44 protein-coding genes, 2 tRNA genes and 1 pseudogene are annotated in these 50,490 nt (G+C 40.7%); 14 read left to right on the forward strand and 33 right to left on the reverse strand.

What is annotated here, in order from left to right:
- Positions 1-705: 705 nt before the first annotated feature.
- The 12 genes from MWU84_RS19635 to MWU84_RS19690 form a co-directional block, all read right to left on the reverse strand.
- A complete protein-coding gene (locus MWU84_RS19635) occupies positions 706-1,170 on the reverse strand; it encodes a DUF6730 family protein (protein ID WP_246904859.1) in 465 nt (154 codons plus the stop codon).
- Between the two features lie 17 nt (positions 1,171-1,187).
- Entirely contained in the window at positions 1,188-2,057 is an 870-nt protein-coding gene (locus MWU84_RS19640) for a relaxase/mobilization nuclease domain-containing protein (protein WP_246904862.1), read from the reverse strand.
- Entirely contained in the window at positions 2,054-2,350 is a 297-nt protein-coding gene (mbpA, locus tag MWU84_RS19645; protein ID WP_246904865.1) for a mobilization protein MbpA, read from the reverse strand. The genes MWU84_RS19640 and mbpA overlap by 4 nt, the downstream gene beginning before the upstream one ends.
- An 85-nt stretch (positions 2,351-2,435) precedes the next feature.
- A complete protein-coding gene (locus MWU84_RS19650) occupies positions 2,436-3,302 on the reverse strand; it encodes a toprim domain-containing protein (protein ID WP_246904866.1) in 867 nt (288 codons plus the stop codon).
- Between the two features lie 208 nt (positions 3,303-3,510).
- Positions 3,511-4,716: a primase-helicase family protein gene (locus MWU84_RS19655; protein ID WP_246904870.1), complete on the reverse strand. Its 1,206-nt coding sequence runs from the start codon at positions 4,714-4,716 to the stop codon at positions 3,511-3,513.
- 29 nt (positions 4,717-4,745) lie between these two features.
- Entirely contained in the window at positions 4,746-5,069 is a 324-nt protein-coding gene (locus MWU84_RS19660; protein ID WP_093978170.1) for an AlpA family phage regulatory protein, read from the reverse strand.
- 137 nt (positions 5,070-5,206) lie between these two features.
- Positions 5,207-5,848, reverse strand: coding sequence for a hypothetical protein (locus MWU84_RS19665; protein WP_246904873.1), 642 nt, complete (start codon positions 5,846-5,848; stop codon positions 5,207-5,209).
- Between the two features lie 117 nt (positions 5,849-5,965).
- Positions 5,966-6,042: transfer RNA gene (locus tag MWU84_RS19670), tRNA-Asp, on the reverse strand.
- Positions 6,043-6,116: 74 nt separating this feature from the next.
- A complete protein-coding gene (locus MWU84_RS19675) occupies positions 6,117-7,046 on the reverse strand; it encodes a DUF58 domain-containing protein (RefSeq protein ID WP_246904875.1) in 930 nt (309 codons plus the stop codon).
- A gap of 214 nt (positions 7,047-7,260) precedes the next feature.
- Positions 7,261-7,578, reverse strand: a complete 318-nt coding sequence (gene trxA / locus MWU84_RS19680) for a thioredoxin (protein WP_246904877.1) — start codon at positions 7,576-7,578, stop codon at positions 7,261-7,263.
- Positions 7,579-7,741: 163 nt separating this feature from the next.
- Positions 7,742-12,178 (reverse strand): DNA polymerase III subunit alpha, encoded by a 4,437-nt coding sequence (gene dnaE / locus MWU84_RS19685; RefSeq protein WP_246904881.1) that lies wholly within the window; start codon positions 12,176-12,178, stop codon positions 7,742-7,744.
- Between the two features lie 154 nt (positions 12,179-12,332).
- Complete coding sequence (locus MWU84_RS19690) at positions 12,333-12,800, reverse strand: PA2169 family four-helix-bundle protein (RefSeq protein ID WP_246904883.1); 468 nt, start codon at positions 12,798-12,800, stop codon at positions 12,333-12,335.
- 271 nt (positions 12,801-13,071) lie between these two features.
- Between MWU84_RS19690 and MWU84_RS19695 the strand changes: the two genes are divergently transcribed.
- The 6 genes from MWU84_RS19695 to MWU84_RS19720 all read left to right on the forward strand — a co-directional run bounded on the left by MWU84_RS19695 (position 13,072) and on the right by MWU84_RS19720 (position 18,531).
- Positions 13,072-13,638 carry a 30S ribosomal protein S16 gene (locus MWU84_RS19695; RefSeq protein ID WP_246904886.1) on the forward strand — a complete coding sequence of 189 codons (567 nt, stop codon included), beginning with the start codon at positions 13,072-13,074 and terminating at the stop codon, positions 13,636-13,638.
- Between the two features lie 13 nt (positions 13,639-13,651).
- Complete coding sequence (rimM, locus tag MWU84_RS19700; protein WP_246904888.1) at positions 13,652-14,179, forward strand: ribosome maturation factor RimM; 528 nt, start codon at positions 13,652-13,654, stop codon at positions 14,177-14,179.
- Between the two features lie 216 nt (positions 14,180-14,395).
- Positions 14,396-14,983 carry an SET domain-containing protein gene (locus MWU84_RS19705; RefSeq protein ID WP_246904889.1) on the forward strand — a complete coding sequence of 196 codons (588 nt, stop codon included), beginning with the start codon at positions 14,396-14,398 and terminating at the stop codon, positions 14,981-14,983.
- A gap of 137 nt (positions 14,984-15,120) precedes the next feature.
- Positions 15,121-16,548: a sulfatase gene (locus MWU84_RS19710; protein ID WP_246904890.1), complete on the forward strand. Its 1,428-nt coding sequence runs from the start codon at positions 15,121-15,123 to the stop codon at positions 16,546-16,548.
- Between the two features lie 17 nt (positions 16,549-16,565).
- A complete protein-coding gene (locus MWU84_RS19715) occupies positions 16,566-17,279 on the forward strand; it encodes a methyltransferase (protein WP_246904891.1) in 714 nt (237 codons plus the stop codon).
- 73 nt (positions 17,280-17,352) lie between these two features.
- On the forward strand, positions 17,353-18,531 hold the full coding sequence (locus MWU84_RS19720; protein ID WP_246904892.1) for an acyl-CoA dehydrogenase family protein: 1,179 nt from the start codon (positions 17,353-17,355) through the stop codon (positions 18,529-18,531).
- Between the two features lie 87 nt (positions 18,532-18,618).
- Here the strand turns inward: MWU84_RS19720 and MWU84_RS19725 are convergent, their stop codons facing one another.
- The 5 genes from MWU84_RS19725 to MWU84_RS19745 form a co-directional block, all read right to left on the reverse strand.
- Positions 18,619-19,119, reverse strand: a complete 501-nt coding sequence (locus tag MWU84_RS19725) for a heme-binding domain-containing protein (RefSeq protein WP_246904893.1) — start codon at positions 19,117-19,119, stop codon at positions 18,619-18,621.
- Positions 19,120-19,473: 354 nt separating this feature from the next.
- Positions 19,474-20,847, reverse strand: coding sequence for a GH1 family beta-glucosidase (locus MWU84_RS19730; protein WP_246904894.1), 1,374 nt, complete (start codon positions 20,845-20,847; stop codon positions 19,474-19,476).
- Positions 20,848-20,862: 15 nt separating this feature from the next.
- A complete protein-coding gene (locus MWU84_RS19735) occupies positions 20,863-21,858 on the reverse strand; it encodes a glycosyltransferase family protein (RefSeq protein ID WP_246904897.1) in 996 nt (331 codons plus the stop codon).
- Positions 21,859-21,897: 39 nt separating this feature from the next.
- Positions 21,898-22,758 carry a UDP-2,3-diacylglucosamine diphosphatase gene (locus MWU84_RS19740; RefSeq protein WP_246904900.1) on the reverse strand — a complete coding sequence of 287 codons (861 nt, stop codon included), beginning with the start codon at positions 22,756-22,758 and terminating at the stop codon, positions 21,898-21,900.
- A gap of 348 nt (positions 22,759-23,106) precedes the next feature.
- Entirely contained in the window at positions 23,107-25,149 is a 2,043-nt protein-coding gene (locus MWU84_RS19745; RefSeq protein ID WP_246904901.1) for a response regulator, read from the reverse strand.
- Between the two features lie 483 nt (positions 25,150-25,632).
- Here MWU84_RS19745 and MWU84_RS19750 point away from each other — a divergent pair, with 483 nt between their 5' ends.
- Positions 25,633-26,055 carry a TerB family tellurite resistance protein gene (locus MWU84_RS19750; RefSeq protein ID WP_246904902.1) on the forward strand — a complete coding sequence of 141 codons (423 nt, stop codon included), beginning with the start codon at positions 25,633-25,635 and terminating at the stop codon, positions 26,053-26,055.
- Between the two features lie 47 nt (positions 26,056-26,102).
- Here the strand turns inward: MWU84_RS19750 and fbp are convergent, their stop codons facing one another.
- Positions 26,103-27,110, reverse strand: coding sequence for a class 1 fructose-bisphosphatase (gene fbp / locus MWU84_RS19755; protein WP_246904903.1), 1,008 nt, complete (start codon positions 27,108-27,110; stop codon positions 26,103-26,105).
- A gap of 113 nt (positions 27,111-27,223) precedes the next feature.
- Between fbp and MWU84_RS19760 the strand changes: the two genes are divergently transcribed.
- From MWU84_RS19760 to MWU84_RS19770, 3 genes are all read left to right on the forward strand, one after another.
- A complete protein-coding gene (locus MWU84_RS19760; RefSeq protein WP_246904904.1) occupies positions 27,224-27,703 on the forward strand; it encodes a GNAT family N-acetyltransferase in 480 nt (159 codons plus the stop codon).
- Entirely contained in the window at positions 27,700-28,950 is a 1,251-nt protein-coding gene (locus MWU84_RS19765; RefSeq protein WP_246904906.1) for an aspartate kinase, read from the forward strand. The genes MWU84_RS19760 and MWU84_RS19765 overlap by 4 nt, the downstream gene beginning before the upstream one ends.
- A gap of 86 nt (positions 28,951-29,036) precedes the next feature.
- The gene (locus MWU84_RS19770; RefSeq protein WP_246904910.1) at positions 29,037-30,860 is read left to right on the forward strand and encodes a lysophospholipid acyltransferase family protein; all 1,824 of its coding nucleotides are present in this window, start codon (positions 29,037-29,039) and stop codon (positions 30,858-30,860) included.
- Between the two features lie 41 nt (positions 30,861-30,901).
- On the opposite strand, the gene MWU84_RS19775 is transcribed toward MWU84_RS19770, so the two are convergent.
- The 9 genes and pseudogenes from MWU84_RS19775 to serS form a co-directional block, all read right to left on the reverse strand.
- The gene (locus tag MWU84_RS19775) at positions 30,902-31,393 is read right to left on the reverse strand and encodes a GNAT family N-acetyltransferase (protein WP_246904911.1); all 492 of its coding nucleotides are present in this window, start codon (positions 31,391-31,393) and stop codon (positions 30,902-30,904) included.
- Positions 31,394-31,519: 126 nt separating this feature from the next.
- Positions 31,520-31,972, reverse strand: a complete 453-nt coding sequence (locus MWU84_RS19780) for a TM2 domain-containing protein (RefSeq protein WP_246904913.1) — start codon at positions 31,970-31,972, stop codon at positions 31,520-31,522.
- Positions 31,973-32,025: 53 nt separating this feature from the next.
- A pseudogene (locus MWU84_RS19785) lies at positions 32,026-32,412 on the reverse strand (VOC family protein).
- Positions 32,413-32,510: 98 nt separating this feature from the next.
- Positions 32,511-33,449, reverse strand: coding sequence for a 2-hydroxyacid dehydrogenase (locus tag MWU84_RS19790; protein WP_246904914.1), 939 nt, complete (start codon positions 33,447-33,449; stop codon positions 32,511-32,513).
- Positions 33,450-33,618: 169 nt separating this feature from the next.
- Entirely contained in the window at positions 33,619-34,971 is a 1,353-nt protein-coding gene (gene mgtE, locus MWU84_RS19795; protein ID WP_246904915.1) for a magnesium transporter, read from the reverse strand.
- Positions 34,958-35,830 (reverse strand): 16S rRNA (adenine(1518)-N(6)/adenine(1519)-N(6))-dimethyltransferase RsmA, encoded by an 873-nt coding sequence (gene rsmA, locus MWU84_RS19800; protein WP_246904916.1) that lies wholly within the window; start codon positions 35,828-35,830, stop codon positions 34,958-34,960. The genes mgtE and rsmA overlap by 14 nt, the downstream gene beginning before the upstream one ends.
- A gap of 16 nt (positions 35,831-35,846) precedes the next feature.
- Positions 35,847-36,158 carry a DUF4286 family protein gene (locus MWU84_RS19805; protein ID WP_031442096.1) on the reverse strand — a complete coding sequence of 104 codons (312 nt, stop codon included), beginning with the start codon at positions 36,156-36,158 and terminating at the stop codon, positions 35,847-35,849.
- Positions 36,159-36,225: 67 nt separating this feature from the next.
- Entirely contained in the window at positions 36,226-38,010 is a 1,785-nt protein-coding gene (locus MWU84_RS19810) for a tetratricopeptide repeat protein (protein WP_246904917.1), read from the reverse strand.
- 216 nt (positions 38,011-38,226) lie between these two features.
- Positions 38,227-39,498: a serine--tRNA ligase gene (gene serS / locus MWU84_RS19815; RefSeq protein WP_246904919.1), complete on the reverse strand. Its 1,272-nt coding sequence runs from the start codon at positions 39,496-39,498 to the stop codon at positions 38,227-38,229.
- 88 nt (positions 39,499-39,586) lie between these two features.
- Here serS and MWU84_RS19820 point away from each other — a divergent pair, with 88 nt between their 5' ends.
- Positions 39,587-39,967 carry a VOC family protein gene (locus MWU84_RS19820; RefSeq protein ID WP_246904920.1) on the forward strand — a complete coding sequence of 127 codons (381 nt, stop codon included), beginning with the start codon at positions 39,587-39,589 and terminating at the stop codon, positions 39,965-39,967.
- Between the two features lie 26 nt (positions 39,968-39,993).
- On the opposite strand, the gene MWU84_RS19825 is transcribed toward MWU84_RS19820, so the two are convergent.
- Both MWU84_RS19825 and MWU84_RS19830 read right to left on the reverse strand, forming a co-directional pair.
- Positions 39,994-41,313, reverse strand: a complete 1,320-nt coding sequence (locus MWU84_RS19825) for an HTTM domain-containing protein (RefSeq protein WP_246904921.1) — start codon at positions 41,311-41,313, stop codon at positions 39,994-39,996.
- Complete coding sequence (locus tag MWU84_RS19830; protein WP_246904923.1) at positions 41,314-42,240, reverse strand: bifunctional riboflavin kinase/FAD synthetase; 927 nt, start codon at positions 42,238-42,240, stop codon at positions 41,314-41,316.
- Positions 42,241-42,293: 53 nt separating this feature from the next.
- Here MWU84_RS19830 and MWU84_RS19835 point away from each other — a divergent pair, with 53 nt between their 5' ends.
- Together MWU84_RS19835 and MWU84_RS19840 are read left to right on the forward strand one after the other, a co-directional pair.
- A complete protein-coding gene (locus MWU84_RS19835) occupies positions 42,294-46,070 on the forward strand; it encodes a reprolysin-like metallopeptidase (protein ID WP_246904926.1) in 3,777 nt (1,258 codons plus the stop codon).
- A 4-nt stretch (positions 46,071-46,074) separates the two neighbouring features.
- The gene (locus MWU84_RS19840) at positions 46,075-46,758 is read left to right on the forward strand and encodes a hypothetical protein (protein ID WP_246904929.1); all 684 of its coding nucleotides are present in this window, start codon (positions 46,075-46,077) and stop codon (positions 46,756-46,758) included.
- Positions 46,759-46,766: 8 nt separating this feature from the next.
- Here the strand turns inward: MWU84_RS19840 and pth are convergent, their stop codons facing one another.
- The 3 genes from pth to MWU84_RS19855 all read right to left on the reverse strand — a co-directional run bounded on the left by pth (position 46,767) and on the right by MWU84_RS19855 (position 49,095).
- Positions 46,767-47,396, reverse strand: a complete 630-nt coding sequence (pth, locus tag MWU84_RS19845; RefSeq protein ID WP_246904932.1) for an aminoacyl-tRNA hydrolase — start codon at positions 47,394-47,396, stop codon at positions 46,767-46,769.
- Between the two features lie 79 nt (positions 47,397-47,475).
- Positions 47,476-48,108: a 50S ribosomal protein L25/general stress protein Ctc gene (locus MWU84_RS19850; RefSeq protein ID WP_246904936.1), complete on the reverse strand. Its 633-nt coding sequence runs from the start codon at positions 48,106-48,108 to the stop codon at positions 47,476-47,478.
- A gap of 45 nt (positions 48,109-48,153) precedes the next feature.
- Complete coding sequence (locus tag MWU84_RS19855) at positions 48,154-49,095, reverse strand: ribose-phosphate pyrophosphokinase (protein WP_246904939.1); 942 nt, start codon at positions 49,093-49,095, stop codon at positions 48,154-48,156.
- Between the two features lie 201 nt (positions 49,096-49,296).
- On the opposite strand from MWU84_RS19855, the gene MWU84_RS19860 reads away from it, so the two are divergent.
- Positions 49,297-49,376: transfer RNA gene (locus MWU84_RS19860), tRNA-Leu, on the forward strand.
- Between the two features lie 334 nt (positions 49,377-49,710).
- On the opposite strand, the gene MWU84_RS19865 is transcribed toward MWU84_RS19860, so the two are convergent.
- Entirely contained in the window at positions 49,711-50,280 is a 570-nt protein-coding gene (locus MWU84_RS19865; RefSeq protein ID WP_246904942.1) for a recombinase family protein, read from the reverse strand.
- Between the last annotated feature and the right edge of the window lie 210 nt (positions 50,281-50,490).

The following is a 50,490-nucleotide window of genomic DNA, read 5'->3' on the forward strand; positions in this document are numbered from 1 at the left end:
TTTTCCTTGCATACATTAAGTTACGAAATCGACCTCTTTTTAATATTAAGCCAATATTAATTTTTCATAACTTGTGCAACAGGCACAATACCTATAGCAAATAGGGCAAAAAGTGCTAAATTTAATGGTTTGGGCTTACTTATTAAGTCCGCCAAATCTTTTGGATTTGGCTTTTAAAATGAAAAAGATAAAAACAAAACAAAAAGCTTTGGCTACCAGCGCAGACGGAAACAAATAGTTTCCTTGCCTGCCCTACTTGCCATAGCCGGAACGTTGGCAAACATTATAAAAAATAGTTAATGTTAAAATATTTGAGAAGCAGAAAAAATATTCCGTATATCATAATGTTAATGATTGGAATCGGAATTGCGACGTACAAATATGATTTTATTTCAGCCATTATTGGTTTTGGAGTTGTTATAATTTTCAGCTTAATTATGGGCTACTTAATAAACAAACTCATTAAATAATAATTATAAATAGAATTTACAATTCAGTGTAATTGTGTAATAAAGCAAAAACTCAATCTTGGACTGCTCATATATCACTGTAGCCTTCCCTAAAAATAGGACAGTATAAAATTCAAATTTATTAATTCCAATTTTTTCAATCCCAAATCTTACAAAAACTTTGCGCTTGGATCCTGTGCTGTTTTTGTAGTGTTCAGGCAGATAAGCGTAAAGCAAAAACAGCATAGGGCGCAACCTACTGTGGGTTTGGGTTTCCCTCTTTTTCGGACCTCTTCAAGAACGTCCTATAAGCCTCCGGATATTCTCCAAAGTAATTCTTCAATTCGGTTGAAATTGCGGTCCTGCCCTCTTCGAAAGCCTTCTCCTTTTCTTCTTCGAACTGTACCACCTGGTAGCCCAAATAGCCCGAAATGGATAAAGAAGTAATTAATATCAAACTGACCATGAACAATAGCCATTCAGGGATAATCTGCGACTTCTTCAACTGCTCCCCTATTTGGATGGTTCTTGTATCCTGCCCTTGGAAATGATCCCCCTGTATTCTGTTGAGATCCTTCAGTTCTTTTCTGATCGCCGAAATATCCTGTACCGTTTCCGAACCCGTGAGTTCCTTGCTTAGCAGTTCCAGTTTCACCAACATCTGTTTCAATCCTTCCAGTTCGTCGGTCAATAATTCCGTAATCTCGTCCAACTTTGCCATAACTTTTTCTTTTATTATTAATATCCTATCTCAAATCCCGCACTTTTTTGGATCGCCTGTTTGATGGCCTGTTTTGCCAACTTTAGAGCGATATTGCCACTGAGCTGTACGGCCCTTCCCATGAGGCTGACGGTATTGTCCATGTTTTTGACGAAGCCCTTACCTGCGTTTTCCCCTATCCCCATCACCAATCTACTGCCCGACATGGAACGGTGCACCTCGCTCCCCTTTAGGCTGTGTCCCTTAAATTCAAACCTAAATCCCTGTAATCGGTTCGACTTGTTGATACTGGGAACTACCTTTATGTCCTTTTCTCCCATAAGTTTAATGTACCGGTCCAGGTCCTTGGGGCGGTGTTCGGCCATGACCTTTTCATGTATCATCTTGATCTCATAGCGTATGAGTTTGATCCGGTCCAATTTTTCCTGTTGCACCTCCCTTGCCGTGGTAAGCCCCATTTCCTTTGCAACATTTTCCGCGGCCTGCTGGCTCCTCTTTCCGATAAAACTGTCGTTATAGGCCCTACCGTTAAAATCGATGCGGTTCACGTACAAATGGACATGGGTATGTTGTTGGTCTCTATGTACAAAGCCTATGGCCTGGTGCTCCTGTAGTTTCATTTCCTTGAGGAATTTTTCCGTGATCTCGCCAAGCGACTTGGCGCTCAGCTCCTTTCCCTCCTGAATGGTAGGACTGAGGACAAAGCTCAGGGTATTGTTGGTGCACCTGGTATTCTGTTCTTGGATGATCTTGAATTCCTCCGTAATCTCCTTTGGAGTTTCCCCAGCCAGATGTTTGGAATATACTACCTCCGCATCCTTTTCCTGGTTCCAGCCATAGGACATGGAGGCCCTGGTGTGCGATATCGATTTTCCCTTACCTATCATTTTTTAAAATTCTTAAGGTGGTCCCGTATTTCCTCGGCAAGCTTTGTGACCTCTTCGGCCAGTCTGGGATTCCGTTTTCTGAACATGTTCCCGATCAGCTTAAAGTTTGTTGCATACTGGATCAGCATCTTATAGATGTCTATCTGTTCCTCCGTCAAGCGCTCGATGATCTTGTCACCCAAGGCGGCACGACGGCAATATTCGCTTACGCTCAGACCGCTCTTTTTGGCCTTGATCCTGAGCAGTTTCTTCTCGAAGAGGGAACATCGGAATTTGATGTAGGTCCTTTTCATTTTTTGTTTCTTTGCGACCTCCGGGAGCAAAGCAAGATCGTCTTTGTGGCAACAAAGACACATCTTGAATTCCTTCCCCGACGGGTCATAGTTTTTTCGACATCCACCATGCGTTCACATCCTTAAAATCCTTGTACAAGTTTGACATGTCCCTGCATTTTGGGCTCTGTTCCAGCAATATTTCCACTGCTCTTTTACCGGCTTTGTCATTGTCCAGGTAGAGCTGTACGGATTCATAGCTTTCAAATAGTCCGGGTATTTTTTCCACAAAGGCAAGGGAATTCAATATCAATAGGTCATTTTCACCCCGTAGTTTTTTATCCCGTTCCATAAGGCTCAACATATCGAACATGCCCTCTGTGACTATCAATCTGCGGTTACCGTTCTTTATGTAGGTGATGTCCTTTGGGGAGCTGGAGTTTTTATAGTATTTGTTCCGAAGCTCCCATCCTCCTGAATCATTCTTCGTTCCGATGGCGAAAAAGTTTCTGCCCCGAAGAATGTAATGGACCTCCTGGCAAAGTTTGGCTGCTGTGGAAACAGGGATTTTACGTGAATTAAGATACCTGATCAATGCAAAATGTCCAATGGGCCGTGCATAGCGGACCCGGATACCGCTTGCATTTTGTTCGGGAATTAAGGGCTGCTGCTGAAAAGAAAAAGAGATCTGGCCGTTCTCCAACCAATCCAGGGTTTCCTTAACCGATGATCCGTTTATAATACAGACTAGGTCGATTACGTTGCCCCCTCTCCCGGCCCCATGGTCGTACCATCTATTGAGTTCCTTGGACACCTTGAAAGAGGCTTGGTCCTCTGGCCTGAAAGGACTCAGGAACCAAGCTTCTTTCTCCGTTGATCTGGTCGGAAAGTGCCCGAGTTTTGCCAGCGCCTTCTCGATGGGAAAGGCTCGGGCACTTTCGCACGATAGTTTATGGGATCTTTTTCTTTTCATTAGCAATACTTTATCTTCAATTTTTTGATGTTTTGATGACAAACCTTCCCAAAGTCAATATTTACAGGGCTTTCCCGGTCATCAAAACATTCATCGATTCATCACTTTTGTAGTTTTAGGCTTTCCTGGTTTTCATCACTTTTTATTTTGATGAACAAATGATGATAAAATGATGAGCGTACCAACATCGACGGGCATTGACCTCCCCTCAATCTGTCATCGATTCATCAAAATTTTCCAGCAGAAAGGATTTATCCACCGTAAAGTAGCGTCCCTTGGCTTCCATCAAATGCATGGTGGCATCCTGCCAGATCACCAATTTGTAGTAGCTGAGGGTATTGTCCTTGTTCTCCAGTTTCCAATCTTTTTTCAGCATTCGCCTTAAATGGGTAATATCGGTCTTGATTCGTGTACGGCTCAATAGCTGAAGTGCATCCAAGGGACATATGTTTATTTCCGTAATATCAAAATGTTCCATGGCTCCCAGTAACAATGATGCCAATTCCTTTTCCACCCGGTTACGGTTGTGCCTCACCAGATTCTTCAGGGCAGGTGTTTTGATCTGCCCTGGAGAGAACCACATGCGGGTGATATGCCGTGTGCTCAGATTACGACCCTTCAAAAAATATAGGAAAGCGGGTATTTCTTCAATAAGGGCTTCCAAAAAATGGGTATTCTCTTTCTGCAGATGGGGTATCTTCAAGACCCAGAACCTGGTCTCGTTCCCATCTATCTTAATAAAGTTGTTCTCATTGTTGCTGCAAAGGATAAACTTGCCAAAGAATTCCACCTCCCTTTTGTCCTTCCCCTTGGCCTCCAATTTGTTGATATTGGTAGTGCTCAGGTATTTGATGCGTTCGGTGAGCTCTTCCTTATTGAACAGCACTTCGTCGATACAGATGAGCAGCTTGTTGGCCCAGTCGGCATTGAACTGGCTACCAAAACTGTCATTGGTCAGATAGGTAAGGTTGTTCTCAAAAATAGCCTTGAGCCATTTCAAAAAGGTACTCTTCCCCGTGGACCTTTCCTTAGAGACCAGGCACAGTATGGGCAACATCTGTACAGGTTTGGTATACAGCAATTGCAGATAGTCCAGTCCAAGTTCATATTGTTTCCCAAAAATATGCCTGATAAATCCCAGGGAGGTTTGTAGGCCCCCCTCCTTCGGATCTTTGCCCAAGGGGGAGTATGTATTATAAAAATTTTGGTATTCCTGTTTGAAGTCGATGTGGTTCGGGATACAGGTGAATCCATCGTACTTGGGCACCTTGCTCAGGTAATCCTTGCCATGGTCCTGGCGAATGGTCTCTATGTTCCAGTGGGTGAGCACTTCATTGAAATGGCCGGAGATGGTGGGCACCTTGACCATTTTATAGTATGCGGTGCCCACCCGGATGTAGGGTATATCTATCATAACAGGCAGTTTAAGAAAAATGGGGTGGTTTACCGCCTTCTGTTTTTCAATAACTGCTCATTGAATTTCTGTTCTAGATATTCATCCGAGACATCAGGTTTCCCCAATAACCAATCATCTATCCTATCCTTTTCAAAGAAGAGTTTGCGGATTTCCCTATTATCGCCCTTGGGGATCATATTCAGTCTGGAAAGTTTGTAGATAGTACTTTCGGACATCCCTGTGTATTGCACCAAGTCCTCCAGATTAAGGACCTTTTTATTGAAGGCCATAAGCCCCTTTATTTCCTTTAACAGTTCAATGACCGATTTGTCCGCGTCTGGATCGGACATTACATTTGTTTGCTCATTCATGGTTTCACGTTTTAGAAATTAATGATGAGTAAAAGGCCTTTTACGATATTGAATTCGAAGACCAATATAGCTGGATGACAAGGGAAGACATAACAAAAGGGGACATACACCCCTACAATTCACAGATACACCCTTTTTTACCTTGGAAAGCAGTTATCGATCTTATCGGTGAAGTATTTGGCAGGATGCTTTCTTAGACCGTTGTTGGAAAGTTTTTTTGCGGTAACGGGCTTTCCATCCAAGAACAATTTATTGGATTTCTCAAAAGTTGAATATTCCACACCGCATTTTTCTTTGAACTTTGACAATACATACCGTACTTCCCCCCAGTTCATGGCAATGAAATGTATTTCCGAGTCCGTGTCCTCAAATTGTTGGGTAAGCACTGAATGGAAATTATCGATTCCGGTCTTTTCGACATCGATCTTTTCATAGCCCCTAAGGACATAGTAAATGTTATCCAGGACCATCCGGTTGAAGTCCAGCCCAATGGTCTTGATGGGTACTGCCATAACCGTTCCAATATTCTTCCTTTTATTTCTGGTATATCGGACAATCAAATAAAGTATACCGATACATAATGAGCAAACAAAGATCAGGGACCAATACCAGGGAAGGCCTACATCGAAAATAAAATAAAGGACTGTTCCGATCAGGACCAAAAACAGAATAATGGCCAGTGCTACTTGGGTATCCTTATAGTTATACCAAATATAGACCCGCTCTTTAAATTTATCCAAAGCGTCCAGCCGATCGATTATTTTATCAATTAAGTTCAAACCTGAAGAAGTGTAAGCTTGAACTAAATTTAATAAATTAAAAATAATTTTGTTGTACCTATGTTGTACCCGTAAAAAAGAAAAAGCTTTCCAATTTCTTGAAAAGCTTATCTTTGTTGGCGGTCCGGACGGGACTCGAACCCGCGACCCCCTGCGTGACAGGCAGGTATTCTAACCAACTGAACTACCGAACCGTGGCGTTTAGCGAGTGCAAATATACACCCCTTATTTAATTGCACAAACAATTTTATAAAAATAATGCAAGTTTCTACATAAATTTTTGGCGCTCCACCATAAAGGTGTTCATTATCAGGGAAAAACTATCCCTTACATCTACCTCTACATATTTAATTTTATATTGGGCACATTTTAGTCTCAATTCACTAAAGTAAGATCCCACCGCTTTTTCATAGGCCTCTTTTACAGAATCGGCATAAAGATCAATATGCCTACCCGTTTCCACATCAAGAAAACGCTTGGGGGTATTTTCAAAATCAAAGGAGTATTCCGTTTCCTTGTCCATGATATGAAAAAGAATAACCTCGTGTTTATTGTACTTTAAATGCCGTAGGGCATCGAACAACTTCCCGTCCTCCTCGGAGGATTGAAACATGTCCGTAAAAAGTACTATTAAACTTCTTCTCTTTATTTTTTCTGCTATCTGGTGCAAATAAATGTAGGTCTCTGTCTGCTTTGCCGGTTTTGTTTCTTGACTAATCTCCCCCAATTTGGCCAGCAGCATTTGGTGATGCCTTTCACTACTCTTTTCCGAGGAATAGAAATTGTATTGATCACTATAAACGCTTAAACCAACGGCATCGCGCTGTCTTTTAAGAATGTTCATCAAGGAGGCAATGGCCAAGACCCCAAATCCAATCTTATTAAGGTTTTCAAGACTTAGGGTCCCAACCTCTGGATAATACATGGAGGCGGAATTGTCCAAAATCATATGACAACGCAAATTGGTCTCCTCCTCGTAACGCTTGGTATACAACTTATCTGTCTTGGCAAACAGTTTCCAATCTATATGCTTGGTACTTTCCCCATTGTTGTAGATCTTATGTTCTGCAAATTCCGCAGAAAATCCATGAAAGGGACTTTTATGAATGCCGCTGATAAATCCTTCTACCACCTGACCTGCCAATAATTCCAAATTCTGGAAAAGGCTTGCCTTATGTAATTCGGATTGTAGGTTCATTTAGCTAAGATAATGAAGATATTGGCTTTATGGAAAATAGAAATTCCAAAAAAAAGGGAAGAGGATTAAATTAGTAGTATCCAACCTTGATTTTGTATTTTCAACTAAATACCAATTAAGTTTAATCAACTTTTTGACGATTGGGCATAAAAAATCCCGCATATAGCGGGATTTTTTTTATCATTTATATTCCCTATTGGGGAATCAGTAAAGGTTAAAGTAATGCATCAATTGCATCGGTATATACCTTTTTAGGGGAAACACCAACCTGTCTGTTCACGATTTCTCCATTTTGGAACACTAGTACAGTAGGTATATTTCTTACCCCGTATTTAGCGGCAAATTCTTGGTTGGCGTCAACATCTACCTTACCAACAACGGCTTTACCGTCATACTCGGTACTAACCTCCTCGATGATAGGACCTACCATTCTACATGGACCACACCATGCTGCCCAAAAATCCACTACTACTGGTTTATCACTTTTTAAAACTACCTCATCAAAAGTAGCATCTGTTATTTCTAATGCCATGTTTCGTTATTTTTAAATATTATACAAAGTTAGACAATTATTTCGCCTTTTCCTTACTAACATTATATTCGTTTTTATTATGGGTAAATTGATAAAAACTATTCTTTTTTAACTCTTCTTAATACAGAATGATTTCCGATAATGACATCAACCCAACAAATACTTAATTTAATTTGTAATGTACGTCTTTTTCACTGAGCTGAAGAAGTAACTCGGAGGATATTTGAATTTTTTGTTTTCTACTAGTCATGTTTACTTTTATCTGTTCCTCCATCTCATATACCACAAAACTTAGGGGATGATTCCCCTGATGCGACACCAAGGTATCCTTAAGGTCCAATATGCTTTCCTCCTTTAACTGGGAGATATCCAAGTTGATGGTGAGTTTTTTGGCAAAGGTTTCCATTACATCCTGCAACATCATAATCATATTAAATTGCATCCTGGGATCTCCTTTTTTTCCGGTATCACGGTTTACCCATCCTTCGCGAATAAACACCTTTACATATGCGAAAGAATTGATCATTAGGAAATGACGATATTTTAGATACTCTTCCCCAAACATTCTAAATTCAAAGGTATCCGTATAATCTTCCATGGTGAACATGGCCCATCCCTTGCCATTTTTGGAAACTCTATGCTGCACATCGGTAATTACCCCGGCAAAGGAGACCTCTCTATTTACTATAGCCTCCAAATCATTTAAATTGGAAAGGCTCGCATTGCAGAAGGCCTTAATCTCTGCATTAAAATCGTCCAAGGGGTGACCGGAAATATAGATTCCCACTACTTCCTTTTCCCTTCGCAATTTCCCCATGGTGCCCCATTCCTCACAGGGCGGGACCACAGGTTCCGGAATCTGTACATCACTGGCTTCGCCAAACAGACTAACTTGTGATGAATTCTCATTCTCTTGAAATTTGGCCCCATATTTAATGGCTTTTTCCAAAAAGGTAATCCCATCCCCCTCATCATAAAAATATTGCGCCCTATGGGTATCCCCAAAAGAATCGAAGCCTCCGGCAACCGCCAGATTCTCAAAGGCCTTTTTATTGGCCGCCCTTAGATCGATTCGTTTGGCCAGATCAAAAACAGACTTATAGGGTCCATCTTTCTTTCTGTTCTCTACAATGGTTTCCACCGCACCACGACCAACCCCTTTTACGGCCCCCATACCAAAACGCACGGCCCCGGCATCGTTTACGGCAAACTTGTAGTAGGATTCGTTAACATCCGGTCCCAATACTTCCAATCCCATACGCTTACACTCTTCCATAAAGAAGGTAACCTGCTTTATATCGTTCATGTTATTGGAAAGTACCGCCGCCATATATTCTGCGGGATAATGGGCCTTACAATAAGCGGTCTGATAAGCGATCCACGCATAACAGGTAGAGTGCGACTTATTAAATGCATATGCTGCAAAGGCCTCCCAATCCTTCCAGATTTTCTCCAACTTGTCAACGGCATGACCTTTTTCCGAAGCCTGTTTTATAAACTGCGGCTTCATTTTGTCCAGGACATACTTTTGCTTTTTACCCATCGCCTTACGCAATACGTCGGCCTCACCTTTGGTAAAATCTGCCAGCTTTTGCGAAAGGAGCATCACCTGCTCCTGATACACGGTAATCCCATAAGTTTCCGCTAAATACTCCTCACAGGCATCAAGGTCATAAATAATTTCCTCTGTACCGTGTTTACGGGCAATGAAACTGGGAATATATTCCATTGGACCGGGGCGGTACAAAGCGTTCATGGCAATTAGATCTGCAAAAACGGTAGGTTTTAACGACCTCATGTGTTTTTGCATCCCAGGGGATTCATACTGGAACACCCCCACGGTATCCCCCCGCTGGAAAAGCTCGTAAGTCTTTTCATCGTCCAAGGGAAAATTCTCCGGATCCAATTCTATCCCGTGTTTGGCCTTTACTATTTTAACGGTATCCTTGATCAGCGTCAAGGTCTTTAAGCCCAAGAAATCCATTTTTAGCAAGCCCGCACTTTCCACCACCGAGTTATCGAACTGGGTACAGTACATTTCGGAATCTTTTGCCAAGGCCACCGGAACGAACTTGGTAATATCATCGGGCGTAATTATGACGCCACAAGCATGGATACCCGTGTTCCGGACGGATCCCTCCAAAATATAGGCCTGATTCAAGGTCTCGGATTCCAGACCTTCACCTTCGGAAATAGCCAGCAGTTCATTGATCTTGATCAGTTCCTCGCTGTTGAATTTTTCCCTTAGGATTTTTTCATCGATCCCAATGATCTTTTTCAACTTGGACATATTGGGGATCAGCTTGGCCATACGGTCCGCATCTCCCAAGGGCAGATCCAGGGCCCGTGCCGTATCCCGAATGGAAGATTTTGCCGCCATGGTACCATAGGTGATGATCTGTGCCACCTGATTGGAACCGTATTTGTCAATTACATAATCCATTACCCTACCACGGCCTTCATCATCAAAGTCGATATCGATATCGGGCATGGACACACGATCTGGATTTAAGAATCTCTCAAAAAGTAGGTCGTACTGTATGGGATCTAAATTTGTTATCCATAAGCAGTAGGCAACTGCGGAACCTGCTGCGGAACCCCGACCAGGACCAACGGACACATCCATACTGCGGGCAGCCCTAATAAAATCCTCAACAATCAGGAAATAACCCGGATATCCTGTATTTTCAATTACCTTAAGTTCAAAATCGAGTCGCTCATCAATTTCGGGGGTAATTTCACCATATCTCTTTTTCGCCCCTTCATAGGTAATATGTCGCAGATATTTGTTTTCTCCTCGTTTACCACCATCCAATTCATCTTCTTCAAACCTAAACTCCTCCGGAATGTCAAAAGCCGGCAACAACACGTCACGGGCAAGGGTGAAGGTCTCTACCTTATCAATTACTTCCTGAATATTGGTAATGGCTTCTGGAATATCCTTGAAAAGGTCCTTCATTTCTTCTGAGGACTTGAAATAATATTCCTGGTTGGGCAATCCATATCGATACCCACGACCACGACCTATTGGAGTGGCCTGTTTTTCCCCATCCTTTACACAAAGTAAAATATCATGTGCATGCGCATTCTTTTTTTCCTGGTAATAGGTATTGTTGGTCGCAACTAATTTTATATTATGCTTTTGGGCAAACTGGATCAATACTTGGTTTACACGGTCCTCATCCTCCTGACCGTGACGCATGATCTCCATATATAGGTCGTCCCCAAAAGTCTCCTTCCACCATAGCAAAGCCTCCTCCGCTTGGTTCTCCCCAACATTCAGCACTTTACTGGGTACTTCCCCGTACAGGTTGCCCGTGAGTACAATAATATCTTCCTTGTACTGCTCTATCACCTTTTTATCGATCCGTGGAACATAATATTTACCGTCCACAAAGGCAATCGACGACATTTTGGATAAATTTAAATACCCATTTTTATTTTTCGCCAGCATCACTATTTGATACCCGTTGTCTTTTTGGGACTTATTGGTGTGATCTTCACAAACTTGAAATTCACATCCTATAATAGGCGTAATCTCCACCTCCGGTTCCGGAAGTTCTTGCAAGGGTTCTTGCCCTTCTTCCAAAGTGCCGTTTTTTGTGGCCTCATAACGCTTTAAATTTTCTTCGTTTCTGGCAACAACTCCTTTATTGTGGTTGATGACCCCGTTAACAAAATGAAATGCTCCCATCATATTCGCGTGATCCGTCATGGCTACCGCCGGCATTTTTGCCTTCGCGGTGGCCGAAATCAAATCAGGAATACTAATGGTCGACTGTAGAATAGAAAACTGTGTGTGATTATGGAGGTGGGCAAAGTTTGCCGTTTCCAAAGTGGCCAAATTCTCCTTTATTTCTTCTTTGGAAATTCCACCTGTATCTTTTTTCCATAAGGCATCGGCTATTTTTTTTGATGCCTTTTTAAGATTGATGTGTTTTAAACCAATTAATTGTATTTCTTGAGGATTGGCCTCCGAGAAATTCTTAAAATAATCGGGCTTAACATCCAATTGTTCTGCCGTGTATTCCTTTTTGCGGACCAATTCCAAAAAACAACGCGTAGTGGCCTCCACATCGGCTGTGGCATTGTGCGCCTCTCCAAAAGGCTCCCCAAACAAGTATTGATGTAGCTCCGTTAAGGTGGGCAATTTGAACTTACCACCCCGTCCACCCGGAATCTGGCATAATTGTGCCGTATGTTCCGTACAAGTATCCAGCACAGGTAATTCCTGCAAAGTATTTTCCACCTGGTACCGATAGAACTCGGCCCCCATAATATTAAGGTCGAAGCCCACATTCTGGCCCACCACAAATTTTGTCTTGGACAATGCAGCATTAAATTTTTCCAAAACAACCCCTATAGGGACACCTTCTTGCTGTGCCAGCTCGGTAGAAATACCATGAATCTGCTCGGCATCGTAGGGAATATTAAATCCATCCGGCTGTACCAAATAATCCTGACTCTCCATCAAATTACCCATGTCATCGTGCAACTGCCATGCAATTTGTATGCAGCGCGGCCAATTCTCGGTGTCCGTGTAAGGGGCATCCCAACGTTTGGGTAATCCTGTGGTTTCCGTATCAAAAATAAGGTACATAGAGCGGGTTTATGTGATGGGCTTGGAAGTGGTAAAAATAAGGAAATAGCCTGTACGGGAAAAGTGCATTTATCAGGAGTTATCAACGTTGGCAAAAGAACAAAACCAGATGTTTCCATCTGGTTTTGCCTTTTATTAAATTACCACTTGGGACCTATGCCAATTGCTCATGGATATTGGCCAAGGTCAAGGAGGATTTAATGGCATCCCTATGTCTTTTCAACATACTTTCGGTAGATGGCGGCAGCACAAGACCCCTATCATATAAAATTTCATTATATTCCTCGAGACTTGCCTTTTCACCACGTTCAACTTCTTCCAGTAACTGTTTCTTTTCATTGGAGGCAACGGCGGCTTTAAGATTCATCCACGCTCTGTGCATATCTCCTTTTACGCTTCCATCATTTTCGGGCAATTCGCCATATTGTAAAATTTCAGCCTTAAGCTCACGCGCAAACTCTCCCCGCTGTTCGGACCTATCCTTCAGGAATTTGTTGGTCGTTGGATTGTCTATTTTTTCCAATGCCAATTTAAATCCTTTTTCGGCATCATAATTTTTTATCAATAGGTTGTTTAATCGATTTGAAATTTTCCCTGAATACTTCATAATATCTCTCTTCATTTTTAGTTAATTACATTGGTCAACGACTTTCGCTAACCCTTGTATCAAGCTAAAAGATTTATACCCTTCTCCAAATCCAAAGACCCTTTTAGTCCAAATTTAACAGCATTTCTTAAGAAATGTTAAGTTTTTTACCCTCCATAATTGAATTTTAGCCCAAATATTTGATTACCACATAAAAAGAAATATTATATTTGCACCCGCTTAGGACGAGCCTAGCGCAAAAAAGAATTAATAATCAAGGGTCGGGCACCCTACAAATTAATGTGATATGCCAGTTAGAATTAGATTACAAAGACACGGAAAAAAAGGAAAACCTTTTTATTGGGTAGTAGCTGCGGATTCCCGCGCTAAGAGAGATGGTAAATACTTGGAAAAATTAGGTATTTACAATCCAAATACCAATCCTGCAACTATAGAATTGGATGTTGACAGTTCTGTAAAATGGTTGGATAACGGTGCACAGCCTTCTGAAACTGCAAAAAGAATTTTATCTTACAAAGGAGTACTTTTAAAGCACCATTTATTGGGTGGTGTTCGCAAAGGTGCCTTGACCGAAGAGCAAGTTGAAGAAAAATTCAATGCTTGGTTGGAAGAAAAAGCAAATATTGTTGGTTCTAAGGTAGATAGTTTGGCAAAAGCGGAAGCCGATGCCAAAGCTAAGGCTCTAAAAGCTGAGAAAGAGGTCAACGAAAAACGTATGGCCGCTGCTGCAGAAGCAGAAGCTCCAGCTGCAGAAGAAGTAATTGAAGAAACTGCACCCGTAGTGGAAGAGGCTGCTGCCGAGGAAACTGCTGCACCTGCAGATGCTCCTGAAGAGACTAAAGAAAAAGAATAGCTAACCAGAAACGATGACAAAGGAAGAGTGTTTCTACCTCGGCAAAATCGTTTCTAAACATAGCTTTAAGGGTGAGGTACTTATTAAACTGGATACCGACGAACCCGAATTGTACGAAAAAATGGAATCAGTGTTCGTTTCCCTTGGAAACAATCTGGTTCCTTTTTTTATTGAAAAAAGTCAACTTCACAAATCCAGTTTATTACGCGTACGATTTGAGGAGGTTGCGAATGAATCGGACGCCGATAAGGTTATGGGCTCTGAAATTTATCTCCCACTTAAATTTTTGCCCCAATTAAAAGGCAACAAATTCTATTACCACGAGGTAATTGGTTTTGCCATGGAAGACAAGGCCCATGGAAATATAGGAATTATCCAAAGCATTAACGACACTACCTCGCAAGCCCTATTTGAGGTAGAAAAAGGTGACAAACAATTACTTATTCCGGTCAGGGACGAAATAATTTCCAAAGTGGATCGTGAAAACAAAACCATTTTTGTCGACACCCCTGAAGGATTGGTAGACCTCTATTTATCCTAAACTACCCCACTTTTTAATTTTTTCTCCCTGAAAAAGGGATGATAATTTTACCTACCTTTCTCTATCGCATTTCTTATAGATTGGAACAAAACCTATATCATTATACCCATTGTATTAATGTAAGTAAATTGTAGGTAGGATGGAACTATTCAAGGCAATGCTAAACATACCTGTAAACAACTATTCCGTATTAACGAAATTATTTTATGCCGAAAAATGATTCATCCCAAAACAGAACTTCAATTCATCAATAAGGAGATTGGCTACGGAGTAGTAGCCACTGAGTTTATTCCCGCCGGAACCATAACCTGGGTATTGGACAGATTGGACCGTGAATTTAGCCCAATCGAAATGGAATCTTTGGAACCCCTTTATCAGTCCATTTTGGACACCTATACCTTTAGGGACAACAAGGGAAGATTTATACTTTGTTGGGACAATGCCAGATACGTAAACCACAGTTTTAACTCCAATTGCCTTACCACAGCCTATGATTTTGAGGTAGCTATAAGGGATATCCATGTAGGGGAACAACTTACGGACGACTATGGGTATCTGAACATTCCCCAACCCTTCAGGGGAATTGAAGAAGGCACCAAGCGCAAGGTCGTATATCCTGATGATCTTTTGAAATATCATAAAGTGTGGGACAAAAAACTACAACAGTTATTTCCAAAAATCCCTAAATTGGAACAACCCTTAAAACCCCTGATTTCAGAAAATCTATGGAATTTGGTAATCTCAATTTCGGAAGGCAAAAAAATGATGGATTCCATTAAGAACAACTATTATAATGGGGATTAGCGGTACAATAACCACTTCTACAAATACAGGACTTAATTTTTGTTCCTTCACTTTCAGATATTAGACCATAACATTTCAAAATATTATTTTAGCTTTAACAAAATTGGTTCTACAGACTTTTATCAAAATCTAAAATAATGTTCAGAAGCCTACCCTTAGCTCTCCTTACCTTAATTTTATTTTCCTGTGCGGAAAAGAAAAACGAAACAAAACCAGAAATTCCACCAAACGTAATTTTAATTTTTACGGATGATCAAGGGTACCAGGATGTTGGAACATTTGGCTCACCCAATATTGAAACCCCCCATTTGGACCAGATGGCAAATGAAGGGGTAAAACTCACCAGCTTTTACTCTGCGCAACCCATTTGCTCCGCTTCAAGGGCAGGTATCTTGACCGGCTGCTACCCCAACCGGATTGGAATACACAACGCCTTGGGACCTGGAAGCCCGATAGGAATAAATTCATCCGAGATGACCATTGCGGAAATGCTAAAAAATAATGGATATAAAACCGCCATTTTTGGAAAATGGCATTTGGGCGATAGTCAAAAATTCTTACCCACAAGGCATGGCTTTGATGAATTTTTTGGCATCCCATACTCCAACGATATGTGGCCCTACCACCCCCAGCAAGGAGCAGTATTCAATTTTGGTCCCCTACCACTTTATGAAAATGAAAAGGTGCTGGATACACTTACGGACCAATCACAACTAACCACCCAGATCACGGAAAGGAGTGTGGATTTTATTAATAGAAATAAAGACAACCCTTTCTTCCTATATGTACCCCATCCACAGCCCCATGTACCGCTTTTTGTATCCGATAAGTTTAAAGGAAAATCAGAAAGAGGTCTATACGGCGATGTCATTATGGAGATCGATTGGTCCGTGGGTGAAATATTGGCTGCCCTGAAAAAGAACGGCTTGGAAAACAATACTGTGGTTATCTTTACTTCGGATAATGGACCGTGGCTTTCCTATGGCAATCATGCCGGCAGTGCACTCCCCTACAGGGAAGGTAAGGGAACCGCTTGGGAAGGTGCACAGCGCGAACCCTTCATAATGAAATACCCCAACCGGATAGCCCCTGGCAAAACTATAGACATACCGGTTATGGCCATAGATATATTACCCACCATAGCAGAAATTACGGGAGCCAAACTTCCAAATTTAACCATAGACGGGAAAAGCGCCTGGTCCTTATTCACGGGGAAAAGCGATGAAAGCCCTCAAGAGGCCTATTTCTTTTACTATCGGATAAATGAACTCATGGGAGTACGCTATGACAAATGGAAAATGTACTTTCCGCATACCTACAGGACAATGAACGGGCAAGAGCCCGGCAAGGACGGACTTCCAGGGGAATACCGAATGATAGAAATGGAAGAAATAGAACTCTATGATGTTACAACAGATATAAGCGAAACCAACAACGTAGCTGAAGATTTTCCGGAAGTAGTGGACAAAATAAAGGTTTTGGCCAATGAAATGCGACACGAATTAGGAGATTCCTTACTAGACCTTGAAGGCACCAAAAATAGGGAAGCTGGAAAAGCGGACTAAGTTAAACTAGGCGCAATATGAACAAACCATTCCTATTTAAACAATTCCAAGTTCATCAAGATCGCTGTGCCATGAAAATTGGCACCGATGGAGTTTTACTGGGGGCCTGGACTTCCTTACAGCAGCAACCCCAATCCATACTGGATATTGGGGCGGGAACGGGAGTCGTTGCCTTGATGTTGGCACAAAGGAGCCATGCAGAAACCATAGACGGAATAGAGATCGATGAAGATGCCTATGAGCAATGTGTAGAGAATTTTGAGGGTTCCAACTGGGGCGACCGATTATTCTGCTACCACGCATCCCTGAACGAATTTGTCGAAGAAATGGACGACAAATACGACCTCATCGTATCCAATCCTCCATTCTACTCCGAAATAGTGCCCAGCGGCAATGAATCCAGGGATATGGCTAGACAAAACCAATCCTTGCCCTTTGAGGACCTTTTAACTAGCGTTGTGAAACTCTTGGCCAATAACGGAACCTTCTCTACCATCATCCCTTTTAAGGAAGAGGAAAGATTTTTGGAATTGGCAGCCACAATGAACCTTTATCCCAGCCGGCTTTTGCGCATTAGAGGGAACCCTACATCCGAGATTAAAAGAAGCTTGTTGGAATTACAAGTTGGGAAGACTTCTTTTGAGATTGAAAATCTGACCATAGAATCCGCACGTCACGAATACACCAAGGAATATATAGATCTGACAAAAGATTTTTATTTAAAAATGTAACAATCATACTTTCTTGTGTTATATTTTTAAACAAATCTTTAATTTGTTTATTTTTGATTCTAAAATTTATGCTATGCGACCCGATTTGTTTGAAGCTCCCGATTATTACAATTTAGACGACCTTTTATCCGAAGAACATAAATTGGTTCGCGACGCTGCCAGACAGTGGGTGAAGCGGGATATTTCCCCGATAATAGAAGAATATGCCCAAAAGGCGGAGTTCCCAAAACAAATCGTTAAAGGCCTATCGGAAATTGGCGCCTTCGGACCCTATATCCCAGAAGAATATGGAGGTGCCGGATTGGACCAAATAAGTTACGGACTAATTATGCAGGAAATAGAACGTGGAGATAGTGGGGTACGCTCTACTGCCTCGGTACAATCGTCTTTGGTAATGTATCCTATTTTTGCATATGGCACTGAGGAGCAGCGAAAAAAATACCTACCTAAATTGGCCTCCGGCCAATTAATGGGCTGCTTTGGATTAACAGAACCCAATCATGGTTCCAACCCTAGTGGTATGGAAACCAAGTTTGCGGATAAAGGCGATCATTTTCTACTAAACGGTGCCAAACTTTGGATTTCCAACTCCCCTTTTGCAGATATAGCGGTAGTGTGGGCTAAGAATGAAGAAGGACGTATCCACGGACTTATCGTGGAACGTGGAATGGAAGGCTTTACCACACCCGAGACCCATAATAAATGGTCTTTACGCGCTTCGGCGACCGGCGAATTAATCTTTGATAATGTAAAAGTTCCTAAAGAAAATCTACTCCCTGGCAAAAACGGGCTTGGCGCACCTCTAGGCTGCTTGGATTCTGCACGCTACGGAATTGCATGGGGTGCCATAGGCGCTGCAATGGATTGTTATGATACCGCCTTAAGATATGCCAAGGAACGCATCCAATTTGGAAAACCTATTGCTGCCACCCAATTGCAGCAAAAAAAATTGGCCGAGATGATTACCGAAATCACCAAAGCACAATTATTGGCCTTCCGATTGGGGCAATTGAAAAATGAAGGAAGAGCCACTACGGCACAAATCTCCATGGCCAAGCGCAATAATGTGGACATGGCGATCAAGATAGCCCGGGAGGCCAGACAGGTATTGGGCGGAATGGGCATAACTGGAGAATACAGCATTATGCGCCATATGATGAATCTTGAAAGTGTCATTACCTATGAAGGCACGCATGACATCCACCTATTGATTACAGGTGCGGACATTACGGGGCTACCGGCTTTTCAATAAGGATGTTTAAAGTCGATACAACACGGATAACCGTAGCACTCAGAAATCCCCTTTGCCCAGCTATGCCCATTTAATTACTGCTATACCCTATTTTTTTGGCCTAGGCTTCCTTACCAAACTATCCGCAGGATAAGTAGTCTTTAAATATGCCATTTGCGCCTTGGACCAATCCAAAATTTGATCCCGTTGGTCTTGGGTCAGGTCGGCCTCAGGATGAAGACCAAAATAAGTGTAGGAAGGAATGGGCATTTCCTTCTCTTCCACCATTTCAACTATTTCTTCGAATTTGTGATATTGGATTGCCAAAGGCAATTTTGTAAAATTGGAAAAATTTAAATGTCTTTTACCGTCTACAACATGACTGTTTAAGAACCAAGCTACTGGCTGAACATTGGAATACCAAGGATATTCCGTTTTATTGGAATGACAATCATTACAGGAAACCTTCAACAAATGGTTTACATCCTCCGGAACCTGATAGTTCGTGGAAATATCATAAGTATTTTCGTTGGATTCATTTTTTTCGGGTCGGATAAATTGGATCAGGATCAATACAACACCCAACCCTATCAAAATTTTTTTTAACATAACAAAAAATATTGGTTAATGATTTATACAGCGAATGTATGTTATAAGCTGTTAACTAAGTTAGTATATTTTTAGTTTTGACCCACATTTCGGAAAATGGTTTAATTATTAATATTAAACTAACTCATTGACTATCTTATATTAACATCGAAAACAACCATAAAACCTAATTTTACGGCAACCTAACAAAGGATACGTTCTTATAATTTGATTTGAGTTAGCTACTCTAAACCGATGTTCTCATCGGTTTTTTTGTTTATACCAATTCGATCATATTTTATCGAAAAGGGTATATTAAACTATAACACCCTCCAAAAAATGAAGTCTTATTAAAATCATTTAGGAGTGGGGTTTTTACAAATGGATTTTCAAAGAGGCCAGAAATTCACTGAACCATTTTCCGGAGGATTTTATAATACGTTCTTGGTTTTTAAAATCGATATATACCAATCCAAACCTTGGGTAGTACCCTTCTGCCCATTCAAAATTATCGGTAAAGGTCCACACAAAATACCCATCCACCTTTAGTCCTTCCTCTTGCGCTTTATACACTTGCTTCAAATAAGCCTGCAAATAGGAAAGTCTTTCTTCATCGTGCACCCCGCCCTTATAGATTTCATCGGCAAAAGCCGCTCCATTTTCGGTAATTATTACCTTTTTTACGCCCTCGTAGCCATTAAACCTTTTTATCATTTTGAAAATACTGGGCGGATATACCTCCCAGTCCATCAGGGTAGTTCTAACCTTTCGCTTGCTCGCCTTTACAATTTTAGCCCTGATATAGGGAACAAAATAGGAATGCTTTACTTTTTCGCGCGTGTAATTTTGGATTCCGACAAAATCGAAATCAAAAACGGAATTTTCAGTGTCTCCCGGCAAAATATAAGATTGGATCCGTTTCAAAACTGGGACAGTGTCCCAAGGGTATCCCATGCCCAAGGAAGGTTCTATAAAGAGTCTGTTAAGCAAAGCATCTGCCCTTTCCGCGGCCCTTTGATCCCTCCGATTTTTCCGATAAGGTGCTATTTGGGAACAGGAAAAGGTAGTTCCAATATTGGCATTGGCAACCAACTTTCGCAAAATTCTTCCTCCAGCTGCCTGACACAACACCGCGTAGTGCACAGAGGGTAAAAAATTCTTTAAACCTTTTTTTCCGGGGGCATGTACCCCAAGAAAATACCCCGCACCCGTAAAAACCATGGGTTCGTTCAATACCATCCAATTTTTAACCCTATCTCCAAAACTATTGGCACAAATGGTTACATATTCCTGAAACCAATCCAAAATATCACGATTGGTCCACCCCCCTTTTTCTTCCAATGCAAGCGGAAGATCCCAGTGATATAATGTTACCCAAGGTGTTATACCGCATTCCAGGCAAAAGTTGATAACGTCGTTATAAAACTGAATCCCCTGAATACTTACTGTTCCTGTTCCGTTTGGCAGTATCCGTGACCAGGACAATGAGAACCTAAAGTGGTCAATGTTCATCTTCCTCATAAGGAGGATATCCTCTTGAAACTTATGATAAAATTCGCAGGCATCATTGCCGTGGTGATTTTGGTAGGTATTGCCTTTTTTTGAGGTAAAGTCGTCCCAGATGGAAGGTCCTTTATCATGTATGTCGTGGGCACCCTCTATCTGATATGCGGCAGTAGATACTCCCCAAACAAAATCTTCGCCGAAGTCTTCTGCTTGTAAACCAAAATAATCTGAAATTTTCGACATAATAACTATGATTGCTTAGCCAACAACGGCTTCTTCAAGCAACTGGTTAATAATCTGCTCTGTAATATCCGGGTAGTTTACCTCTATTCTTGCATCACTTTCCACCCAATGTCTTAATTTATCCAAATGTTTATTTTTTAGGGATTTGATCACCGGAACCCCTAGGTCTTTTAATGCGGCAGAATTGCATTGTTGTTCGTATTGCCCCTTCATGGGGATTACCATTAGCTTCTTATCTAGGTACAAAGCCTCTGCAGGTGTTTCAAAACCTGCACCACACAATATGCCCTTGGCAGTTGCCATACTATGTACAAATGCCTCATTGGTTATTGGCCTAATGCTAATATTCTTGCCAAAAAATTCCATTTTATTGTGCTTGGAGAAAACCTCCCATTTTATATTCGGAATCTCTGAAAGGATTTTCAATATTCTACCATCACTATAGGACGGTAAATATACGGTATAATGACCCCCTTCCTTTGCTTCCGCTCTTCTTATGTCCTTTCTAATAATCGGCGTATAGATGTTATCCTCATAGGCTTTAAAATGCAGACCAAATTGTTGGGTAGTGGGCGCATAGTTTTTCAGGATAAATTTCCCCATGAGGTCATTTTTAACAGGTTTGGGCGATTTGGGAGAAAGAACAGCTGCCTGATGACTAAAACTTATGCAAGGCTTATCCTTTAGTTTACAGGCCCAGGCAGAAACAGGCTCAAAATCATTTATGACCAAGTCGTAATTTTCTATGGGAATGCTTTTTATCTCCTTCTGTAATCTGCCTGCATTGGACTTGATATAGGTCCTCCATAAATTAACATTTCCTTGTTTGCCAAAAATAAAACTAAGACCTTTTAGCTGATATTTTACTGGATGTGGAATTTGAATATCCGCCTGTATTCCACTAACAAGTATATCCAATTCCAATCCTTTTTTCTGTAGTGCCGGAATAACATCGCGCGCCCTACTTAAATGACCATTGCCAGTTCCCTGGATGGCATATAGTACTTTCATATAACTATTAGTATTTATGGAGATAAATGGGCAGTGCGATCATTTGTTCCCAGCAGAGCTCAAAAATTGAAACTCCCTTACCAGATTTTGAAAAAGTTGGTTTTTATCCAGAATTTCATTTGGCTCCGTAATATTATCCTCGTTATTTATAACCATAACATCCTCCATATAATGATATAACTTCCACTTCCCTTTATGATATTCCAAACCAGTTAAATTCTCTATCCAGTCACCCGAATTAAGATACTTAACCGAACCTTTGGAGGTGGATATTTCTCTCATTTCAGGCTGGTGAATATGCCCACAAACCACATAATCGTATTCGTTTTCTATCGCGATATCTGCCGCAATCTGTTCAAAGTCATTTATAAACTTAATGGCCGATTTCACACTATTTTTTATTTTTTTAGACATGGAAACCGGGCCTTTGCCCATTTTTTTGCTGAAATAATTTATAGCCCTATTCAATAAAATCAACATATCATAACCCGTAGCGCCCAATTTTGCGATCCATTTGGAATGTTGCATGGTAACATCAAAGACATCCCCGTGGAACATCCAGGCCTTTTTACCGTCGATCTCCAAAACCACTTTATTTACAATACTAAAAGATCCCAGTTTAAAACCAAGAAATTTCCTCAACATTTCATCATGGTTACCGGCTACGTAGTGCACGGGGATTCCATCCGCAACCCATTGCATAATGATCTTTATCACCTTCATATGGGATTTTGGCCAGTAGCGCTTACTAAATTGCCATATATCTATAATATCTCCGTTTAAAACTACTTCTCCAGGTTTTATAGATTTTAGATACTTGACTAATTCCTTGGCGTGGCATCCGTAGGTACCCAAATGCACATCGGACAGAACCACTAATTCCACAGGTCTTTTTTTCATACGCTAATATTTGGTCGGTATATTTTTAGAAACTTGACAGGAGAGCAAAAGGACCTTGATCCAAGAATTAAGAATATGACCATAGTGGTCAATATTGAATTAGAAATAATTTTCATGTACAGAAAATCAATATAAATTCAAAGATTGCCATTTCAGGCAGACTTTCAGCTAAATATGACTTTAATATTAGGTTATATGATTGTTAACAGACTGTTTTCCAAATCTTGGCAAAGTCTATTTAACCCTAGCTAATATTGAAGAAAAACAGCATACCGGATGGCCAAAACGATGGGTAGAATTTCAAGAGCCCGGACAAATTGGATTAGGTAAAAAAACCAACAAACCGTACTATACCCTGATAAGGTACTTGGACAAATTCTGTCTAAGTTTATCAAAGGTAATCGGTTTTGTAAAATAGTCGTTCATACCAACCTCCTTGGCTCCTTGGATCGTTTCCTTGGTAACATCAGCTGAGAAACCAATTATAACAAGATCCTTATTGGTTTTTCTTATTTCCAATGTAGCCTCAAAACCATCCATTTCGGGCATGTGGATGTCCATAAAGACCAAATCGTAATGGTTTTCGGCCACTGCCGTTACCGCCTCTTTTCCATTACCAACCCAATAGGTGTTTATCCCAAATGCATCCAAGGTCTTTTTTAGCACTATCACATTGACCTTATTATCGTCCACGATCAAAACCTTAAACCCACTTAAATCTATACTGTTGGCAATAGCTACTTTTATTTCTGGTTGCACCTCGGTTATAGGGAACTTAAGCGAAATCGTAAATTCCGTACCCATATTTACCGTGCTTTCCACCTCAATATGCCCCTCCAAGAGTTCTATTAAGAGATAGGTAATGTACAAGCCAAGGCCACTGCCCTCATGTCTTTTCGCTGTCCCCGAATCTATTTGGGTAAACCTATCAAAAATGGTCTTAAGTTTACTTTTCGGAATTCCTATTCCGGTATCCTTAATACCGATACTAATATCTAATTCGTTATTGAGGATGGTCTCTTCGTAAGTAATATCTATTCCACCCTCTTCCGTAAATTTTAGGGCATTCCTTAAAAGGTTGGTTATAATCTGGCCAAATTTGCCAATGTCCGCAATTACATGGGTTTTGGAGTCCGAAACATTCTCCAAACGCGCATAAAGCCCCTTTTCTTCAATACTGGGTCTATAAATACTTATAATGTTCCGCAGTTCCTCTGCTGGAGAAAAGACATCCTTTTTAAACGTTATCTGACCTGATTCTATTTTATCAATTTCCAAAATATCGTTCACCAACAATAGCAATTTTTTGGAGGAGACATCCATCAAAGAAAGATATTCCATTAGGGAGCTATCTATATTTGACTCTTTTAAAACCTCAATAAAGCCCATAATAGCATTCAAAGGAGTCCTAATTTCATGGCTCATATTGGATACAAACTCCGTTTTGGCTTTGGAAGCTTTTTCTGCTTTTATTCGCTCTTCCCTTTGGCTTCTATTGGCGGTCCGTAGCTTAATATTTAATTCCCTAAAACGTATATTTTCATTTCTGGAAGATTGATAGAAATATGTCAACAAACTCATGAGCAGGGATATAAGAACCCCAAAGATCAAAATACCCATAGACGACTTAGTCCTTTCGGCCAATACCTCTTTACTGCGGGGCATTAAATAAAAGGTCCAAATTTGATGATCATCCTGATCTACCTCGTAATGCCTAACATAAACCAGATCATCACTAAAATCGTTAGGTGAAGGGTCATTGAGACTATAAAAAGTGGCACCCTGGTCATCCTTTATTTCAATGGCATAGCTATCCATTCCAGTGGCCAAATTATTAAAGGTGGTCGTAAAATCCATCCCAGCGGTTATAGTCCCTTGAAATTTGCCTCCGAAGAAAACAGGAACATCGATCAAAAAGGAATGCCCGCCCTGTATCATAGGTATCCAAGCAGTTAAGTTGGTCGATGTATCCCTAACATGTCGCTGCCACTCGAGACTTCTAGGGTGATCGGAAAGATCCCTATCAACCACGGCCTCATTTCCTTTTAACGGCACTATACTCCTGATGACTTGGGAACTATCTATCCATTCCACGAATTTAAAAGATTGATCCTCCTTTAAGATTAGCCTGGCATCCTCTTCCCAATACTGAAAAAATTCGCCATCTGTCATCACCAAACGCTCCATAAGATTTTCTAGGACGATTATGCTTTTTTGTCCAGAGGACAAAAATCCCTGGGATTGGATTTGTCCATTCTCCTCTATATCCTTCTTCAATAATTCCCTATTGGAGTCCAAAGAGTTCTTCCAGAGTGCCACTACAACAATCATCAAAAGGATAAAAACAGAAACAGGGTATATTATTTCTTTCTTTGGAATCTTAAAGGACATGTCAGGAGTTGAGCTAAACTTAATTTTAGTAACATTAATTGTAGTATTAGTCAAAGATATCACAATAAATAAAAAACCCCTATTTTTCTTAGGCTAATAATCCTCTTTTTCTTAAGCTAGCAATACCGGGTTAAAAGGAAATAATGCCAAACGACCCAAAATTTGATAAGGGCCAATTAAATATTATTCCCTCTTGCCCAATTAACTACAACTAATTTTTTCCGGATGAAACTTTAATTTAATAAAAGAAATTTTGGATAAGAATTTTCCATTAGGTTCGATCTGGAAAATATAAATCTGCAACATAAATGTACTTGAACCTTCATTGGTTTTGAAAAAACAACCCTTTTATTCCACCCTGGAATTCCAATATGGCCTATTAGCGGTAATGCTCAGGAATTAAAACCTCCTGAAATAATTAAAGAAAATTCTAAATTAACTTTTCTAAAAAAATTATCTTTGTTACAAATAAATATTTTGAATATGTCTTATGTAGATTTATATAGTACTGGAACGCATAGAAGAAATCTAGCCCATTTTGCTTCCATTGCTTCTTTGGCCGCGGTTGATGGCGCAATAAACTCGAAGGAAAAGGAATTATTGGACCGTTTCGCCAACAAACTTGATATTACGCAAGCCGAGTATAAAGAGATTATGAATTCGGACAATAAATACCCTATAAATCCACCGGCCAGTTCCGAAGAGCGTTTGGAGAGATTATTTGATTTGTTCAGAATTATTTTCGTTGATAATGTAATTGACGAGGAAGAGAGAAATCTTATAACCAAATATGCCATTGGCTTGGGATACAGAACTGAAAGTGCTAATTTGATCATTAAAAGATCTATAGATATTTTTACGGGGAAAATAGATTTTGAGGACTATTTATACCTATTAAAACACTAGTATTCCATACTGATATTACTAAGAAAAGGAGCTTTTGGCTCCTTTTCCTATTTTGCGGCCTTCATAAACTCCTCGGCCTTTTCTACCATTTTTTTACTTCCACAAAAGAAAGGCACCCTTTGGTGCAATTCCGTAGGTATAATATCCATAATGGGATCAAACCCGTTACTGGCCTTCCCTTTGGCCTGTTCAGCAATAAAAGCCATAGGATTGCATTCATAAAGCAAGCGCAATTTGCCCTCAGCTGCAATACTGCTCTTGGGATATAAATAAATTCCGCCCTTAATCATATTTCTATGGAAATCAGAAACCAATGAACCAATATATCTTGAAGTATAGGGCCTATCCCCTTCCTCCTTTTGGCAATATTTAATATAATCCTTCACACCTTGGGGGAAATGCACATAATTGCCCTCGTTTACGGAGTATATTTTGCCTGTTTCAGGAAACTCCATATTGGGATGGGAAAGATAAAAAGTTCCCAGAGCAGGGTTCAGGGTAAATCCGTTTACCCCATCACCAGTGGTATATACCAACATGGTTGAAGTTCCATAAACAATATAACCGGCCGCTATCTGTGCTCTCCCTGGTTGTAAAAAATCCTTAAGGGCAACAGGGGTCCCAATAGGCGTTACCCTTCTGTAGATTGAGAATATGGTCCCTACCGAAACATTCACATCTATATTGGAAGAGCCATCCAAGGGATCTATAAGCACAACGTATTTATTTTGATGTTGGTTATCACTACTGTTGATACTTATAAAATCATCCTCTTCCTCAGAGGCGATCCCACAGACTATTTCACGGTTTATTAAAGTCTGAATAAACTTTTCATTGGCCAAAACATCCAATTTCTGTTGGTCCTCACCTTGGATATTGGTATCCCCGACAGCCCCTATAATATCAACCAGTCCCGCTTTATTAACTTCGTGGTTTACTACCTTTGCCGCTAATCTAATAGCGTTTATAAGTTTAGAAAGTTCCCCTGAGGAATATTGAAAAGACGATTGGTTTTCAATAATAAATTCACCTAGGGTGGTATTTTTTCTATGCATTTAAGAAGCTTTGTTTATTTGAGCACAAATATCGGTTAATTTGTGAAACTACAACGTTTTCGTAAAATATTGATTTTTTAAATTTATAACTTTGTGTTTTATTTGTAACAATTATGAAGTACAGTATTCGAGATGCCGAAGCCAAGGACATGGCCCAGGTGCATAGATTGATTAAAGAGTTGGCCGTTTTCGAAAAAGAAGAAAACGCTGTAGAGGTTACAGTCGAAGATTTAAAAAGGGATGGCTTTGGTCCGCAAAAATTATTTCATTGCTATGTAGCGGAAGCCAATGGGGATATCGTAGGGATGGCCCTCTTGTACCCCAGATACTCTACTTGGAAGGGTCCAATTATACATCTGGAAGATTTGATCGTTACAGAGGCTGTGAGAGGCAGTGGACTTGGTGCGGCTTTGTTGACAAAGGTCGTGGAACACGGATACCAACTTGGTGTGAGACGAATTAACTGGGAAGTCTTGGACTGGAACGATCCGGCCATTGCATTTTATGAAAGTAGAGGTGCCAAAGTATTACGGGATTGGAATGTTGTCCATTTGGACGAAAAAGGAATTAAAACATTTTTAAATAAGTTATGAGGGTTTTTAAATTTGGTGGAGCATCGGTAAAAGATGCAAGTAGCGTAAAAAACGTAGTTAAGGTGCTACAGGAAGTTGGTCATGAAAACACCCTCTTAGTAGTATCGGCTATGGGAAAGACAACCAATGCCATGGAAGATATTGTAAATGCCTATTTCAAGGACAAATCGTTATTATCGGCGGCGGTACATGAAGTTATTCAGTACCATGATACTATTATGCATGACTTATTTTCCAATGACAAACACCCGGTTTTTGCCAAAGTCAAAACTCTTTTTGATGAAGTACAGGGTTTTTTGGTCTGGAACAAATCTCCCAAATATGGTTTTATCTATGATCAGGTGGTAGGTTATGGAGAATTGGTTTCTACCACTATTCTCAGTGCCTATTTAAATGAAATTGGAATAGCCAATCAATGGTTGGACGTGAGGTCCTTGATCAAAACCAATGAGGATTATCGCGATGCCAAAGTAAATTGGAAGAAGACACAAATTAACGTTTCCGAAAATGTAGACAAGCGTAAACTAAATATTACGCAGGGCTTTTTAGGAAGTGATGACAACAATTTTACCACTACTTTGGGTAGGGAAGGCTCTGACTACACCGCTGCCATTTTAGCCTATTGCTTAAATGCCACAGAGGTGACAATATGGAAGGATGTTCCCGGGGTTTTGAATGCTGATCCCAGATATTTTGAAAAAACCGAATTGTTGAACAAGATCTCCTATCGCGAAGCTATTGAACTTGCCTTTTATGGGGCTTCGGTAATTCACCCAAAAACGCTGCAACCACTTCAGAGAAAAGAGATACCCTTGCATGTTAAGTCTTTCATCAATCCCAAGGATAAAGGCACAACGGTCGGGAAAGGCATCGGGATAGAACCTAAGGTTCCCTGTTTTATTGTAAAAAAGAACCAAGTGCTAATGAAACTTTCCTCTCTGGATTTTTCGTTCATTGTGGAAGATAGTATCAGCGAACTTTTTAAATTATTGCACGATCATCAGATGAAAGTAGATCTGATCCAAAATTCCGCCATTAGTTTTTCTGTATGCGTGGATAATAAATTTGGCAAATTGGAAGAGCTCTTGAACATGCTTAAAAGTAGGTTTAAGGTAGTGCATCATGAGGGTGTTTCCCTATACACCATTAGACATTTTGACACCGAAGCTATAACAAGCCTTCAAAATGGCAAGGAAATCCTGCTTGAACAACGCGGGAAGGAAACAGTACAATTGGTGGTACAATAGGGCAATGAAATAATTTGTTGGAAAGTTTAAATAAGGTTTGCTGTAGCGATTTTCCTATCTTAGCACTTACCAAATTACACTAAGGCATGGGTTTAGTTACCGCAAAGGAAGTAGCCAAGGCTATTAACCTGGATAAATACGGCTTTCTGGGAACGTTTATTGGATGGGGGCTTATGAAAGTAACCAAAATTTCCAGTATTAACCGTTTTTACAACAAACACAAGCATTTGGACGGGCTTGCCTTTTTGGATGCTATATTGGCCCATTATGAAATTAAATTCGAAATTCCCGAGGAAGATTTTAAACGCCTGCCAAAACAAGGTTGCTACATCACCATTTCCAATCATCCACTTGGAGGTATAGATGGAGTACTCCTTTTAAAATTACTTCTAAACCATAGGTCCGATTTTAAGATTATCGCCAACTTCTTATTGAACAGGATAGAACCTATGTCTCCTTATATTTTACCAGTAAACCCTTTTGAGACCCATAAGGACGCCAAGAGCAGTATTTCCGGATTCAAGAATGCCATGAAGCATTTGCAGGACGGACATCCCCTAGGCATTTTTCCCGCAGGCGAGGTGTCTACTTATAGGGATGGAAAGCTCATTGTGGATCGGCCATGGGAAGAAGCCGCCCTCAAACTGATACGACGGGCAGAGGTACCGGTGGTCCCCATCTATTTTCACGCCAAGAACAGTAGGCTTTTTTATCGCCTATCCAAGATAAGTGATGTCTTCCGTACGGCCAAATTACCTTCTGAAGTAACCACACAAAAGAACAGGATTATAAAAGTACGTATTGGGCAACCTATTTCCGTGCAGACGCAAAACGAACAGGAGAATCTGGCCGAATTTGCGGATCTTTTACGCCGAAAGACCTATATGCTTTCCAATGCCTATGAAAAGGAAAGGTTATTGGACCAGATTCCTACAAGCCTAAAAATACCGAAGGCACCAAGAAAAATAGCCACGGCAGTGCGCACCGAGGTAATACAGGAAGAAATTGAACGTTTAAGGGAAAAAGACTGCAGGCTTTTACAAAGCAAAAACTACGAGGTCTTTTTGGCCAAGGCAATGGACATGCCGTTTATTCTGAAGGAAATAGGGAGGCAACGCGAAGTCACCTTTAGGGCTATAGGAGAGGGCACCAATAACGCCATAGATCTGGATAAATTTGATGATTATTACCGCCACCTCTTCCTTTGGGACGATGAGGAAAAAGTAATCGTGGGCGCATATCGCATGGGCATGGGCTCGGAGATATTTGAGGAATTCGGCATTGATGGCTTTTATTTACAGGACCTTTTCCGGTTTGAACCAGAGCTCTATGCCATGATGCAGTCGTCCATAGAAATGGGCAGGGCCTACATTATTAAGGAATATCAACAAAAACCAATGCCGTTGTTCCTTTTATGGAAGGGCATTGTGCACACGACTTTGCGATTCCCGGACCACAAATATTTAATAGGAGGGGTTAGTATTAGCAATCAGTTTTCCAACTTTTCCAAATCCCTGATGATAGAGTTTATGAAAAGTAATTATTGGGACCCCTATGTGGCGCAATACATTAGGCCCAAGAAGGAATTTAAGGTTAAACTTAAGGATGCCGACAAGGAGTTCATTTTTGATGAAACCGAAGCCGACCTTAACAAGTTCGACAGGCTTATCGAAGAAGTGGAGCCAGGAAGTTTAAGGCTACCTGTCCTGATCAAAAAATACATTAAACAGAATGCGAAAGTAGTGGCCTTTAATGTAGATCCCCTATTCAATAACTCGGTAGATGGCTTAATGTATATAAAAATTGCGGATTTACCTGAAAGTACGGTAAAACCAGTAATGGAGGAGTTTCAGGCTGAATTGGAACGAAAGTTGGCCGAGGGCCAACACGATGACGGCGCTCCAATTTAGAAATTGGCCCTTAAAGCTGTCCTAAATCGGCCAAAGATGGACTAATCCATGCCCACCACCGCACTTCTCCTTTCAAACAGCAGATTATCTTTCCAGACATTATCACGTTTGCCTACGCGCTCCCTTTTGCCAATAAAACGGAACCCCTTTTTTAGATGTAATTCCACACTTCCCTTATTTTCAGGAAATATTCCCGATTGCAGCGTCCACAAACCTGCTTTTTCACTCTCCTCAATTAACTGCTGCATCAGCATTTTTCCCACGCCCTGACCCCTATTGCCCTGACCTATATAAACACTGACCTCCGCCACACCTCCGTAAACACATCTGCTGGAAACCGGGGAAAGTGCCGCCCATCCTACAATACTATCCCCAACAATGGCCACCAATCTTCCTACTTGAAGATGTGCGGCATCCCAAACTTCAAACGAGGGTACTTCCTTCTCAAAGGTAGCAAAACCGGTATCCATGCCCTGCTGATAAATTTCGGCTACCCTTGGCCAGTCGCTATTTTTCATTCTCCGAATCTCCATAAATAAGCTTTTAACAACAAACTTCTTATCGTAAAACTATCCAAATTTCAAATTTATTTAATCGCAATATTACGATAAATATAGATAAAAATAAAGTCGGACATCATATCCAACTTTATTGTATTATTAGAACCAAGGCTTTTTACCCACCTGATAGGTGTTATAGAATTCTTCATCTGATTTTGTCAGGTACATTATACCTTCAATTAAACCAACTATGGAAACCAACATGGTGGGTATTCCACAAAGAAACCAGCCAAGTACACCTACGGCAGCCATAATGATTCCCTCTTTTTGATATCCCAAAATAAACTTATGTACCCCTAACCATCCAAATAGAATTGCCAAGATTCCTGCTAATAATTTTTTATTATCCCCTCCTGCATTGGCCAAGCCTTCTTTAAATTCGTCGGCCGTTTTTTTGGCTTCCTCTTTAAAATCTTTGGCAGCTTCCTTAGTATCTTCCGCAAATTCCTCTGCAGATTCTTTAGCATCCTTTGCAAACTCCTTGGCCGATTCCTTAGCTCCTTTTGCGGCGTCTTTTGCTTTATCTCCTAAATCTTTATTTTCTTCTGACATGGTTGATTTTTAGTTGATTAATAATAGTACTAAATGTAATAATTATTTTCTAATCAAAGAAACGCCTTGTCATTGGGTTCCCACAATTCCAATTTATTGCCATCAGGGTCCAATATCCAGCCAAATTAACCGTAATTGTATTCCTAAATATCACCCACTACGGCTACCCCTTCTTCCTTTAAAATCCTAAGTAATTCGACTAAATTTTCTACTCGGAAGTTCATCACAAAAGTACATTTTCTAGGTTGAAAGTAAGTTGTATCTTCTTTCATCGGGCTCCACTGGGTGGAACAATCCTTGCCTTCCTTTTCCTTCCACCAAAAGGTACAACCCTATTGATCGGTATTGAGTCCAAGATGTTTGCTGTACCATTGTTTGATCCTATTGGGGTCTTTTGTTTTAAAGAAAAATCCACCCAAGCCCGTAACTCTATTTTGCATGACCATCTAATTTTGAAGTCTAGAATGTACAACAAGTGCCCCAATAAGGTACAATCCAATATGATTTTAAGGATTAAATACCGGTCCTTATCACTTGCTTAACAGAATTTTTCCCTGATCTTATCTACAACGGTCTGAGCCAATTTTATTTTGCTTTCCACGGTCCAACCGGCCACGTGGGGAGTAAGCAATACATTCTCCGCATTGATCAAATAGGTAAAGGCTTCTGGAAGTTTTGGCTCGCTAAACATATCTTCGAAGGATTTCTTCTCATATTCAAGCACATCCAATCCCGCTCCAAGCACCTTGCCTTCTTTCATGGCAGCAACTAGATCCTCCGTAACCACACATTTCCCCCTTGCGGTATTTATCAGCCAAATCGGATTCTTGAAATCTTCCAGGAATTCCGAATTGATCATATTGATAGTAGCACCAGTTTGTGGTACATGAAGACTAAGTATTTCCGCCTTTTGTTTTAATTCCATAATCCCCACTTGCCTGGCATTTTCATCATCTACACCGCCAACAATGTCATAACAAATTACTTCCACATCAAAACCCTTTAGTTTTTTGGCAAAGGCCTTTCCCATATTGCCATAACCAATAATCCCGACCGTTCTACCATCCAATTCAAGGCCACGGTTACCTTCCCGGTCCCATTGACCATTCCGCACTTCTTTGTCTGCCTTGTTCAATTTATTGAAGAGAGATAATAACATTCCCAAGGTGTGTTCCCCAACAGCATTTCTATTACCTTCCGGTGCAGCCGCAAGAAAGATACCCAGCCTTTTGGCGTGTTGGGTGTCTATATTTTCCAATCCTGCACCCAAACGCCCAATAAACTTTAGGTTGCTTGCCTTATCCAAAAACGCCTCGTCCAAAGTGAACCTGCTTCTGATGATAATTCCATCATATTGATCTATTTTCTTTTCAATCTGCTCTTTGGAGGAAGTATAATCTTCATCATTTTGAAACCCCAAGGCGTTAAATTGCTCAATAATCAAGGGGTGGTTTACATCTAAATGGAGAACTTTCATAAAATAATGTTATTCGGCAAAGATACAAGACCGTTGGGCTACTGGAAACAAGAACCAGGACTATTTTTCGATATTTTCAAAGGAATTTCAAGACCTACTTGCACTAGGGATTGCAGCTAGCTACCATGTAGCGCGGAAAGCCCGCCGCCGCCGAAGGAGGCGGAGTGCCCTAGATTCCCAAAATAACCTTGGCGATGGAAAAATAAATCAGAATCCCGAAAATATCGTTACTAGTGGTTATAAACGGACCAGTGGCTATAGCGGGATCTATACCCCTTTTGTGTAGAAAAAGTGGTATAAAGGTACCTATAATCCCTGCTACCACGGTTACGGTGATCAAAGAAATGGAAATGGCCAGGGAGGTAAGAAAACTTCCTTTCCACAGCCAAGTAAAAAATAAGAGTATAGACGCCAAAACCGACCCATTTAATAGTGCCAACAACATCTCTTTTATAAGCCTGCCGCCAATACTCCCCTTTAGATCGTCATTGGCCAAACCCTGTACCATGATGGCGCTGGATTGCACCCCGACATTACCGGCCATTGCCGCTATTAAGGGTGTAAAGAAAAACAGCACCCCATAATCGCTCATCAGGGTCTCAAAGCCCCCCATGATAGCGGCGGCCCCTACACCTCCCAGAAGGCCAAGAAACAACCAAGGCAATCTTGCCCGGGTCAGGTCCCAAATGCTGTCATCGGCCTCTACATCCTGGGAAATACCAGCTGCCAGTTGATAATCCTTTTCAGCTTCCTCCCTTATAACATCTACAATATCGTCTATAGTAATACGGCCTACCAATCTTCCAATTTCATCGACCACGGGAATGGCTTCCAAATCGTATTTGGACATAATTTTGGCTACTTCCTCTGGTTTTTCATTAACGTTAACGGCATCTACCTTTGGAATATACACCTCGCTAATATGGGTCTTGGTAGAGGTGGTTAGTAAATCTTTTAAAGAGAGACGCCCTTTAAGCTTGCCTTCATCATCTATCACGTATATGGAATGCACTCTGGTCACATTCTCTGCTTGTGCCCTCATTTCCTTAACGCAGGTAAGTACGTTCCAATTCTCATTTACCTTGACCAGCTCCTTGGCCATAAGTCCGCCCGCAGAATTTTCATCATAGCGCAACAGATCCACAATATCCTTGGCGTGCTCCCTGTCCTCCAATTCGGAAATTACCTCTTGGACCATTTCTTTGGGCAATTCCCCTATGATATCAGCGGCATCATCGGTATCCAACTCGTTCAATTCCCCCGCAATTTCCTTTGCCGAAAGATTGGCAAGGATGGCCTCCCTAACATCCACATCCAATTCCGTAAGGGTTTCAGATGTTTTTACACTGTCTAGAAGTTTAATTAGATAGGTGGCATGATCTTCGTCCAATTCGTTGATAATCTCTGCCACATCCGCATAATGCACCTCAGCCAAGAGTGTGGACAATTGTCCGTCCTGCTGGTTGTCTATTAGCTGCTCAATTTCAGCTAAATATTCCTCGGTGAGTTTAAATGGTATCATTTGCAATCTTCTGTGTCAACGAAATGAAGTCCGCAACGCTCAATTGCTCCGGACGCAGGCCAAATATAGCATCTTCTTTAAGAACATCGGAAAGATTGAATGTTTTTAAACTGTTACGAATGGTCTTTCTCCGTTGGTTAAACGCGGCCTTTACAACCTGCCTGAACAGTCTTTCATCTACCTCCAAGTGTAAATTTTCCTTTCTGGTAAGTCGCAACACTCCGGACTGCACTTTGGGTGGTGGATCAAAAACTTGGGGAGAAACTGTAAATAAATATTCCGCGTCGTAAAATGCCTGTACCAATACGGAAAGTATCCCATAGGCTTTACTTCCTTCCTTTTCACAAATCCTTTCGGCCACCTCTTTTTGGAACATCCCGGTGAATTCTGGAATTTGATCCTTAAATTCCAACATCTTAAAAACGATCTGCGTAGAAATATTATACGGAAAATTCCCGGTAATGGCGAACTGCTCGTCCCCAAAAAGGGTCCATAGGTCATATTTTAAAAAATCGGCCTCCAAAACCTTAAACTCGCCTTTGCGCTGCATTAGCTTGTTGTGCTCCAGCGGGAAACTATGTTTTAGGTAAATGATGGATTCCTCGTCCAGATCCATAGCTACCAAATCGATATCCTTTTCCAATAAATATTTGGTGAGCACACCCGTTCCCGGACCTATTTCCAAAACATTTCGGTACCCCTCAAAAGTTAAAGTCTCCCCAATTTTTCGTGCAACGGCCTCATCTTTCAAAAAATGTTGTCCTAAATGTTTTTTTGCTTTCACCGGACTTTCCTCCTGCCAGGGTCTATTGAACTTTTCCTTTTTGGAATGAAAGGATTTTTTTCCTTTTTTGCTCATGGCGCTGCGTATTTAATTAATGTTCGCTAATGATCGCCAACTCTGTCCTAAAGGCAACAAACTTGCCAGCAAAGAGTTCCATCACTTTTTTACGCAGTCTTTCTGCATCTTCGGCGTAATATTTTTGAAGGGTTTCTTTGGAATCGGTGGTATATTGAATGGAATAGGTAATTCCTCCCATCTCCTCCTCCACCAAAACTTGAGACATTAGAGCCTTGGTAAACTTTCCTGTTTCCAACATCTCGGGGATATGGACCTCCTTCATCCAGGACAGCCACTGTCCCTGGATCGATTCTTCAATATTCATGGTAACATTGTAAATATACATGCTTCGTCATTGCATTCCCAAACGGGAATATTTATATTCATTTTTGGATGGACCAAGGCATTGGACATTAATTAATACTGTCTCCTCGCAACATCCTGAAATTCCTTCTTGCCAGTGGAAAAAAGTAACTATCCTGATAGTTATAGATAATTTTCTCGTAATGCGCCTTGGCCTTTTCAGGCTGCTCCAGGATGTTACGATACAATTCCGCCAGGGCAAAATTGGCATCATCGGCCAAAATATCGTTGGCATAGAATTCCACTATTTTAAGGTAGTTAAATTCTGCCTTTTCATAATCCTTTAATTCGATTAAAATTTGTGCCTGTTTTAAAAGTGCCTCATCCTCAATTTTTTCCCCCTTATGATTTTGGAGGATATCCTCCAATAGTTCTACAGCATCTTTCTTTTTATTTTGATAGGCCAAAAAATCGGCACGGGCGTACTTCTTTAAAGCTGTTTGGGTAGAATCTTCCAATGAGTTATCGGATATCAATAGGCTTAATTGCATAGCGTCATTGGCAATCAATTGCGAGGTAGACCCCCTAAGTATCTTCAATTGCGTTAATGCCCAATCGAAATCCCCTTTGTAAAAACTAGTTTGCGCCACCTTAAAACGGGCATCCTGACCAAGGACATCATTTTTTAAATCCTTCTGGATCTGGGAAAAATAGATCAATGCCTGATTAAACTTCCTATCATATACCAAAATATCGCCCAAAGTACTTTTAATGTACGATTTGCTATAATTATTCAAAGGCAACTCCAAGCTTTGATTTAGTATCCCAATGGCAGGCTCGGGAGTGTTTTTTTTGAAGGTTAAAAATTTGGCGTAAGCTATTTGCAGCTGCAAAGTTTCCATGGCATAACCATGAACCTCTATTAAGGCATCAAACTTAGCCTGAACCCTGTCCAAAACCTTGTCATCGGTGTCCATTAAATCTATCTCTATAAGGTTTAGCTGGGCATCCAAGGCCACTACGGAATCGGAAGTGTTTTGGGAAATATATTCAAATACTTCCTTTGCCGTATCCACATCCTGTTCCTCCAAAGCCAATTTTCCCAATCCCTGCAAACGTTGCAATGACATCTCCCCGCCCCTTTTGTAAATTGCCTTTTCTTGGTTAAAGGCACTTTTAAACTGCTTTTGCTGCACAAAGAGCCAACTCAACAATTCGTTCCATAGGGTATCAGGGGCTCTTTGGGCATTCTGAAGCAATACCTTTTTGAATTTTTGGTTATTCGGGTTTTCGGCATCCGAACTAATGAAATCGTTGATATTGCGCAGCACATTTGCCTGGGAGGCCCTGCCTTCACTTATCAATTTCAAATAGGATTCATACATTTGCTCAATATTCCCCTGTTCACCGTATATCCTGGCCTTTTGAAAATTATAATCCAATTGGGGGTTTAGCTCCATAGCTATGGAATACGCCTTTATGGCATAATCCAATAGGGCATATTTTTGAAACCTATATCCAAGGCCATAACCAAAATTGGGGTTTTCATTTATTTTTTGGAGTGCTGCTTCGTAATACTCGGTTGCCTTTTCCGGAAGATCCTGCAAGGTATAATTATACCCTAGCTCAATCAGCATGGTAGGGTAAATATTCTGTTCCCTAACGGCCTTCAACAAAAACTCCTCTGCCTTATCGTACTGCTCCAATTGCTGATAACAAGCTATAAGACCTTCCCCATAGTCTGTCCGCATAGGGTTTTTGTCAACCAACTTCTTATAAAAGACCAAGGCTTTCTCAAACTCGCCATCCTCGAAATACTGTTTCGCCAAGAAATCTTCCTGGGAAACCACGGATTGGCTACATAAGCAGAGAAAGATGAAAAGAAATAGTCGCAAGGGGTCTTTTTTTCAAAGATACACAGAATGTAGAAAGTGGACGTTAAGGGTATGGCAAAGAATCGACAACACCCCCAAAAACACAGTTTATATGATATTTTGGTGATTATAAGGTCCAAATTAAAACAACCGGCCCCATACCCCCACGACCTCATTGGTCTTAAAAAGGATACAGGAAATTATAATAAAATGTCAACGCCTTCTTGAATAAAAGCTTTAGTCTATCTTATCAAAACCAGTATAGGGTATAAGGACTTCGGGAATTTGGATTCCGTTCTCGGTCTGATAATTTTCCAATATTCCGGCCAATACCCTGGGCAGTGCCAAAGAGCTCCCGTTTAAAGTGTGTGCCAATTGACTTTTCCCGTTCCCGTCCTTATAGCGCAATTTCAACCTGTTTGCCTGATAGGCTTCAAAATTGGAGACCGAACTAATTTCCAACCATCGATCTTGGGCCGTGGAAAATACCTCAAAATCGAAGGTGAGGGCAGAAGTAAAACCTAAATCCCCTCCACAAAGACGCAATATCCTATATGGCAATTTAAGTTCTCTCAGAATATTCTTTACATGCGCTACCATGCCATCCAGGGCTTCGTATGATTTAGATGGATGTTCCACCCGTACTATTTCTACCTTATCAAATTGATGCAAGCGGTTTAGTCCACGTACATGGGCCCCATAACTCCCAGCCTCCCTTCTAAAACAAGGAGTATAGGCGGTATGGGTAATGGGAAAATCGCCCTCGTTTAAAATAACGTCCCTAAAAATATTGGTTACTGGCACTTCGGCCGTAGGAATCAGGTAGAGATCATCTTCCCCTACGTGATACATTTGTCCTTCCTTATCGGGCAACTGACCCGTACCATAACCCGAAGTCTCATTTACCAAATGTGGCACTTGAATCTCATTATACCCAGCGGCTGCATTCCTATCCAAAAAGTAAGAAATTAATGCCCTTTGTAATCGAGCCCCCTTACCCTTGTACACTGGAAATCCAGCACCAGCAATCTTTACTCCAAGTTCAAAATCTATGATATCATATTTTTTTGCCAATTCCCAATGTGGAAGTGCCCCTTCGATGAGGGCAGGAATGTCCCCTTCCCTGTACACCTCTTCATTATCCTCTTCTGTGCTACCTGCCGGCACCGATGTATGTGGAACATTTGGAATTTGGTAAAGTAAATTTTGCAAATCGGCTGCTGTTGCGGTCAAAGCCTCGTTCAAATCCTTGGACTCCTCCTTTAGACTTCCTGTGCGCTCCTTTAAGACGTTGGCCTCTGCAGCCTTCCCACTTTTATAAAGAGCGCCGATTTCCTTTGAAATACTATTGGATTCGGCAAGTGTATTATCCAGTCTCGCTTGCAGGGATCGTCGTTTTTCATCCAATTGAAGTACGTTTTCAATAAGTGGAAGGGCTTCGATATTACGCTTTTTTAAAGCCTCAACAATTTGTTCCTTATCCTCACGGATAGCCTGTAACTGCAACATTTTTTTGAATTTTATCGTGCAAATTTAACATAATCTTCGGATTTTCGGCATAATTTTAGCCTAGATATAATATGTAATTGGAAAAGCCATGGTATTTGAACACATCGCCATTAACGTAAAAAACATCAAGGACATTAAGGAATGGTACGTTGTCAATGTGGGGTTAAATGTAGCTATTGAACAAACAGAAGCTCCTTTTATGACCTTTTTGAAAGACTCAACAGGACGGGTAATCCTTGAACTTTACCATAGACCGGACGAAGAAATTACAGATTTCAAAACAAAACATCCACTTACTTTCCATTTGGCATTTGTTTCCCAAAATGCTGAAAAAGATAAGATTAGGTTATTGGACAAAGGAGCCAGTTTTGTTGAGGAAATAAAAAAGGAAGACGGCAGTCATTTGGTGATGCTTCGAGACCCATGGGGTATGCCACTTCAACTTTGCCACAGGGCAAAGCCCTATTAGGACATTTACCCCATTGCACTCTTTAACTATTCTTTAAGTTGGGAGGGCAATATCCAATCGTTATGCCCAAAATAGTTCCAGGACACACTGCCAAGGTCAATTTTTGGGTCAGTAAATTCTTGGTATGGCTTTCCATTGACACTTACCCTAGAATTTACAAAAACCGAGATATCTTCCCCCTTTTCCGCGTATTCCCGTTTTAATCGTTGTGCAAACTGCCACATAAAATCTGGATAGGATTTAATTTTACTTTTTTGTCCCCTTGTTAAATAATCGTCCAAATTCACCAGATAAGAATTTCCGGAGGTACGGTTGACGATTCTAAACGATGTAATTCCAGTCCTACTCCGCAACATCATTCTCCAACTCAACCTATGCCCTTCCTCTGTCCATAATACATCGTCCTTTATAAAATAATGCCTTACAGGCAGCCCTAATTGTATCAGAAAATATACTAACAACAACCCTATAACCAAGTTTTTATTGGTTGGAACTTTGATATCCTCTTGACAATAAGGTTCCTTTTTTCTAAAAAATATTTTCCGGATGGTCTCCGGCTCAAAGAAAAATACAGTGAACGCCAATGCCAAATAAGGAAAAATTCCAATTTGAAAAACTATGGAATTGAACAAATGAAAGAATATTGCTGCAAAAAAAGCCCATTTACGGGTTGGTTTCCACAAAAGGGAAGGCACAATCAATAAATCAAAAAGAATACCTGAAACACCTACAAAACTATGCAACCAAGGTTGTTGTAACAATCCCCCAATTAAAGGGTATTCCTCTTTCCTTTTAAAAAGAATTTCTATAATACTGAAATCCAACCAATCCCCATACAATTTTGCTAAAGAAGCATAGGTATAGACAATAAGCAATTGTAAAACTATGGCCCATTTGATATAAGCGGACATATGGTTGGCCTTTATGGACGGATTTAATTTGGCATCCAAGGAACAATTCCTATTTGCCGGCAAAAAAGCCATTATCAATGCAATTAGCACCAGTAGGTAATAATGATTGTTGTAGGCTGTCTTTTGCATAAGGTACACGGCAGTCCAAAGCAGCGTAAAGGCAAGGGTGCTAAATCGGTACTTATATCCCAGGGCTATACAAATACCCAAGGTCCCCATGACCAAAAAATACAAATACATACCTGGTCCGGGCAATGGCTGTAACCAATCGAAGCCAATGAAATTAAAGGTAAATTCCGGATCCACTAGATTTTTTTTGACCCAGCCCGTAGCAATGGCCCCATAGCATTCAAGGCTTATCAGAATGCCAAAAAATATCCTGAAAATTAGGAGTGGACTATTATCGATTTGCTTAAAAAGAAACCGATCCAACATTTATTTGGAAATTATAAAGAGGGAGGTCTCCCGATCTTTTTTTAACTGTGCCTTGAGGGCTTCAATGGAATTGAACTTTTGTTCGTCCCTTATACGTTCAATAACATCGATCTGAATTTTCTTCCCATAAAGATCCCGATCAAAATCGAAGAAATTTATTTCTATACTTTTCGCCTTTCCCTCCACGGTTGGATTAAAGCCGATGTTCATCATGCCAAAAACGGTCTTTCCATCCATTATACTGCTCACCACATATACCCCGTTCTTGGGAATTAGCTTGTATTCTTCAGGAATGGATAAATTGGCTGTGGGAAAATCCAATTTTCGTCCCAATCCCTTTCCCTTTACAATGCTCCCAGTGAGCATATAATTATATCCCAAGTACATATTGGCGGTTTTCATATCTCCCTCCTCCAAGGCTTTCCTAATTTTTGTTGAACTCACGGAAACATCATCAACTTCCTGGGCCGAAATCTCTTCCACCTCAAAGTCCAACGCATTTCCAAAGGCCACCAAATCCTTTATGTTGGCATTCCTATTTCTCCCAAACCTATGATCGTAACCAATAATAATTTTCTTGGTCTTTAAATCATTGACCAAAATATCCCGGACAAATTGCGTCGCCGATAGGCGGGAAAATTCTTTGGTAAATGGGTGTACTATTAAATAATCGATCCCTATTTCCTCCAAAATTTTGATTTTCTCATCAATGGTATTCAAAAGCTTTATCGATACATCTTTTTGAAGTACCATTCTAGGATGGGGGAAAAAAGTGAGTACTGTGGATTTCAACTCCAGCACTTTGGCATTATTTATGAGACGTTCCAATATTTTACGATGACCAATATGCACCCCATCAAAAGTGCCAATGGTAATGGCAGTAGGGTGCGCTTTATCGTAATTGGAGATGCTTTGAACTGTTATCACAAACTTGGAATAATAAAAAAACTTATCTTTGAGTTTGTACAAAAACCCGCTTGATGGTTGTAAAATTACGTCTTGTTTTTTCAATATCCATATTTTTTCTTTGCTATTGCGGATTTGGGCAAACCAAGTATTGGCAAAAAACCGATTCTAGGAGCCAGAAATCCCGAAGGCAAACAGCGATATTAGAGGTAAATCACGGCCTTACTTTTTCCTTGGAAAAAGACATTTTCGTCAAGGAACTAAAGTCTTCCAAAATCCAAAAAGCTCCCAAAATAGTTAGTTTTCCTAACGAAAATGGGGATTTGATACCTTTCCTTGTTCAGGAAGCTTCCGTACTTTCACCAGAACTTTCCAAGAAATACCCCCAAATAAAATCATATGTAGGAAGAGGCTTAAACAATGAAAAAGACAGAGTGAGATTTAGTGTTTCACAAAACGGAGTACAAAGCATGATCGTATACGGGGAAAGCAAACATGCTACCTACATGCAAAAGGTATCCGATTCCGACAATGAATATCTGGTATACAATAGGAAGGACGCCTATATGATGAACACCAATTTCATTTGCGAAACTACTTCCTTGATAGAGAAGGATAAAGGACCTTCTGCCCTAAAATTGGTGGATGGGCAAGTTCTAAGAAAGTTCAGGGTAGCCATCTCCGCAACAGGGGAGTATACGGAGTTCCATGGAGGAACGGTGCCGGATGCCCTAGCGGCTATAAATGCCACCATAACTCGGGTAAATGAAATATTTGAAACCGATTTGGGAATCAGTTTAGAGATTGTAGCCAACACCGACCAAGTAATCTATACCGACGAGGCTACTGATCCCTATGGGACGAATCTAAATTCTGAGGTACAAAACACCTTAACAACGGTAATAGGCGCTGAAAACTACGATGTAGGGCATTTGTTTCAGAAAGACGAAAATGGAGGGAATGCCGGATTTATTGCCTCGGTGTGTATAGATTCAAGAAAAGGGAGTGCCTATTCCTCTGCCTTAATTCCGCAAGGGGATATTTTTGACTTGGATTTTGTGGCCCACGAAATGGGACATCAGTTCGGCGCCAACCACACCTGGTCCTTTGAATCTGAAGGCACCCTGGTACAGGCCGAACCTGGAAGCGGAACAACGATTATGGGTTATGCAGGCATTTCCGGCAACAACAATGTGGCCTTAAACGGAGACGACTACTTTCATTACTACAGTATTTTTCAGATATTGGAATATATAAAAACCACCAGCTGCGGTCAGGAAATCCCCATTTTAAACACCCCTCCTACTATTTTGCCCTCCGGTAACTTCACCATACCAAAATCGACCGCCTTTAAATTAAAAGGCAATGCAACGGATGTAGATGAAGATGATATACTTACATACAATTGGGAACAGATAAATGATGGAATAGTTACCCACAATACCTTTGGACCAACAAATCTCAGTGGAGCCAACTTTAGGTCCCTAAAGCCTACAGTAACGCCAACTAGATATTTTCCGAGGCTCAGCAGCATCATATCTGGTAATCTTACCCAAACCAATCCCAATGTAAATACCACATGGGAAACTGTTTCCACTGTAGAAAGGGAACTGGACTTTGCACTTACGGTTAGGGATAATGCCCTCGGGGGAGGACAAGTTACATCGGACTTGGTAAAAGTTGCGGTCATAGACAATGCAGGACCCTTTGTAGTAACTTCCCAATCCACCAATGAAATTTACACTGCAGGTACTAGACAAGAGGTTGTCTGGGATGTAGCCAAAACAAATCAGGGCCCGGTAAACACTCAAAAAGTAGACATCTATTTTTCCGCGAATGGAGGCGCTTCCTTTCCTATAAAATTAGCGGATAGCGTTCCCAATGACGGGCAACAGGATATTTTGATCCCTGGATTCGCCACTCCTACGGGCCGAATAATGGTCAGCGCACACAAAAATATATTTTTAGCGGTAAACGCTTCCAATTTCACTATAACACCATCCGATATAGTATTGAAATTCAATCAATTGCAGCATGAGATTTGCCAAGGAAGTGATTTAATTGTGCCCTTCACCTACCAAACCTTTAATGATTTTTCCGAGGAAGCCACTTTCTCCGCGACTGGATTACCCCCGGGATTGACAGTCGATTTTTCCCCTACATCCACTACAGTAAACGACACCCTGGTGAACATAACCTTTTCCAACACAGATTTGGTTGGTCCTGGAAATTATCCTATAAACATAGTAGCCACTTCAGAAAGCGTTACCAAGGAAGTTGTTATAGATGTAAAAATATTGGAAACTACATTTACGGATGTTGTACTCCAGTTACCCACCAATGGTTCAACCAGTGCACGTATTGCATCACAACTGGAGTGGGAAGCCAATACTTCCTACACTTCCTATGATATTGAGATTGCCGATGATGCGGGCTTTACCAATATTATTGAGACGGGCAGTGTTATTTTCAATTCCTATTTGACCACCAATTTGGAGGAGGAAACTACTTATTTTTGGCGTGTTAAACCCATGAATAGCTGTGGAGAGGGAACTTTTGGGCCGGCATTTAGCTTTACTACACTAGAATTGAACTGTGCTTTGGAAACGGCCAAGGATTTACCCATAACGATATCAACGACAGGAGCACCCACAATAACTTCCACGATCACTCTTTTAAACGACCTGCCTGTGGCAGACATAAATGTTAACCTGGACCTAACACATAGCTTTCTTGCCGATTTGGAAGTGACCTTAATTTCACCTGCCGGAACTCGTGTAATTCTCGTATCCAATTCTTGTGGCGGAAATCAGGATATTCTTGCGACCTTTGATGATGACGCAGAAGGATTTATTTGCGGAACAAATCCACCGGCCATTCAGGGTACCATAAGACCATTAGGTTCCTTGGCTGCATTTAATGGGGAATCTACCTACGGGGATTGGATATTGGAGGTAAAGGACATTGCAGCCTCCGATGGGGGGACTTTAAATGGATTTTCCATGGATATCTGTGTAGAAGGCGCCTTTAGGGCGGACGAAGATAAAGATGGTGTTTTTGATGACGGCGACGACCTATGCCTTAACACCCCCTTGGGAGCCCAGGTGGACTTAAATGGCTGTGCCGTATATATACTGCCTACAGATAATTTTGAGGTAGAAATCAACAGTGAATCCTGTAGCAATCAAAATAATGGCTCTATACGTATCGTAGCCGGTATTAACATGGATTACGAAATTACCCTTACCGGTCCGGGGATGAATATAATCAGTAATTTTACCAATTTCTATTTTGAAGATGGGCTTGAGGCCGGCACCTATGAAATATGCCTTATAGGCACGGACGATGATAAGGTTTACGAACCATATTGCTTTCAGGCTATAATTACTCAGCCTCCCCCCTTAAGTGTTACTTCAAAACTAAGCGCAGAGGGCAATCAAACCATATTGAACCTAGAGGGAGGAGATTTGTATAATGTTGAATTAAATGGCGTAATTACGCAAACGAAATCTTCCAGCATTATACTGGAACTTAAAAAAGGAATCAACCAAATTAAGGTGTCCACCAATCTGCCATGCCAAGGCGTTTATGAAGATCAATTGTTCCTTGTGGACGAACCTTTGGTATTTCCCAACCCATTTGAGGAGGAAGTCAACATTTTGATCAATAATGGACCGGATACAGTACATACCAAAATTTTTACTTATACTGGTCAATTGATCAACAGTAAGGATTATAGCCTGATCAGCAATGAAATGAAAATTGATTTTACAGGCTTACCATCAGGTATGTATATCCTTAAGGTTAAGGGAGAAGGTATAAATAGTACTTTTAAGGTAGTAAAAAGATAAACGGATGAAACCAATAGCCATATTTTTATGTTTTTTGGCCCTAGTGGGATGCGGAGGAAAAGACTCTCCAAAACCACCCTTGTCCGCCTTGCTGGTCTTTCCGCAAAAAAACTCGGAATGTACAACAGGCCAAGACGTAGCAGGAACCAACACTTCTACCGTGGAGTTTAGATGGCAAACTTCGGACCACACCGAAACCTACGAACTAAGGGCTACAAATATAAATACCAATACCACCCAGACCATTGTGGTAGGTGGTACTTCGGCAAAATTGGCCATTGAAAGGGGAGCCCCCTATTCTTGGTTGGTAGTTTCCAAAAATTCCAAAGTATCTACATCGGCAAGAAGTGAAACATGGAGATTTTTTAATGCAGGTGCAGAAACTACCCATCCGCCTTTTCCTGCAGAAGTTATATTCCCAAAAACCGGAACAAACATATCCAAGGACCTTAATAATGAAGTTCTTTTGGAATGGGAAGGCGCCGATGTGGATAATGATCTTGAAGGCTATGAGGTATATTTTTCCACTGAAAACCCACCTACCACATTGATAAGTACACTTACCTCCGGCAAATCGGATTTAAAGGTCAGCGTTGAGGCCAACACGGTTTATTACTGGACAATTGTTACCATGGATAGGGAAGGAAATACAGCCACTAATAGCATTTCAGAGTTTAAAGTACGCTAAATGCTATACTAGCTACCGTTATATTCGTTCATTGTTCTATGTACTCCAGACAGTACAAATGAACGGATAAGCGCATTAATTCTTTCATATCGTTCTACCAAGGCATCCTTTTCCTCCTGATTCCATTCACCCAAGACATAATCTATTTGTTTGCCCTTTCCAAAGTCGGATCCGACGCCAAACCTTAATCTATTGTAATTGGTAGTAAGTAAGTATTGCTGAATATCCTTTAAGCCATTATGGCCCCCATCACTTCCTTTGGTCTTTAAACGGATGGTTCCGAAGGAAAGATTAATATCATCTGTAATGACAAGCACATTTTCAAGGGGGATATTTTCCTTGTCCATCCAATATTTTACAGCTTTTCCACTTCTGTTCATATAGGTCGATGGCTTCAGGCACAATATACTCCTACCCTTAACCTTAAAAGTGCCCACATCTCCCAACTTTGCCGTTTCAAAGGTAAAATTCTCCTCCGCGGATAGGGCATCCAATATTTTAAAGCCAATGTTATGACGGGTTTGCGAATATTCCTCCCCAATATTGCCCAGTCCTACAACTAAAAATTTTTTCATGGCGTCCTTTTCGTCCAACAATGTCCCTTTCAATTTAAAAAACGATTCTAAAAACTGGAACATAGCAGTATTTTTCAAATTCATAAAAATACAAAAGCATCCCGCAGTTACGGGATGCTTTTACACTTATTTTAGATAAAATCTATTCGTTACCGCCTTCAGCTGCTGCTTCTGCAGTAGCTTCTGCTCCTTCTTCGCCTTCTTCATCCTCTTCATCTGTTAAGACCGCATTACGTGCAGCTTTAACCTGAACAACCACAGTGTTTTCTGGGTGAAGAATAGTAAACTCATCTTTCAATAATGTGGAAACGGAAATATTTCCTCCGATTTTCAATTTCGAGATATCAACATCAAAGAAATCCGGTAAATTATCCGGTAATGCCTTAATGCTAAGTTTTCTTTTTCTAAACAATAGTCTACCACCATTTCTAACCCCTGGAGAATTACCCAACAATCTCACAGGAATGTTCATAGTAACTTCCTTGTCCTTGAACAACTGATAAAAGTCTACGTGTAAAATGTTATCGGTTACAGGGTGAAATTGAATATCCTGCATTACCGCATCGTACTTTTTACCATCTTCCAAATCAACCACAACAGTATGGGCGTTTGGAGTGTACACTAAATCTTTGAACGCTAGTTCTTCTGCTGCAAAGTGTAATGGTTTTTCCCCTCCGTAAATAACGCAAGGAACCTTTCCAGCATTACGTAAGGCCTTTGTTGCTTTCTTGCCTACGCTTTCTCTTTCTGATCCTTTAATTGTAATTGACTTCATTGTATTTATTAAATATTAATTATATTACTTTCCTATATTAAACTTCTACATTAGAAACTTGGAACTAATGGAAGTATTGTGATGCACCCTGTGCATTACATCGGCAAACAACTCGGCACAGCTGATTACCCTGATTTTTTTGCTTTCCTTTTTTAAGGGTATGGAATCGGTTACAATAAGTTCCGATAATTGCGATTTTTCAATTTTCTCATACGCATCCCCTGATAGCAGTGCGTGAGTGGTAATTGCCCTTACACTTGCAGCTCCCCTAGCCATCATTAAATCGGCGGCTTTTGTCAGAGTTCCTGCCGTATCTACCATATCATCCACCAGGACCACATTTTTCCCATCTACATCCCCAATAAGTTCCATGTGCGAAATTACATTCGCCTTTGCCCTCTGTTTGTAACAAATAACGACGTCGCAACCAAGTGCCTTTGAGTAGGCATACGCCCTTTTAGATCCCCCCATGTCCGGTGAGGCTATGGTAAGGTCATTAAGGTTAAGACTGTTCAAATAGGGTAAAAATAAAGTAGAAGCAAATAAGTGATCTACCGGCTTTTCAAAAAACCCTTGAATTTGATCGGCATGCAAATCCATTGTAATGATCCTTGTTGCCCCGGCCGCTTCCAACATTTTGGCCACCAATTTCGCCGCAATCGGCACCCTAGGCTTATCCTTTCTGTCCTGTCTAGCCCATCCAAAATACGGCATAACCGCGGTTATGTGCCTTGCTGAGGCCCTTTTTGCGGCATCCAACATCAACAACATTTCCATCAGATTTTCGGAACTAGGATTGGTAGAACCAATAATAAACACGCGCATTCCACGAATAGATTCCTCAAAGGATGGCTGAAATTCCCCATCGCTATATCTAGAAAAAATAACATTGCCCAAATTGGAACCAAAAGACTCCGCTATTTTTTCTGATAGCTTTGCACTTTGGGTACAGGTAAAAATTTTAGGCTCCGGTACTTGATATGACATTGTTAATGTATTGTTTTTTAGTTTATTGGAACTCCTTTTTATAAGGAGGTGCAAATTTAGAAATTAATTTGGGTTGCTAAAGTATAAATGTTGATATTTTTTTGGTGATATAAGGAAAATATTTTTTAGTTTTGCAGTCTCAAATGAATCAGCGGTTATAAAAACACCTGAGAAAATTGAAAACTAAGAAATAATTACCTTGCTCGAGTGGCGGAACTGGTAGACGCGCTGGATTCAAAATCCAGTTCTTCGGAGTGTGGGTTCGATTCCCACCTCGAGTACTTAAAGGCTTTGACAGAAATGTTGAGGCCTTTTTTATTTCCCAGGTACAACATAGGTACAACAATTGAACTGGAATTATTTCAGGATGATTTAATAGGAATAATTTTTTTGAAAAAAGTGAATTATAACCAAGTTGTCCTAGTTTGAGCCCAAGCGACCATTTAATCACCTATCAGCTACAGCGAAATTATTGGAAATTTAGGCAATTCGGAAATAAGATGGGTATGCCGCCTACATTTCGAAATCCAAAAATTTGACAACCATTTTGACCATTAAACTTTTTTTTAGCTGTGGACCGATTTAAAAATCCAGGGAACATGGCTTATTGATCTTTCATTTTGAAAGTTGCCTTTCCACCCTATAAAATGAACTTTTACTTATTTTAGCCTTGATACATGCAATACCAATCGCTACATCCATATGGTCGTAAAGATGCTTGGCATAATGGTATTTTTCGATAGTTTCCTGATTTGATCCAGTAGGCCTACCCAAAAGCTTATTACGTTTACGGGCATTGTTCAAGCCAACTTTTGTTCTCTCACTTATAAGATTACGCTCGAATTCGGCAACAGCAGCAAAAATTTGAAGTAAAAATTTACCGTTTGCTGAATTAGTATTGAATTCGGGTTCGCTAAGACTTTTAAAATGCACTCCAGATTCATTGAACCTGTCGATAAGTTGTACCATGTTTTTTAGGGAACGGGATACCCTATCATTTTTATAGGTCAAGATAGTATCCCCTTTTCTCATATACTTCAGCATTTCATTCAAGCCCTTTCTATCGTCCCGAGTTCCACTTGCTATATCCGAATAGATTATTTCGCATCCGTTATTTTTCAACAGATCTATTTCAGATTCCAATTTTTGTTCCGAGGTGGAAACCCTTGCATATCCTATTACCATATTTAGTGCCGTAAAAGGTTAATTAACGAAACTAATAAAAAAGACCAGAAATGGGACAATACCGTCCAAGATTTTCCGCTCTGTGAAAAGTGTCATGTAAATTGGCCGATTTATGGGACTATTCCCGCCAATTCAAAAAATAGTGATTTAGTATTGCATGTATAGCTACTACATGGTCACGAACTATATTCGCAAATCTAATTGATTTGA

The organism is Arenibacter sp. F20364 (genome assembly GCF_023015905.1).
GTDB lineage: Bacteria > Bacteroidota > Bacteroidia > Flavobacteriales > Flavobacteriaceae > Arenibacter.

What these genes read in the sequence shown, in the direction of transcription:
- MWU84_RS19635 (WP_246904859.1), bottom strand. Translation starts at nt 1,170, where the DNA reads ATGGCAAAGTTGGACGAGATTACGGAATTATTGACCGACGAACTGGAA.
- MWU84_RS19640 (WP_246904862.1), bottom strand. Translation starts at nt 2,057, where the DNA reads ATGATAGGTAAGGGAAAATCGATATCGCACACCAGGGCCTCCATGTCC.
- mbpA (WP_246904865.1), bottom strand. Translation starts at nt 2,350, where the DNA reads ATGAAAAGGACCTACATCAAATTCCGATGTTCCCTCTTCGAGAAGAAA.
- MWU84_RS19650 (WP_246904866.1), bottom strand. Translation starts at nt 3,302, where the DNA reads ATGAAAAGAAAAAGATCCCATAAACTATCGTGCGAAAGTGCCCGAGCC.
- MWU84_RS19655 (WP_246904870.1), bottom strand. Translation starts at nt 4,716, where the DNA reads ATGATAGATATACCCTACATCCGGGTGGGCACCGCATACTATAAAATG.
- MWU84_RS19660 (WP_093978170.1), bottom strand. Translation starts at nt 5,069, where the DNA reads ATGAATGAGCAAACAAATGTAATGTCCGATCCAGACGCGGACAAATCG.
- MWU84_RS19675 (WP_246904875.1), bottom strand. Translation starts at nt 7,046, where the DNA reads ATGAACCTACAATCCGAATTACATAAGGCAAGCCTTTTCCAGAATTTG.
- trxA (WP_246904877.1), bottom strand. Translation starts at nt 7,578, where the DNA reads ATGGCATTAGAAATAACAGATGCTACTTTTGATGAGGTAGTTTTAAAA.
- dnaE (WP_246904881.1), bottom strand. Translation starts at nt 12,178, where the DNA reads ATGTACCTTATTTTTGATACGGAAACCACAGGATTACCCAAACGTTGG.
- MWU84_RS19690 (WP_246904883.1), bottom strand. Translation starts at nt 12,800, where the DNA reads ATGAAGAGAGATATTATGAAGTATTCAGGGAAAATTTCAAATCGATTA.
- MWU84_RS19695 (WP_246904886.1), top strand. Translation starts at nt 13,072, where the DNA reads ATGCCAGTTAGAATTAGATTACAAAGACACGGAAAAAAAGGAAAACCT.
- rimM (WP_246904888.1), top strand. Translation starts at nt 13,652, where the DNA reads ATGACAAAGGAAGAGTGTTTCTACCTCGGCAAAATCGTTTCTAAACAT.
- MWU84_RS19705 (WP_246904889.1), top strand. Translation starts at nt 14,396, where the DNA reads ATGATTCATCCCAAAACAGAACTTCAATTCATCAATAAGGAGATTGGC.
- MWU84_RS19710 (WP_246904890.1), top strand. Translation starts at nt 15,121, where the DNA reads ATGTTCAGAAGCCTACCCTTAGCTCTCCTTACCTTAATTTTATTTTCC.
- MWU84_RS19715 (WP_246904891.1), top strand. Translation starts at nt 16,566, where the DNA reads ATGAACAAACCATTCCTATTTAAACAATTCCAAGTTCATCAAGATCGC.
- MWU84_RS19720 (WP_246904892.1), top strand. Translation starts at nt 17,353, where the DNA reads ATGCGACCCGATTTGTTTGAAGCTCCCGATTATTACAATTTAGACGAC.
- MWU84_RS19725 (WP_246904893.1), bottom strand. Translation starts at nt 19,119, where the DNA reads ATGTTAAAAAAAATTTTGATAGGGTTGGGTGTTGTATTGATCCTGATC.
- MWU84_RS19730 (WP_246904894.1), bottom strand. Translation starts at nt 20,847, where the DNA reads ATGTCGAAAATTTCAGATTATTTTGGTTTACAAGCAGAAGACTTCGGC.
- MWU84_RS19735 (WP_246904897.1), bottom strand. Translation starts at nt 21,858, where the DNA reads ATGAAAGTACTATATGCCATCCAGGGAACTGGCAATGGTCATTTAAGT.
- MWU84_RS19740 (WP_246904900.1), bottom strand. Translation starts at nt 22,758, where the DNA reads ATGAAAAAAAGACCTGTGGAATTAGTGGTTCTGTCCGATGTGCATTTG.
- MWU84_RS19745 (WP_246904901.1), bottom strand. Translation starts at nt 25,149, where the DNA reads ATGTCCTTTAAGATTCCAAAGAAAGAAATAATATACCCTGTTTCTGTT.
- MWU84_RS19750 (WP_246904902.1), top strand. Translation starts at nt 25,633, where the DNA reads ATGTCTTATGTAGATTTATATAGTACTGGAACGCATAGAAGAAATCTA.
- fbp (WP_246904903.1), bottom strand. Translation starts at nt 27,110, where the DNA reads ATGCATAGAAAAAATACCACCCTAGGTGAATTTATTATTGAAAACCAA.
- MWU84_RS19760 (WP_246904904.1), top strand. Translation starts at nt 27,224, where the DNA reads ATGAAGTACAGTATTCGAGATGCCGAAGCCAAGGACATGGCCCAGGTG.
- MWU84_RS19765 (WP_246904906.1), top strand. Translation starts at nt 27,700, where the DNA reads ATGAGGGTTTTTAAATTTGGTGGAGCATCGGTAAAAGATGCAAGTAGC.
- MWU84_RS19770 (WP_246904910.1), top strand. Translation starts at nt 29,037, where the DNA reads ATGGGTTTAGTTACCGCAAAGGAAGTAGCCAAGGCTATTAACCTGGAT.
- MWU84_RS19775 (WP_246904911.1), bottom strand. Translation starts at nt 31,393, where the DNA reads ATGGAGATTCGGAGAATGAAAAATAGCGACTGGCCAAGGGTAGCCGAA.
- MWU84_RS19780 (WP_246904913.1), bottom strand. Translation starts at nt 31,972, where the DNA reads ATGTCAGAAGAAAATAAAGATTTAGGAGATAAAGCAAAAGACGCCGCA.
- MWU84_RS19790 (WP_246904914.1), bottom strand. Translation starts at nt 33,449, where the DNA reads ATGAAAGTTCTCCATTTAGATGTAAACCACCCCTTGATTATTGAGCAA.
- mgtE (WP_246904915.1), bottom strand. Translation starts at nt 34,971, where the DNA reads ATGATACCATTTAAACTCACCGAGGAATATTTAGCTGAAATTGAGCAG.
- rsmA (WP_246904916.1), bottom strand. Translation starts at nt 35,830, where the DNA reads ATGAGCAAAAAAGGAAAAAAATCCTTTCATTCCAAAAAGGAAAAGTTC.
- MWU84_RS19805 (WP_031442096.1), bottom strand. Translation starts at nt 36,158, where the DNA reads ATGTATATTTACAATGTTACCATGAATATTGAAGAATCGATCCAGGGA.
- serS (WP_246904919.1), bottom strand. Translation starts at nt 39,498, where the DNA reads ATGTTGCAGTTACAGGCTATCCGTGAGGATAAGGAACAAATTGTTGAG.
- MWU84_RS19820 (WP_246904920.1), top strand. Translation starts at nt 39,587, where the DNA reads ATGGTATTTGAACACATCGCCATTAACGTAAAAAACATCAAGGACATT.
- MWU84_RS19825 (WP_246904921.1), bottom strand. Translation starts at nt 41,313, where the DNA reads ATGTTGGATCGGTTTCTTTTTAAGCAAATCGATAATAGTCCACTCCTA.
- MWU84_RS19835 (WP_246904926.1), top strand. Translation starts at nt 42,294, where the DNA reads ATGGTTGTAAAATTACGTCTTGTTTTTTCAATATCCATATTTTTTCTT.
- MWU84_RS19840 (WP_246904929.1), top strand. Translation starts at nt 46,075, where the DNA reads ATGAAACCAATAGCCATATTTTTATGTTTTTTGGCCCTAGTGGGATGC.
- pth (WP_246904932.1), bottom strand. Translation starts at nt 47,396, where the DNA reads ATGTTCCAGTTTTTAGAATCGTTTTTTAAATTGAAAGGGACATTGTTG.
- MWU84_RS19850 (WP_246904936.1), bottom strand. Translation starts at nt 48,108, where the DNA reads ATGAAGTCAATTACAATTAAAGGATCAGAAAGAGAAAGCGTAGGCAAG.
- MWU84_RS19855 (WP_246904939.1), bottom strand. Translation starts at nt 49,095, where the DNA reads ATGTCATATCAAGTACCGGAGCCTAAAATTTTTACCTGTACCCAAAGT.
- MWU84_RS19865 (WP_246904942.1), bottom strand. Translation starts at nt 50,280, where the DNA reads ATGGTAATAGGATATGCAAGGGTTTCCACCTCGGAACAAAAATTGGAA.